We start from the raw sequence: 46,256 nt of genomic DNA, 5'->3' as shown, positions 1-46,256 counted from the left end.
CACAGGTACATCACTGCCCTCAGGCCTTGTGATATCCCTGTGGGAGCGGGTTTACCCGCGAAGAGGCCGGCACAGGTTACGCACCATGCGGTGGCAAGCCGATGCCCGCTGGCGCTATGCTGGGGCATATTCCAGCATGAGCAACCGCCCTCCCCCCATGTCCCAGGTGATCCTCAAGACCCCCGCCCAAATCGACCTGATGCGCCGCGCCGGCCAGTTGCTGGCCCAGGTGTTCGCCGACCTCGACAGTTTCATCCGCCCCGGCGTGACCACCATGCAGATCAACGACCGCGCCGAGGCGTTCATTGTCGATACGCTCAAGGCGCGGCCGGCGAGCAAGGGCCAGTACGGCTTCCCCTACTCGCTTAATACCTCGGTGGACCACGTGGTGTGCCATGGCATGCCCAAGGTCGATGAAGTGCTCAAGGAAGGTTCGATCATCAACGTCGACATCACCTTGGAGCAAGGCGGCTACATTGCCGACTCGTCGAAGATGTACAGCATCGGGCAGATCAGCGATGAGGCCCGACGCTTGGTCGACACCACCTACGAGGCGCTGTGGAAAGGCATCGAGCAGGTACGCCCGGGGGCGACGCTGGGTGATATCGGCCATGCCGTGCAGGCCCATGCCGAGGCGGCGGGCTACAGCGTGGTGCGTGAGTATTGCGGGCATGGCATTGGCCAGCAGATGCACGAGGGGCCAGAGGTGCTGCACTTTGGCGCGCGCGGCATGGGCATGAAGCTGAAGCCGGGGATGGTGTTTACCATCGAGCCGATGGTCAACCAAGGTGGGCGTGGCACACGCGAGTTGAAGGATGGCTGGACGGTGATTACCCGTGACCACAGCTTGTCGGCGCAGTGGGAGCACACGGTGGCGGTGACTGAGGATGGGTTTGAAGTGCTGACGTTGCGGGAAGAGGAGCGTCGTAGCTGAGATTGCAGGGGCTGCTGGGGCTGCTTTGCCGGCGATGAGGCCAGTACAGGCAGCACAGGACAGTTGCTCCCACTGGGTAAGCGGCGCCTGTGAGTTATTTGGCAGACAGCAGAAACAAAAAAAGCGACCCTAAGGTCGCTTTCTTTGTTACTTCCGGGTGTTCAGTAGGCCCTGGAAGTGGAATATGGCGCAGCGGACGGGACTCGAACCCGCGACCCCCGGCGTGACAGGCCGGTATTCTAACCGACTGAACTACCGCTGCGCTATACATCGAGTGGTGGGTGATGACGGGATCGAACCGCCGACCCTCTGCTTGTAAGGCAGATGCTCTCCCGGCTGAGCTAATCACCCATGTCTCTCGGTGTGGCGCGCATTCTACGGGCGACTTGGCGCTCTGGCAAGCACTTATCGAAGTTTTTGCAAATTTAAATCAGCCCACAAAATTCAGGCACAAAAAAAGCGACCCTAAGGTCGCTTTCTCTGTTACTTCCGGGTGTTCAGTGGGCCCTGGAAGTGGAATATGGCGCAGCGGACGGGACTCGAACCCGCGACCCCCGGCGTGACAGGCCGGTATTCTAACCGACTGAACTACCGCTGCGCTATACATCGAGTGGTGGGTGATGACGGGATCGAACCGCCGACCCTCTGCTTGTAAGGCAGATGCTCTCCCGGCTGAGCTAATCACCCTTCGTCTCGGTGTGGCGCGCATTCTACGGACGGCCTTGCACCGTGGCAAGCACTATTTAAACTTTTTTCAAAAAAAAACCCATTCCTTTCAAAGACCTAGCGTTACCGGGTGTTTCTTTGCCGCAGAAGCCGCTGCTGGCCCTCTGACAGGGTTGGCCTGAGAGCACTGCTCGGAGAATAATGCCCGCCTTATGCATTAAGGAGAGATTGCCCCTCATGTGGTTCAAGAACCTGCTGACCTACCGCCTGACCCAGGAAGTACCGTTCGAGCCTGAAGCGCTGGAAGCCGCCCTGGCCAGCAAGCCGGCCCGCCCTTGCGCCAGCCAGGAGCTGACCACCTATGGTTTCGTCGCGCCGTTCGGCAAAGGCGAAGACGCTCCCCTGGTGCATGTCAGCGGCGAGTACCTGCTGATTGCCGCACGCAAGGAAGAACGCATCCTGCCTAGCAGCGTGGTCAATGACGCGGTCAAGGAAAAGGTCGAAGAGATCGAGACCGAGCAGATGCGCAAGGTCTATAAAAAGGAACGCGACCAGATCAAGGACGAGATCATCCAGGCCTTCCTGCCGCGCGCGTTCATCCGCCGCTCGATGATCTTCGCCGCCATCGCCCCGCGCCAGGGTGTGATCCTGGTCAACTCGGCCAGCGCCAAGCGTGCCGAAGACCTGCTGTCGACCCTGCGTGAAGTGATGGGCTCGCTGCCGGTACGCCCGGCCACCGTGAAGATCGCACCAACCGCCACCATGACCGACTGGGTCAAGTCGCAGCAAGCCGCTGAAGGCTTCTATGTGCTGGACGAGTGCGAACTGCGCGACACCGCTGAAGATGGCGGCATTGTGCGCTGCAAGCGCCAGGACCTGACCAGCGAGGAAATCCAGCTGCACCTGAGCACTGGCAAGGTGGTCACCCAACTGGCCCTGGCCTGGCAAGACAAGCTGTCGTTCATTCTGGACGACAAGATGGTGATCAAGCGCCTGAAGTTCGAAGAGCTGCTGCAGGAGCAGGCCGAGCAGGATGGTGGTGATGAGGCTGCACAGCAGTTCGACGCCAGCTTCCAGTTGATGATGATGACCTTTGCCGAATTCCTGCCGGTGCTGTTCGAGGCACTGGGTGGCGAGGAGATTCCGCAAGGGGTTTGAGGTAATTGATGTACCGGTGCTGGCCTGAAAGATATTTTTCGCCTGCACCGGCCCTATCGCCGGCAAGCCAGCTCCCACAGGTACGCCACAGTATTCGGAACCTGTGGCGTACCCGTGGGAGCTGGCTTGCCGGCGATAGGGCCATTGAAATTCACAAAGCTATAGATAGAAAAGGACTTGCCCCATGCGTGCCCTCGCCGCCCTCAGCCGCTTTGTCGGCAATACCTTCGCCCTGTGGGTGCTGGTGTTCGCCGTACTGGCCTTCCTGCAACCGCAATGGTTCATCGCCCTGAAGGTGGCCATCGTGCCGCTGCTGGGCCTGGTGATGTTCGGCATGGGCCTCACCCTCAAGCTCGACGACTTCGCCGCCCTCGCCCGCCAGCCCTGGCGGGTGATGCTGGGTGTGGTCGCGCACTTCGTGATCATGCCGGGCATGGCCTGGCTGCTGTGCCAACTGTTCCACCTGCCGCCGGAAATCGCCGTGGGCGTGATCCTGGTGGGTTGCTGCCCGAGCGGCACGGCGTCGAACGTGATGGTCTGGTTGTCGCGGGGCGACCTGGCGCTGGCGGTGGCAATTGCCGCAGTCACTACCCTGCTGGCCCCGCTGCTGACCCCGGCGCTGATCTGGTTCCTGGCTTCGGCCTGGTTGCCGGTATCCTTCATGGACATGTTCTGGTCGATCCTGCAGCTGGTAATGCTGCCGATCGTGCTTGGCGTAGTGGCCCAGCGCCTGCTCGGTACCCGGGTGCAGGCGGCGGTGCAGGTGCTGCCGCTGGTGTCGGTGGTGAGCATCGTGATGATCGTGTGCGCGGTGGTGGCAGCCAGCCAGGCGAAGATCGCCGAGTCGGGGCTGCTGATCATGGCGGTGGTGATGCTGCACAACAGCTTTGGCTATTTGCTGGGGTACCTGACCGGCAAGCTGTGCAAGCTGCCACTGGCCCAGCGCAAGTCACTGGCGCTGGAGGTGGGCATGCAGAACTCCGGGCTGGGGGCAGCGTTGGCGGCGGCGCATTTTTCGCCGCTGGCGGCGGTGCCGAGTGCGTTGTTCAGCGTTTGGCACAACATTTCCGGGGCGCTGCTGTCGACCTGGTTCCGGCGCATGGGGGAGCCTGGGGTTGAGGCTGAACAGGTGGAGCCGGCCAGGCATTGATGTTGGCTGTGCGGGCCTCTTCGCGGGTAAACCCGCTCCCACAGGGGCTCCACAGATTCGGACATTGTGGTGACCCTGTGGGAGCGGGTTCACCCGCGAAGAGGCCCATACAGGCTTGCTCTGAAACCTGCAGATGTGCACCATATTGCCCACTGTGAGGACGGCCTCACGACGCACCGCGTGACCATTCCGGGGACGGCCCCATCATTTGAACGATGGAGACGCACCATGTCCTGGATCATCCTGTTCTTCGCCGGCCTGTTCGAGGTCGGCTGGGCCGTTGGCCTGAAATACACCGACGGCTTCAGCAAGCCACTGCCCACCGTACTCACCGTTGCCGCCATGGTCATCAGCCTGGGCCTGCTGGGCCTGGCCATGAAGGAATTGCCGCTAGGCACCGCCTATGCCATCTGGACCGGGGTCGGTGCCGTCGGCACGGTAATCGCCGGCATCATCCTGTTCGGCGAGTCGATGGCCCTGGTACGGCTGGTCAGCGTGGCGCTGATCATTACCGGCCTGGTCGGCCTGAAAGTCAGCGCCAGCTAACCCCCCTGCCCTAACGCAGGTTGCCGCGCAGGCGGCTGACCTGCTCACGTAGCACCTCTGGCTGCGCCGCTTCCACCGGGATGGCGGCGCCCGCCACGATGGTCACCCGCGACCACAGGCGCTTGAAAAAGCCCTTGGCCGGATCACGGCTGAAGAAGCTGCCCCACAACCCCTGCAAGGCCAGCGGAATCACCGGCACTGGCGTTTCTTCGAGGATGCGGTTGACCCCACCCTTGAACACATCGATCTCGCCATCGCCAGTCAGCTTGCCCTCCGGGAAAATGCACACCAACTCACCATCGGCCAGGTACTCGGCAATACGCGCGAAGGCGCGTTCGTAGGTGGCCAGATCCTCGTTGCGCCCGGCAATCGGGATGGCTCCCGCAGTGCGGAACACGAAGTTGAGCACCGGCAGGTTGTAGATCTTGTAGTACATGACGAAGCGGATCGGCCGGCGGATCGCCCCACCCAACAGCAGCGCATCGACGAACGACACGTGGTTGCACACCAGCAATGCCGCACCTTCATCGGGGATGCGCTCCAGGTCACGGTGCTGCACGCGATACATCGAATGGCTAAGCAGCCAGATGAGGAAGCGCATGGTGAACTCGGGCACGATCCTGAAGATATAGGCGTTGACCGCGATGTTGAGCAGCGAGACCACCAGGAACAGCTGTGGGATGCTCAGCTCGGCCAGGCCCAGCAGGATGATGGTGAGCACCGCCGACACCACCATGAACAAGGCATTGAGGATGTTGTTGGCGGCGATCACCCGGGCGCGCTGGTCCTCGGCCGTGCGGGCCTGAATCAGCGCATACAGCGGCACGATATAGAAGCCGCCGAACACACCGAGGCCGACGATCGCCAGCAAGATCCACCACGCCTGGCTCATGCCCAGCAGCGCCAGCCAGTCATGCGGCGCCGCCGCAGCCGGCACATCGCCGGAGTGCCACCACCACAACAGGCCGAACAGGGTCAGGCCGAACGAGCCGAACGGCACCAGGCCGATTTCCACCTTGCGCCCGCTAAGCCGTTCGCACAGCAGCGAGCCCAGCGCGATACCCACCGAAAACAGCGTCAGCACCAGGGTCACTACCGTGCCGTCACCGTGCAGCCAATCCTTGGCGTAGGCCGGGATCTGCGTGAGGTAGATGGCGCCAACGAACCAGAACCACGAGTTGCCGACGATCGAGCGCGACACCGCCGGCGGCTGGCCCAGGCCCATGCGCAAGATCGCCCACGACTGCTTGAAGATGTTCCAGTCCAGTGGCATGTTCGGCGAAGCAGCGGCAGCCCGCGGGATCCAGCGGCTGGCCAGGTAGCCAAGCACCGCCGTGCCGACCACGCCGCCAGCCACCACCGTGGCGTAGCTGTCGGCCAACATCATCACCCCGGCACCGATGGTACCGGCGAGGATGGCGAGGAAGGTGCCGGTTTCCACCAGCCCGTTGCCACCGACCAACTCTTCCTCACGCAAGGCCTGCGGCAGGATCGAGTACTTCACCGGGCCGAACAGCGCCGAGTGGGTACCCATGCCGAACAGCGCTACCAGCATCAGCGCCAGGTGGTTGGTGATAAAGCCCAACGCTCCGACCGCCATGATGGCGATTTCAGCCAGTTTGATTGCACGGATCAGCGCGTCCTTGGCGAACTTTTCGCCAAACTGCCCGCCCAGCGCCGAGAACAGGAAAAACGGCAGGATGAACAGCAAAGCGCACAGGTTGACCCAGATCGACCGGTCACCGTCGCCCAGACTGAGCTTGAACAGGATCGCCAGGATCAGCGACTGCTTGAACAGGTTGTCGTTTAAGGCACCCAGCGACTGGGTGATGAAAAACGGCAGGAAGCGCCGTTTGCCGAGCAAGGTGAATTGCGAGGAGTGACTCATCGTCCTTGGTCCTGAGGGCTTTTCAATTGGAGGCGCGCCGGGCGCGTCAGGCCACAAATCTGCATGGGAAATGCGTGGCCTGGCAAGTACCGGCGCAGACATGGCCAAGTGGCATTGGCCCTGTGCAGCTCCCACAGGGATCGCGCAGGCCTTCGGTTATTGCTTATGCTTGAGCCCGGCAACCAGAACAACAAGGACGTGGTAATGCTCGCCGCCATAAAACGCTACCCGCACACCGTTCGCCTGCTGCTCACCACCACTTTCACCCTCACCGTCGCCCGCGCCCTCACCCTGCCCTACCTGGTGGTGTACCTGGCCGACAACTTCCAGCTGCCGATCAGCCAGATCGGCCTGCTGATCGGTGGCGCGCTGATCATCGCCTCGTTGCTGAGCCTGTATGGCGGCCATCTGGTCGACACCTTGCGCAACCATACGCTGGTCAGCGCCAGCACCCTGTTGTTCGCCCTGGCCTTCGTCGGCGCAGTCGCCAGCCGCTCGGCGCTGCTGTTCTTTTTGTGCCTGGTGCTGATCAACCTGGCCCTGGCGGTGGTCGACATTGCCGCCAAGGCGGGCTTCTGCGCGCTGCTGCCAGTGGAAGAGCGGGCCGAGGTGTTCGCCATCAAGTACACCCTGAGCAACGTCGGCTACGCTGCCGGCCCGCTACTGGGCGTGGCCATGCTGGAGCTGAACGACCATATGCCGTTCATCGCCTCTGCCCTGCTTGGCCTGGCCATGTGCCTCGCCTACTGGCGCCTGGGCGACCGCAGCCTGCTGGCCAGCACGCCAGACAAGCCTGCGGCCGGCTTCGGCCAGGTGGCGCTGGGGCTTGCGCGTGACCGGCGGCTGGTGTGCTTCACCTTGGGTGGGGTGCTGAGTGCGGTGGTGTTCGGCCAGTTCACCGCCTACCTGTCGCAGTACCTGGTGGTGACCAGCAGCCCGGCCGAGGCCGCGCGGCTGGTCGGCTACCTGGTGACCACCAACGCGGTGACGGTGATTGCCCTGCAGTACCTGATTGGCCGGCGCATCAGCCGCCAGCGCCTGATGCCCTGGCTACTGGCCGGCATGGGCCTGTTCATTGCCGGGTTGCTGGGCTTTGCGATGGCGGGTTCAGTGCTGGCATGGTGCCTGGCGATGCTGGTGTTCACCCTGGGCGAGATCATCGTCATCCCGGCCGAGTACATGTTCATCGACCTGATCGCCCCGGAGCATCTGCGCGGGGTGTATTACGGTGCGCAGAACCTGTCCAACCTGGGGGCAGCGCTGGGGCCGGTGATGGTGGGGTTTGCCCTGGTGCAGTTGTGGCCGGGGGCGATCTTCTACCTGCTGGTTTTGTCGGTGATACTGGCAGGGGTGTTTTATGGGTTGGGTACCCGAAAATATTGATGTTTTGTTTCAGATCAATCGCGAGCAAGCTCGTTCCTACAACCATCGTCGGCGCTGACGAACCGGCACCTGCGTGCCAGACTGATTGATCGGGACCGCGTTATCTTTTTGCTTCGGAGTCTTCATGTCGTTGTCCAGCGGGCTGATCGCCGTGGTCGCCCTGGCCTATATGGCCGTCATGTTCGCCATCGCCTTCTATGGCGACCGCCGCAGCACGCCGTTGCCGCCGAAGCTGCGTGCCTGGGTGTACAGCCTGTCGCTGGCCGTGTACTGCACCAGCTGGACCTTCTTCGGCGCAGTCGGCCAAGCCGCCGAACAGCTCTGGGCGTTCCTGCCGATCTACCTGGGCCCGGTGTTGCTGTTGATCTTCGCCCCTTGGGTGCTGCAGAAGATGGTGCTGATCAGCAAGCAGCAGAACATCACCTCGATCGCCGACTTCATCGCCGCGCGCTACGGCAAGTCGCAAACCCTGGCCGTGGTGGTGGCGCTTATCTGCCTGATCGGCGTGCTACCGTACATCGCCTTGCAACTCAAGGGCATCGTGTTGGGCGTGAACCTGCTGATTGGCGCCAACGCCGACGCCACCGGCACCCGCGTGCAGGACACAGCGCTGGTGGTGTCGCTGGTGCTGGCGCTGTTCGCCATCGTCTTCGGTACCCGCAGCCTGGATGTAACCGAACACCACCGCGGCATGGTCCTGGCCATTGCCTTCGAGTCGCTGATCAAGCTGCTGGCCTTCCTCGCCGTGGGCATCTTCGTCGTCTTCAACCTGTATGACGGTTTCGACGACCTGTTCAGCCAGGCCCGCCAGTCGATCCACTTGCAGGACTATTGGCAAGAGACCATCAACTGGCCGTCGATGGTGGTGCAAACCGCCGTGGCGATGATGGCGATCATCTGCCTGCCGCGGCAGTTCCACGTCACCGTGGTGGAGAACATCGAACCGCAGGACATGCGCCTGGCACGCTGGGTGTTTCCGATGTACCTGGCGCTGGCTGCGTTGTTCGTGGTGCCGATTGCCCTGGCCGGGCAGATGTTGCTGCCGGGCACGGTGATTTCCGACTCGTTCGTCATCAGCCTGCCGCTGGCCGAGGCGCACCCGAGCCTGGCCCTGCTGGCGTTCATTGGCGGCGCTTCGGCGGCCACCGGCATGGTCATCGTCGAGGCCGTGGCGTTGTCGACCATGGTCTCCAACGACATGCTGCTGCCCTGGCTGCTGCGCCGCCAGAACGCCGAGCGGCCATTCGAGGCATTCCGCCACTGGATGCTTTCGGTGCGCCGGGTAACCATCGTGGTGATCCTGCTGCTGGCCTATGTCAGCTACCGCCTGCTGGGCTCCACGGCCAGCCTGGCGACCATCGGCCAGATCGCCTTTGCCGCCGTCACCCAGCTGACCCCGGCCATGCTCGGCGCGCTGTACTGGAAGCAGGCCAACCGCCGCGGCGTGTTCGCCGGCCTGGCCGCAGGCATCTTCCTGTGGTTCTACACCCTGGTACTGCCAATTGCCGCACATAGCCTGGGCTGGTCGCTGCAGCTGTTCCCAGGGCTGGCATGGCTGCATGGCAACCCGCTTAACCTGCCAATCAGCCCGTTGACCCAAGGCGTGGTGCTGTCGCTGGCCGGCAACTTCACCCTGTTCGCCTGGGTTTCGGTGCTGTCACGCACGCGGGTTTCCGAGCACTGGCAGGCAGGCCGCTTCATCGGCCAGCAAACCGCCCGCCCCAGCAGCAAGCCGCTGCTGGCAGTACAGATCGACGACCTGCTGACCCTGGCCTCACGCTTCGTCGGCGAGGAGCGCGCGCGGCAGAGCTTCATCCGCTTCGCCTACCGCCAGGGCAAGGGCTTCAACCCCAACCAGAACGCCGACGGCGACTGGATCGAGCACACCGAGCGCCTGCTGGCCGGCGTGCTCGGCACCTCGTCGACCCGCGCCGTGGTCAAGGCAGCCATCGAAGGCCGCGACATGCAGCTGGAAGACGTGGTGCGCATCGCCGACGAAGCCAGCGAAGTGCTGCAGTTCAACCGCGCCTTGCTGCAAGGCGCCATCGAGAACATCAACCAGGGCATCAGCGTGGTTGACCAGAACCTGCACCTGGTGGCGTGGAACCGCCGCTACCTGGAACTGTTCAACTACCCCGACGGACTGATCAGCGTGGGCCGGCCGATTGCCGACATCATCCGCTACAACGCCGAACGCGGCCTGTGCGGCCCGGGCGAAGCGCAGGTGCATGTGGCGCGGCGCCTGCACTGGATGCGCCAAGGCCGCGCGCATTCCTCCGAGCGCCTGTTCCCCAATGGCCGGGTGATCGAGCTGATCGGCAACCCGATGCCGGGCGGCGGCTTCGTCATGAGCTTTACCGACATCACCCCATTCCGCGAGGCCGAACAGGCCCTGCGTGATTCCAACGAAGGCCTGGAGCAACGGGTGGCGGAACGTACCCATGAGCTGTCGCAGCTGAACCAGGCACTGTCCGAAGCCAAGAGCCAGGCCGAAGCGGTGAGCAAGTCCAAGACCCGCTTCCTGGCCGCAGTCAGCCATGACCTGATGCAACCGCTGAACGCTGCACGGCTGTTCTCCGCTGCCTTGTCGCAGCAGGCCGAAGGCATGAACGAAGAGGCCCAGCAACTGGTGCAGCACATGGACAGCTCGCTGCGTTCGGCCGAAGAGCTGATCAGCGACCTGCTGGACATCTCGCGCCTGGAAAACGGCAAGATCACCCCGGATGCCAAGCCGTTCGCCCTCAATGAACTGTTCGATACCCTGGGTGCCGAGTTCAAGGTGCTGGCTGCCGAGAAAGGCCTGGAGTTCCGCCTGCGCGGCAGCCGCCTGCGGGTAGACAGCGACATGAAGCTGCTGCGCCGGGTGCTGCAGAACTTCCTCACCAATGCCCTGCGCTACGGCAAAAGCCCGATCCTGCTAGGCGTGCGCCGTCAGGGCGAGCGCCTGTGGCTGGAGGTGTGGGACCGTGGCCCGGGCATCGCCGACGACAAGCTGCAGGTGATCTTCCAGGAGTTCAAGCGCCTGGACAGCCACCAGACCCGCGCCGAAAAAGGCCTGGGCCTGGGCCTGGCGATCGCCGACGGCCTGTGCCGGGTGCTGGGGCATACGCTGGAAGTGCGCTCATGGCCGGGCAAAGGCACCGTGTTCCGCGTCAGTGTGCCGATTGCCCGCCAGGCCGCCCCGGCACCTGCAGCCCCAGTGGAGCAAGGCGGCCAACCACTGGCCGGGCTGCAGGTGCTGTGCGTGGACAACGAAGACAGCATCCTGATCGGCATGAACAGCCTGCTCAGCCGATGGGGCTGCCAGGTATGGACCGCGCGCAACCAGGCCGAATGCGAAGCCCTGCTGGCCAAAGGCATGCGCCCGCACCTGGCATTGGTGGACTACCACCTGGATGACGGTGAGACCGGTACCGGGCTGATGGGCTGGCTACGTGCGCGCCTGGGTGAGCCAGTGCCGGGCGTGGTGATCAGTGCTGACGGCAGCAAGGAAACCATCGCCATGGTGCACGCCTCAGGCCTGGACTACCTGGCCAAGCCGGTCAAGCCTGCGGCCCTGCGCGCCATGCTCAATCGCCATCTGAGCCTGGTTCAGTAACGGCTTCGTCGGGCAAGGCCTCGTCGGACAGCGCCCGCTCCAGCAGGTCAGCCGGCAGGCTCTTGCTGGCGCGGGCGCCCAGCAGCTTCAGCTGTTCGCTGCGGCTGACCAGGTTGCCGCGCCCTTCGCACAGTTTGTTGCGCGCAGAAGCATAAGCCTTGTCCACCTGCTGCAGGCGGCTGCCCAGTTCGTCCAGGTCCTGGATGAACAGCACGAACTTGTCGTACAGCCAGCCAGCGCGCTCGGCGATTTCGCGGGCGTTCTGGCCCTGGCGTTCCTGCTTCCACAAGCTGTCGATCACCCGCAGGGTGGCGAGCAAGGTGGTGGGGCTGACAATCACGATCTGCCGGTCGAAGGCTTCCTGGAACAGGTTCGGCTCGGCCTGCAGGGCTGCCGAGAAGGCCGCCTCGATAGGCACGAACAGCAATACGAAATCCAGGCTGTGCAGGCCTTCGAGGCGGTTGTAGTCCTTGCTCGACAGGCCTTTGACGTGGCTGCGCAGCGACTGCACGTGCTGCTTGAGTGCAGCCTCGTCGTTGCCGGCAACGAACTGCTGGTACGCGGTGAGGCTGACCTTGGCGTCCACCACCACCTGCTTGTCGCCGGGCAGCATGATCAGCACATCGGGCTGGAAACGCTCGCCATCGGCGCTTTTCAGGCTGACTTGGGTCTGGTATTCGCGGCCCTTCTCCAGGCCGGCATGCTCCAGCACCCGTTCGAGGATCAGTTCGCCCCAGTTGCCCTGGGTTTTCTGGCCCTTCAGGGCCTGGGTCAGGTTGGTGGCTTCGTCGGACAGGCGCAAGTTGAGTTGTTGCAGGCGCTCCAGCTCCTTGCCCAGCGAGAAGCGCTCGCGGGCTTCTTGCTGGTAGCTCTCTTCCACACGTTTTTCGAAGGCGTGGATGCGCTCCTTGAGCGGGTCGAGCAACTGGCCCAGGTGCTGCTGGCTGGTCTGGGCGAAGCGTTGCTCGCGCTCGTCGAAGATCTTGGTGGCCATGTCGGCGAACTGGGCACGCAAGGTGTCGCGGGCTTCCTGCAGGTCTTCCAGGCGTTGCTGGTGGCTTTCCTGCTGTTCGCGCAGTTCGGCGCCCAGGCGTGCCGTATGCGCCTCCAGGCGGCGCAGTTCGGCTTCGCGGTTGGCGCGCTCAAGGCTCCAGGCGTGGGCGGCGTCACGGGCGTTGTCACGGTCGATCTGCAGCAGCTCCAGTTCGCGCCCCTGGGCCGCCAGCTGGGCCTGCTTGGCGGTATTGGCTTCGCTGAGGTCGCTGACCTCGTCGCGGCTGGCGTCCAGCTGCGCCTGCAAGCCGGCCTGGGCCAACTGGGCGGCGTTGAGGCGCTCTTCGAGCAAAGCTTGCTCGCCTTGCCGCGCGCCCTGACGGCGTTGCACCTGCATGACCCACCCCAGGCAGGGTAACGCGCCTGCCACCAAGCCCAGCAGAATGCTGGCCAGATCCACTGTCATGCTTACCCCGAAAGATCCTGGATGATTGCTGCGCAGCTTATCAGCCTAAGCGCTGTGTTGCCTGTGCCGGCCTCTTCGCGGGTAAACCCGCTCCTACAGGTACTGCGCAAGCCTGAAGGCAGAGGTGATCCTGTGGGAGCGGGCGTGCCCGCGAAGAGGCCGGAACAGGCAACACAGCTCAGACAGGGAACCACTGCCGCAACAGCCGCCGCGCTTCCTGCGAGCCCTGCCCCGCCGCCAGCTCCAGCCAATACCGCGCCTGCTCCGGTTCGTTGTGCTGGCACAGCCGCGCGTACTCCAGCTGCGCGCGCCGGTCGCCAGCACGGGCTGCCTGGCGCAGCAGTTCATGGCCAATGCGCCGGTCGCGGGCATTGCCGCAATCTCGGCACAGCATCTGCCCCAGGCGACTTTGCGCCACCACCACGCCCTGGCGCGCCGGTTGTTTAAGCAGGCGCCCTGCCAAGTGCTTGACCTGGGGCTTGTCGCCCAGGCGCGGGTTGTCGAGCAGCCACAAGGCCACTTTCAGGGAAAAGCGTTTGGGAGGAGGCGCAGGCGTCGATGCAGCGGGGTTGGCGAGGTGTTTACCGCGAAACTTCATGAGCAACAGGTTTGGCAACTCGAAAGGCGCGCCACTCTACCCTTTTTTTTTCGCCCTGACCTGTCGATTTCTGGAGGATTGAAAAAAAATTTCAATGATCTTTTCTTGACGTTTTCGAGTGGATGACCAACCGGTCTGTCGGCGCATGTAGATTGTCGGACAGTTCACTGTATTGCTGGCACGCCCGTCCTAGAGCAAGCGCTCGGGACAATCCACAGTTCCTGTGGATAACTCGGTGGACAACCCCCTCACATCCCCCGCAAACCCCTATGAATTGGGGCCTTCAGTCAAACTGACGATTTTTTCACCAGCTAGAAATAGTGTTTTTTTTCATTGACTTAACCGCCCAGTCAAGGCATTGGCGAGGCAATCGAGACGTGTTGCCGGCCTGTTACAAGCGCCGCCCCGAATGTGAACAAGTGCACCAGAACCCCTCATTCGAGTGCACGAAATAGGTACATCCGGCCTGATACGGGCCATTTGCCCCCTCTTCCCAGCAAGGCAAATACGCGCCATACTGCTCGGCTCACCTGAACTAGCGCATAATGCTTGCCAAGCGCCTGCATTTTCGGTAAGGTGTGCTCCGTTAGTACCAAGCTGAAAGTCAATTTTGGCCTAAAGCGTCCTTGCAGACCCACTCCTCCCAATGAGTGGCCCTGTTGAAACCAGGACCGGCCTATTCGATGATTCACTCGCCAGCCCTGCGCTGCTCAAGCACGAATCACGTGACCGATTGATCAGGATTCCACCCGACGGCCTAGAACCTTGGCCCCGACGTGCTGCCTGCCTTCCGAAGTACCTACCAGTCAGCCCAAGCGCCCACCTTTGATTGCGCTCCCTCTGGCTGCCCTGTTCCAGTCAGGTTCGTTCGTCCCTTAATAAAGGCGTCACTGGAACGTTTCTATCATGCACGGATCATAACCCCGTGTTTAAAGCAGGAACCTCCAACAATATGCAAACTCATCATCAGATTCAGGCTGCCATTGGCACCCTCTCCCAGGCCTTCTCGCCGTTGAAGTGCCTTATCGTTGCCCCACGCAAGGGCAGCTTCAGCTTCACCCTGGTAGACGAACACGGCGTCGCCTGCCACACCGAGCGCCTGTACCCCGAACAGTACAGCCGCAATGAACCGCTGCAGGCGGTCATCGCCCGGACTCGCCAGTCGCTCACCGCGTGATCGGCGAATACCGCGGCATTCAAGTGCTGAATCATCCCATCGCAAGCCTGCCTGAACGTTCTTGGCGTAATTGCCTTAGGGCATATAGCCCAGTGCGTCAGGCAGCAATCGATTTAAAAACAGCTCTTTACACCACGGTTATCACACTACACTTCAACTCGAGCGGTGCTTACCGCTTCCGGCGGGCCTGATCATTCACCAGCTGCCAAGCTCCAGCGCCCGTCCGGCCCTTTACTGCTCGAGGGCATCATGGGTATCGCGGCGAATGAATTGTGTCTGTATGTGATCCGACCCACCCTGGTCTACCTGAACCGTCACTGCGCCAGCGCCGAAGCCTTGTTGCTGGGCATCGCCGCCAGCCAGTCGGCACTTGGCTCGGCATTGCACGACCGACGTGGGCACGGCCTTTACCGCATTGGCGAGCACCGTCACCAGGCACTCTGGGACGACTATCTGGCCCGTGACCCCGACCTGGCCAGCATGATCCGCGGCCTGGCCAGCCAGCACGCCTTCCTTGGTGGCCCGCACCTGGAGCTTACCGTCAACCTGCGCTACTCCACCGCCATTGCCTGGATGCTCGTCGAAGAGCAGGCCACGCCACTGCCTGCGGCTGACGACTTGTTAGGCCTGGCACGGATCTGGCGCCAGATTTTCAACCCCCAAGGTCGCCTGCGCGACTTCACCCATGCCTGGCACACCTGCATAGATCAGAGATTGCCTCAGGCATCTTAAGAAGCGTCCTACAGCTTGACCGGATAAAAAGGAATTTTGGTCGGATTGTCCTACAAAACCGCTCTATCTCCTGCGATTGAGGCTATAGCGCGGCGCGTGATTTGTTGGTAGCTTTTCGCCCAGGAGATCCCAAGGAGTTTTCTAATAATGAAAAAAGTAATGCTCAAAACCTCCCTCGGCGTAGCTATTGCGCTTGCTTCCAGCCAACTGTTCGCCGCGGGCTTTGCGCTGAACGAACAAAGCATCAGCGGCATGGGCACCGGTTTTGCGGGACGTTCTTCTTCTGCCGAAGATGCCAGCACCGTGTATGGCAACCCTGCAGGCATGTCGCGCCTGAAACGTGAACAGGTCACCGTGGGCGGCGCTGCCGTCATCGCCAAGTCTGATATTTCCGGTCGTGGTAGCAATTTCGGGGGGGAAACCGATGGCGACATGGTCCCGTTCGTGGGCGTGCCCATGGGCTATTACGTCAAACCAATCGATGATCATTGGAGCGTAGGCTTCGGCGTTTACGTGCCATACGGCCTGATCACCGACTACGGTAGCGATGACGCTGCGCGCTATTGGGGCAAGAAGAGCAAGGTCGAGGTTGTCACCTTCCAGCCAACCATCAGCTATGCCTTCAACGACAAGGTATCGATCGGTTTTGGCCCGACCATCAACCGTATCAAGGGTGAGCTGGGCTCGAACCTGAGCAGCAAGGCCCTTCTGGGCGCCAATGGCCCTGACGGCGAAGTCAAGATCAAAGGCGACGACACCGCTATCGGTTACAACATCGGTGTTCTCGTTCAGGCTACAGACCGTACTCGCCTGGGCCTGACCTATCACTCGATGGTCGACTACAAGCTTGAAGGCAATACCCGGGTTTCCTACCCGATTCCACAGCTTGGTCTCAGCGGCAGGTTCGACGCCAGCCTGAAAATCAAGACGCCAGAGTCTGTGGACCTGTCGGTTACCCATGAGCTGGATGACCACTGGACGCTGTATGCGGGTAGCACCTGGACACGCTGGAGCCGCCTGGAGAGCATCATTGTCGAGAACGAAGCACCAGCGGGCTACCCGCTGAAAACCATCACTGAAGAGCAGAACTGGCATGACACCTGGGCCCACGCCATTGGTGCTGCCTACAAGGTGAACAAGGAGTGGACCCTGCGTGCAGGCTTCTCCGTTGACCAGTCGCCAACCAACAACCACGACCGCTCGCCGCGCATTCCTACCGGCGACCGCAAAGCGGTCAGCTTTGGTGCCGGTTGGAGCCCGAACGATGACATGACCATCGATGTTGCCTACTCCTACCTGTGGGAAGAGGACACCAAGGTCAACAATCTGCCTAGCTCGCAGTCGCAAGCCCTGTTGAAAGGCAGCTACCAGGCCAAGTACGAGAACAGCGCTCACGGTATTGGTGCATCCCTCACCTACCGCTTCTGATTCGTACGCGCTACATGAAAAACCGCCCTCGTGGCGGTTTTTTCATGCCTGCACCTGCCAGCTGTCACCCAGGCATTCGCGCAGGTAGTCCATGAATAGGCGTACCTTGGCGGTCATGGCGAAGCGGTCGGCCAGGCACAGGTAGATATCCATCGGTTCGGTCTGCGCGTAAGCCTGGCCGTTGTCACTGTATTCGAACAACGGCACCAATGCGCCGGAGGCCAGGTGCGGCCGCACGATGAACTCGGCCAGGCGGGTAATACCGCCATCGTGCAGGGCCATCTGGGTCAGGGCATCGATGTCGTCGCTGATCAATACACTGCCGAACTCCGCCTCGAAACGCAGCCCGTCGCGCATGAAGCCCCACCGCAGAAAGCGCCCATCCACCGGGTAGCGGAACACCAGGCAGCGATGATCGCGCAAGGCCTCGGGCGTAGCCGGCACGCCAGCGCCTTGCAGGTACCCGGGTGAGGCACAGCAAATGAACGGAATGCGGGCGATATGCCGGGCCAGCAGCTGGTCTTCCAGTTGCGGGGCAATGCGCAGGCTCACGTCGACGTCTTCTCGCGCATGGTTTACCCGGCGGTCAGTCGTTACCAACTCTATCGAAAGTAGGGGGTAGCGGGCACTGAACGCGGGTATCAGCGGTGCCAGCACGTGGCGGCCGAAGGCGGACGTCGAGGCGATGCACAGGCGCCCCTGGGGTTCACTGTCGGGTGTGGTGACGGCCTGCTCGGCCAGGGCCAGGTCGCGCTCGATGTGCCTGACACGCTCATAATACTGGGCACCAGCTGGCGTCAGCGCCATGCTGCGCGTGGTACGACTTAGCAGGCGCACCTGCAAATGGCCTTCCAGGCGTGCCAGGTTCTGGCTGACCGCTGCCGGGCTCAGCCCCAGGTTGCGTGCGCCAGCGGCGATGCTGCCAGCTTCGACCACCTTGATGAAGCTGCGGATGGCGTTGAGCAGGTCCATGCGTGAGCTCTTGGATTCGTAAGAATCTATTTATAAAGAACTCAATCCAGCTGGTCTACAGCAGTAGCCAAGTGCATTGCTAACCTGCGCCTCCACTCACCTTTCAGGAGTTCGCATGAACAACCTGTCCCAGGCGCGTAGCCGGCGCAAACTGCACCCGGGCGCCACGCCCTATGTCTTTGCTTTCTACATGTCGTCGATAATGGCGTTGTTGATGTGCTTCGTGATCACTGCGGCGAATGCCGGGGTTACCCCGGAGTATCTGAGCAATGTGCTGAAGGCTTACCAACTGGCGATGCCGGTGGCGTTTGTTTGTGTGTTGATGGTGAGGCCGGTGGTGGTGCGGTTGGTGGCGATTACGGTACATGCAAAGTGAGGCAACCCGAACCTAGGCACGTTACCTGCTTTTGATCTTGATCTTGCTCTTGATCTTGCTCTTGATCTTGATCTTGATCTTGATCTTGATCTTGATCTTGATCTTGATCTTGATCTTGATCTTGATCTTGATCTTGATCTTGATCTTGATCTTGATCTTGATCTTCGCGACTTCAGGAGGCCGAACGAAGGGCTCCTGAAGTCGCAATCTGCGTCGCCTGAACTATCGCGCGCTTAGAAGCAAAAGCCGAAGCAAGAGCAGGAGCAGGAGCAGGAGCCACTAGCTCACTGCTGCGAGGCGATGGCCTTTTCTATAGCTGCCCGGAACTCCGGATCATCCGGTTTGGTCAGGCTGGAGAAGTTACCGATCACCTTGCCCTTACGATCGACAACGTACTTGTAGAAATTCCACTTCGGCGCACTGCTCTGGCTGGCAAGTTCAGCGAACAACGGTATCGCATCCTTGCCCCGCACCGGCTGCGTCTTGGTCATGGTGAAGGTAACGCCGTAGTTGGCATAACAGACCTTAGCGGTCTTCTCGCTATCAGCATCTTCCTGCTTGAAGTCGTTGGACGGCACACCAAGCATTTCCAGACCTTGTCCGTGATACTCCTTGTACGTCGCCTCCAGCCCCTCGAACTGCGGCGCAAAACCGCAATAGCTGGCCGTATTCACCACAACCAGGGGCTTGCCGGCAAAGCGCAGGCACAGGTCGACCTGCTCCTTGCCACGTAACTCCGGCAGGCTGCCCTGCAACAACGCCGGGCAATCGGCAGCCCAGCTCGATGTGCCGGCAAGCAGGGCCAGTACCGGCACCGTCAACCAATGTGCACGCATGGTTCGTTTCTCCCGCATTACAATCCTTGAGCTTGCAGGGTAGCGCCTAACAAACGCTCATGCCCAGCTGCATCAATGCCATCCCGCCCTGGTGCCAGCCCCACCACACCAGCGCCAGCAGCAACAGGGCGGCAACGGCCAGTAGCCCGCGGGCCAGGTAGCGGTTCATGCGGCCTGGGCCTGCAGGCGGGCGACCGGGCGTTCGCGCACCGGCCAATTGAGGGCGGCGGCCAGCAAGCTGAGCAGGATGGAAATCTGCCAGACCAGGTCGTAGCTGCCGGTGCGGTCATACACCACCCCACCCAACCAGCCACCGAGGAAGGCACCCAGCTGGTGGAACAGGAAGACGATACCGCCGAGCATGGACAGGTTGCGCACCCCGAACACCGTGGCCACGGTGCCATTGGTCAGCGGCACCGTGGACAGCCACAACAGGCCCATGGCGATGCCGAACAGGTAGGCACTGATCTCACTCACCGGCGCCCAGAGGAACAGCAAGATCACCACCGCGCGCAGCAGGTAAAGCCCAGTCAGCAGACGCGGCTTGGACATGCGCCCACCCAACCAGCCAGCGGTGAAAGTACCGACGATATTGAACAGGCCGACCAGCGCCAGCACCGTGGTACCGGTGGTCGCAGCCAGGTGCTGGTCGACCAGGTAGGCCGGCAGGTGTACACCAATGAACACCACCTGGAAGCCGCAAACGAAGAAGCCCAGCGCCAGCAGCCAAAAGCCGGAGTGCGAGCACGCCTCGCGCAGCGCCTGGCCCAAGGTTTGTTCAGCGCCATGGCTAGGCAATGGGCGGTCGCGCAGCAGGCCGACGAAGGGCACGATAAACGCCACCATCAGGCCCAGCACCAGTAACGCAGCAGACCAGCCCAACCATTGGATCAGGCCGAGGGTGCCCGGCAGCATGGCGAACTGGCCGAATGAGCCGGCGGCGCTGGCAATGCCCATGGCCATGCTGCGCTTCTCTGCCGGTACTGCACGCCCAACCACGCCGAGGATGACCGAGAACGAGGTGCCGGACAGGCCGATACCGATCAACAAGCCGGCACTCAGCGACAGCGACCAGGCCGAATCGGCCATGCCCATCAGTATCAAGCCAACGGCGTACAGGATACCGCCAATGATCACCACCCGCGCCGCGCCCAGGCGGTCGGCCAAGGCGCCAGCGAACGGTTGCGCCAGCCCCCAGATGAGGTTCTGCAAGGCAATGGCGAAGGCGAACACTTCACGCCCCCAACCAAAATCGGCGCTCATCGGCGCCAGGAACAGACCGAAGCCGTGCCGCACACCCAGGGACAGCGCCAGGATCAACGCCGCCCCCATCAATACCCACCCGCTGGTTCGCCACACCGAAGTCATTGTCGTTATCTCCAGCACATCGCAAGGTTTACGGGTATATACCCGCTTAAGGTCGTAACAATTCAGGCCAGTTGGTCCAGCAAACGCACCAGCTCATCCCGCTGCCCTACTCCCAGCCGCTCCACCAGCTCGGTCTGCGCCTGCTCCCAGGCGGGATGAGCAGCGTGCAGCAGTTGCGTACCCGCCTCGGTCAGCAGCACCACGCGGTTGCGCTGGTCGTCGCCATCGGCCAGGGCCACCAGCCCTTCAGCCTCCAGCACCCGCAGGTTGCGGCCCAGGGTACTGCGTTCCAACCCCATGGCTTCGGCCAGCGTGGTGATACTGGGGCGGTCGAGCCGCTGCAGGTGACGCAACAGGGAAAACTGGGCGACATTGACCCCAAAGCCGGCAAGCGCTTCGTCGTAATGCCGGCTCACCCCGCGGGCGGCACGACGCAGATGGGTACAGATACATTCACTGGTCAGCATGGATACGTGTATATACCCGCGTCTTGGGTGTTGCAAGAAGTTTCATACATACAGCAGGCCTGCACAGTCCCCCTGTAGGAGCGGCCTTGTGTCGCGACAGGGCTGCAAACCAGCCCCGGCAAGTTGTGCACCAGCGCTGATATCCTGGGGCCGCTTTTGCGGCCCTATCGCGACACAAGGCCGCTCCTACAAGAGACGCGTATGCCGACAGTTCAAAGGCCCAAGGCCAGACCCAGCACCACAACCAGTTCGAGCAGCTCCAGCATTGCACCGGCAGTATCGCCAGTCGTCCCGCCCAAGCGTCGGCACATCAGGTGCCGCAACCAGGCAAACACCGCCAGCGCCAACACCACAATCCACCCGCCCAGAAACAGGCAGAAAAGCGCACAACCCAGCAACACCCAGCCGGCAGCACGCCGGGGCAGATGCTGGGCCAGCGCCTGCCCCAACCCACCTGGCCGCACATAAGGCGTGCCAAGGAACAGGCCCAGCATCGCCGCCCGCCCGATCACCGGCGCCAGCAGCAATTGCGCCCCGATGCCCCGCTCGACCAACACCCACAAGGCACAGAACTTCAGCAACAGCACCAGCACCAGGGTGACCACGGCAATTGGCCCGCTACGAGGGTCCTTCATGATCAGCAGGGTGCGTTCGCGGTCGCCAAAACCACCCAGCCAGGCATCAGCACTGTCGGCCAGGCCATCCAGGTGCAAGGCTCCGCTAAGCAACACCCACAACGTCAGCAGCAAAGCCGCGTGCAGCGGTGCCGGCGTACCCTGCAGCAAGTGGCTGGCCAACCACAGCAACAGGCCGAACAACAGCCCGACCAGCGGGTAGCACAGCAGTGAACGCCCCACCTCGCGCGGTGCCGGCATGCCCGGCAGGCTCACTGGCAGCCTGCTGAGAAACTGCAAGGCAATCAACAACGGCAACATCTCAGCGCGCCTCGACCAGTTGCCCATCGTCACCGAGCACCAGCCGCAGCAACGCGCCATGCCCGACTTCGACCTGCAGCAACTGCTCCCTCGGCATGCCACGGGCACGGGCCAGCAACAGGCGCATTACGCCGCCATGGGTGACCAGCAGCACGCGCTTGCCGGCATGTTGACGGCTCAGCCCCTCGACAGCAGCCAGTACCCGCTCGGCAAACGCCTCGACCGGCTCGCCATTGGGCGGCGTAAAGGCGTAAGGGTCCACCCAGAAGCGCCCCAGTGCATCCGCCTGGTCTTCCATGATTTGCGCTGCGCTGCGGCCTTCCCAATCGCCGAAATGCAGCTCCTGCAGGGCCGCCTCTCGCTGCACTGGCAGGTTCAGCCGCGCACCCAGTTCATCGGCAAAACGCGCACAGCGCTGCAGCGGCGAGCTGACCAGCACTTGCCACGGGCCGGCCTCGGCCACGGCGCTGCGCATCTGCGCCCAGCCCTTGTCGGTCAGGGCATCGTCAAGGCTGCCACGCAGGCCGCCTTGTTCCGTTTCGCCGTGGCGCAGCAGGTCGAGGATCATGCCGGGCGGTCCGCCACTGCCGCTTCGGCAAAGGTCGCCATCTGCCCGTGCAGCGCACAGGCCAGGCGCAACAGTGGCACCGCCAAGGCTGCACCACTGCCCTCGCCTAGGCGCAGGCCCAGGGCCAGCAACGGCTCGGCCTGCAATGCGGCGAGCAAGGCCTTGTGCCCAGGCTCTGCACCTTGGTGGGCGAACAGCAGCCAGGCACGGCATTGTGGGTTGAGGCGCACTGCGACCAGCGCGGCCACACTGCAAATGAAGCCATCCACCAGCACTGCGATACCCGCCTGCGCACAGCCAATGTAGGCACCGGCCAACGCCGCAATCTCGAAACCGCCAACACAACCCAATGCCTGCAATGGCTCATTGGCATGCAGGCCATGCAGCTTCAGCGCCCCCTCGATGACCTCGGCCTTGTGCCGCACCCCGGCGTTGTCCAGGCCGGTGCCCGGGCCGCTGAGTTCAGTGGCCGGGCAGCCCAGCAGCACACTGGCCAGGGCTGCGGCTGCCGTGGTGTTGCCAATGCCCATCTCGCCACCGATGAACAGCTGCGCGCCCTGTGCGGCGGCGCGCTGGGCGCTGTCGCGACCGGCCTGCAGGGCGGCTTGCAGCTGGCCCTCGCTCATCGCCGGTTGGCGGGCGAAGTTGGCCGTGCCGGCGCCCAGGCGCAGGTGACGCACGCCGGGCAATTCCAGGTGCGGGTCGATAGTACCCAGATCGACCACCTCCAGGCTGGCCTGCAGCTGGCGCGCCAGCACGCTGATCGCCGCGCCACCGCCGACGAAGTTGCGCAGCATCTGCCCGGTCACCGCCTGCGGGTAAGCCGAGATGCCCTCTACGACCACGCCGTGGTCGCCGGCAAAAATGGTGATCGCGGCGTTATCGAGCGATGGCCGCTCCCGCCCCTGCAGGCCAGCCAGCTGAATGGCCAAACCTTCCAACTGGCCAAGCGAACCGGCAGGTTTGGTCAGCTGTTGCTGACGGGCGCGGGCCTGGTCCATGGCGGCGGTGTCGAGGGGTTGGCAGGCGTCACGCCACCAGGCTTGGTTCATAGTGCAGGTCCTTTGAGTATTAAGGGCAGGCCAGCCACGGTCAGCACCACGCGCTGACAGCGTTCGGCCACGGCCTGGTGCAGCCAGCCGGCCAGGTCGACATAGCGCCGGGTCAGTTCGCCCATGGGTACCACGCCCAGGCCAGTTTCGTTACTGACCAGGATGACGGTGCCCGGCAGCTGCTCCAGGCAGGCCAGCAGGGCATCACGCTCCTCGGCCAGGCGCTGGTCGTCTTCCAGCATCAGCAGGTTGGTCAGCCACAGGGTCAGGCAATCCACCAGCAGGCAACGCCCTTCGGCCGCTTCGGCGCGCAGCACCGCAGCCAGGGCAAAGGGTTCTTCGATCAACCCCCAATCATCTGGGCGACGCTGGCGGTGCAGCAGCACACGTTCGTTCATCTCACCATCCAGCGGCTGGCTGGTGGCAATGTAGGTCACCGGCAGGCCACTGGCGCTGGCCAGCTGTTCGGCCAGGCGGCTCTTGCCAGAGCGGGCGCCACCAAGGATCAGGTTGCGCATGTCAGGCCACCCCACAAAGTTGGCGCAACTGCGCGGTGTCCAGGTGCTTTTCCACCAGGTCGGCCAGGCGCTCGATATCGCGTTCGCGCAAGGCTTGGTAATCGATGGTCTGCGCATCTTCCAGGCCGGCCCAGCGCAGCAGCGCCGCACAGGACTGGCTGCCCTCGAACAGGCCATGCAGGTATGTGGCGATAATCTGCCCGTCGGCGCTGATGGCGCCATCGCAGCGGCCATCGGCAAGCTGCACGGCGGGTTGCTCCAGGGCCGGGCCGGTGGTGACGCCAGCATGAATCTCGTAACCGGCAACCGGCGCGTCTTCCAGGTACAGGGTCCCGGTTACATTACACAACTGCTTGTCGGCCTCCAGCACCGTGGCATAGTCCAGCAGGCCCAGGCCAGGGCTGGACCCGGCCGGCCCTTCCAGGCCCAGCGGGTCGTGCACTTCGCGGCCGAGCATCTGCAGGCCGCCACAGATACCGATCAACTTGCCGCCATAGCGCAAATGCCGCTCGATGGCCTTGTCCCAACCGCGCTCGCGCAATTGTGCCAGGTCACCGCGCACACTCTTGGAGCCCGGCAGGATGATCAGGTCGGCAGCCGGGATTGGCTGGCCCGGGCCAATGAACTGCAGGTCCACCTGCGGGTGCAGGCGTAGCGGGTCAAAGTCGGTGTGGTTGCTGATGCGCGGCAGTACCGGCACGATCACCTTGAGCACGCGTTCGCTCTTTGCACCCTGGCGCATATCGATGCCGTCTTCGGCCTCCAGGTGCAGGTCGGTGACATAGGGCAGCACGCCCAGCACCGGTTTGCCGGTACGCTGCTCCAGCCAGTCCAGCCCCGGTTGCAGCAACGCGATGTCGCCACGGAAGCGGTTGATGACGAAGCCCTTGACCCGCGCCTGCTCGCTGGCCGACAGCAACTCGAGCGTGCCGACCAGGTGGGCGAACACACCGCCACGGTTGATGTCGGCAACCAGGATCACCGGGCAGTCCACCGCTTCGGCAAAGCCCATGTTGGCGATGTCGCCGGCACGCAGGTTGATCTCCGCCGGCGAGCCCGCGCCTTCGACCATGACCACCGGCCAAGCGGCGCTCAGGCGCTGGTGCGAGGCCAACACTGCCTGCATGGCGATGGCCTTGTAGTCGTGGTAAGCCACCGCGTTCATGCTGGTGACGGCACGGCCATGGATAATCACCTGGGCGCCGGTGTCGCTGTTGGGTTTGAGCAGCACCGGGTTCATGTCGGTGTGGGGCTCCAGCCGGCAGGCCTGGGCCTGCACTGCCTGGGCCCTGCCGATCTCACCACCATCGGCAGTCACTGCGCTATTCAGCGCCATGTTCTGCGGCTTGAACGGCACCACGCCGACGCCCTGGCGCAACAGCCAGCGGCACAGCGCGGTCACCAGCGTACTCTTGCCGGCGTCGGAGGTGGTGCCTTGCACCATGAGGGTGGTCATGCCGTTTCCTTTTGATAAGCCGCCAGGGCCTGGGCCAGGCGCTGCTCATGCGCCGCGCATTCCGGCAGCCCAAGGCGTACCGCCGGCGGGTGCTCGAACAGGCGCACCAGGATGCCGCGGCGGGCGAGAAAGTCATGCAGCTGCGCAGCGCACTCGCTGCGCACGTACTGGAACAGGTCGCAGCCGCCACTGGGCGCCAGGCCAGCGCTGCGCAACAGCACAGCCAAACGCTGGCTGGCGGCGGCACAGCGCTCGATCTGCGCGCGCTGGGCGGCCTGGTTTGCCAGGCTGGCCTGGGCCAGCACCCGAGTCGGGCCGTTGACGGTCCACGGGCCGAGCAACTCGGCCAGGCGCAGTAGCAAGCTGCGCTCGGCAGCAACGAAGCCCAGGCGCACCCCGGCCAGGCCGAAGAACTTGCCAAACGAGCGCAGTACGACCAAGCCAGGGCGCTCGGCACAATCGACCACGCCTTCAGCCGGGGTGTTGTCCATGAACGCTTCATCGACCACCAGCCACCCACCGCGGGTGGCCAGGCGCGCGTGCCAAGCCAGCAGGCGCTCGCGCGGCACCCTGCGGCCGGTTGGGTTGTTGGGGTTGACCAGCACCAGTACGTCGAGGCTGTCGAGCGCCGTCTCGACCTGTGTTTCGTCCAGCTCCACCAGCTGGTGGCCCGCCCGCTGCCAGGCATAAGGGTGTTCGGCATAGCACGGCGTCAGCACCCCTACCCGGCCCGCTGCGCGCAGCAGCGGCAAGGCCTGGATCGCGGCCTGGGAACCTGCCACCGGCAGCAGCTGGCGGGCACCGTAATAGGCACGTGCAGCATCTTCCAGGCCGTCCTCGGTCTCCGGAAGGCGGGCCCAGGCGTCCACGGGAATTGGCGCAATCGGGAACGGCCAGGGCGCGATGCCGCTGGACAGGTCGAGCCACTGCTCACGCGCGATACCGTATTGCCGCACCGCACGTAGCAGGCGGCCACCGTGTTCAAGCATTGATATAAGCCCCCAGGCAGATCACCAGCAGCCACAGCCACACGCCGCGCTGTACCAGGCCCCAGCCGCGCTCGATGGCGTCGGCATCGGCCATCGGCCCCTCACCCAAACGTGGCCGCTCATGCAGTTCGCCGTGGTACACCGCCGGGCCACCGAGCTCTACCCCCAGCGCACCAGCACCAGCGGCCATTACCGGCCCGGCGTTGGGGCTGTCCCACAACGGGCCCTGCTTGCGCCAGCAGGCCAGGGCCAGGCGGGTCTTGCCCAGCAGCGCATAGGTCAGCGCCACCAGCCTTGCGGGAATATAGTTGAGCACATCATCAACGCGCGCCGCACACCAGCCGAAGCGCTCGAAGCGTTCGTTGCGGTAGCCCCACATCGCGTCCAGGGTGTTGCTCAGGCGGTACAGCACCACGCCCGGCGCCCCCGCCACCACGAACCAGAACAGCGCAGCGAACACCGCGTCGCTGCCATTTTCCAGCACCGACTCGGTGGCTGCCCGGGCCACCGCGGGTTCATCCAGTTCGCGGGTTTCGCGGCTGACCAGGTAACCGACACGGCGCCGCGCCTCCTGCAGGTCGCCCTGGCGCAAGGCGTTGGCCACCGGCAGCACATGCTCGCCCAAGCTGCGCAGGCCCACCGCGCAGTACAGCGCCAGCACGTCGACCAGCCAGCCAATGTAGGGCAGCCAGGACAGAATCAACGCCATCAGGGTCAGCGGTACCACGGCCAGGAACCAGGCACTCACGCCGTGGCTGCGCCAGCCGCGTCCACCTGCATTCATGCGGCGCTCCAGGCTACTGGCCATGTTGCCGAAGGCCACCAGCGGGTGGCGCCGCTGCGGTTCGCCCAGCAAGGCATCCAGGGCCACCCCGGCCACGGTCAGCAAGGCCACGCTCATTGGCGTTCTCCCCATTGGTTCTCGTACAGCATTTCACTCAAGGGCCGCTCTTCGGCCCAGTTTTCCTGCACCAGCATGGGTGCCGGGTAGAACTCGGTAACCGGCCCCAGGCACAGCACCGCCACCGGCTTGGCCCCGGCCGGCATGCCCAGCAACTGCGCCAGCGCCAGCGGGTCGAACAGCGACACCCAGCCCATGCCCAGCCCTTCGCCACGCGCCGCCAGCCACAGGTTCTGGATGGCGCAGGCCAGCGAGGCCAGGTCCATTTCCGGCAGGGTGCGGCGGCCGAAGATGTGCGGCTCGCGGTTGTCCATCAAGGCGGCCACCAGCAGCTCGGCACAGTCGTTGATGCCCTCCACCTTCAGCTTCATGAAGGCATCCGAACGCTCACCGAGCGCCTCAGCGGTGCGCACCCGCTCCGCCTCCACCAAGGCCTGGATGCGTGTGCGCAGGTCGCGCTGGGTAATGCGAATGAAACGCCAGGGCTGCATCAGGCCAACGCTGGGCGCCTGGTGCGCGGCGGCCAGCAGGCGGCCAAGCAGTTCCGGCGCTACCTCGCCCCCGGCGAAATGGCGCATGTCACGGCGCTCGCCGATGGCCCGGTAGATCGCGGCGCGCTCGGCGTCGCTATAGGCGTGTTCACTCATGGTCGCAACAGCGCCGCCGCCGCATCCGGGTTGGAGGGGAAGTAGAAGTGCACGTAGGAAGCCGTCAGCCGCCCCAGGCGATACACCGCTTCGTTGCCACGCCCACCGTTGGGGCTAAGGCCACGGGCAATCGGCTCCTGCGCGGTGCTGGTCAGCGAGTGGTGATAGGTGTGCCCGCGCAAGGTGCCTTCGGGCAGCTCTACCGCCTGCAGCGCCAGGGCCGCCAGGCGCTTCTGCATGGTCGCCTCGCCTGGCAGCAGGCCGAGTAGCTCGGCACGTTCGCCGGCCACGTCGGTCAGGGCATCGAGCAGGTACAGCATTCCGCCGCACTCGGCCAGCAACGGCTTGCCCTGGGCGTGATGGGCACGGATCGCTTCGCACATCGGCGCGTTTGCGGCCAGCGCCTGGTGATGCAGTTCGGGATAACCGCCCGGCAGATACAGGCTGTCTACCACTGGCAGCTCGCAATCATGCAGCGGCGAGAAGAATTCCAGCTGGGCACCCAGGTTGCGCAGCATGTCGAGGTTGGCGCCATAGGTGAAGGCAAACGCTTCGTCTCGCGCCACGCCGATGCGCACACCGGCCAGCGAGGCCGCACAGGCTTGCGGCTCAGGCTCGGCAAAGGTTACTGGCGGCGGCAAGGCCGCGTCACAGCTGGCCCCAAGCGCCTCGGCAGCAGCATCCAGGCGGTCATCCAGGTCATTCAGCTCGCTGGCCTGCACCAGGCCCAGGTGGCGGCTGGGCAGCTCGATGCCGCGCTCGCGGGACAAACCGCCGTACCAGCGCAGGCCTTCGGTCAGGCTGCCTTCCAGCAATTGCGCGTGGCGCAGGCTGCCCACCCGGTTGGCCAGCACGCCGGCGAACGGCAGGTCGGCCTGGTAGCGCGCCAGGCCCAGGGCCAGGGCGCCGAAGGTCTGGGCCATGGCCGTGCCGTCGATCACCGCCAGCACCGGCACGCCGAAGTGACGCGCCAGGTCGGCGCTAGACGGGGTGCCGTCGAATAGCCCCATCACCCCTTCGATCAGGATCAGGTCAGCCTCGCCAGCCGCCTCCCACAGCAGGCGGCGGCTCTCCTCGGCGCCGATCATCCACAAGTCCAGCTGGTACACCGGTGCGCCGCTGGCCCGCTCGAGGATCATCGGGTCGAGAAAGTCGGGACCGCACTTGAACACGCGCACCTTGCGCCCGAGGTTGCGGTGCAGGCGGGCCAGGGCGGCGGTGACGGTGGTCTTGCCCTGGCCAGAGGCCGGAGCCGCGATCAGAACCGCGGGGCAATGGCGCGATTGACTCACAGTTCGACGCCCTTCTGTGCGCGGATGCCAGCCTGGAAGGCGTGCTTGAGCATGCCCATCTCGGTCACGGTATCGGCCAGCTCAATCATTTCGGGTTTGGCCGCTCGGCCGGTGACGATCACATGCTGCATTGGCGGGCGAGCCTGGATATCGGACAGCACCTGATCAAGGTCGAGGTAGCCATGCTTGAGGGCAATGTTCAGCTCATCCAGTACCACGAACTGCACGCTCGGGTCCTGCAGCAGCTGGCGCGACACCGCCCAGGCGGCTTCGGCGGCGGCGATGTCGCGCTGGCGGTCCTGGGTTTCCCAGGTAAAGCCCTCGCCCATCACGTGGTAACGCACCTGTTCGGGGAAGCGGCGGAAGAACAGCTCTTCGCCGGTGCTGTTGCGGCCCTTGATAAACTGCACCACACCGCACTGCATGCCATGGCCCAGGGCGCGCGCGAGCATGCCGAAGGCCGAGCTGCTCTTGCCCTTGCCATTGCCGGTCAGCACCAGCAGCAGACCGCATTCGTTGGGGGAATTGGCGATGCGTTCGTCGATGATCGCCTTTTTGCGCTGCATGCGCGCCAGGTGGCGTTCGTCGCGTTCGGTGGGTTCGCTCATCAGGGTTCTCCGCAGGCTGGCGCCACGGCAACGCGCGGCGACAGGTAATAGGCGGGCATACGGAGAACGCGCAGGGGCCGTGGCAAGGCGTCACGGTGCACCGCGCATCACCCTCCGTGATGCCGTTGGCAGATATCAGGCCGGTCTCCGGGCTTGTGAGCGGGCCTTGGCCCAGGCCTGCGCGCCTTCCCGGGCTTACACCCAGTGGCCCTGCGCGGCCGCGACTCACCTACCGTTGCGGGGGCAGCGCCGGAATCGCGCCATGCTGGCGCCCACCGGCTTCCCAGTTTCACCCTGCCCAGACGGGGCTGGCAGGGCACCTGAAACACGCGCGAAGGTTAGAGGGTTGCATCCGGAGCGTCAATCGAAGCGGGCGCCCCACGGACAAACAGGCAAGGCCGTGGGTAATGGCTAATTTGCCAGCCTGTGCCAAACTGATATCACATAGCCATCACTCTCAACTGTACGCGACCACAACCACAACAGGAGAGCGCAGCATGCGAGGCCAGATCATCAACAACGCAAACCTGCAGTTCCTCAGCCTGGTGCTGGATCGCTGGATCGACTGCATCGACCGCTTCAACCAGTTTGCCGGCGATGCCGAAGCCCCGTACTGGCATGGCGCGGCCGCCAACACCGGGTTACTGGCTGCGGCGGCCTGGCAGGCTGAATTGGTGGCGCTGGAACAATTTGTCGGCAAGAAACAGCGCGACGAAGGTGATTATGAAGGGCGCTGCGACCTGTCGATCAGCAGTGCTGACGAAGTGCTGCATCTGAGCATCAGCCAACGCTGGCCAAGGCTCGCCAAGCTGGACATGGCACCCGCTCTCCAACAAACCGCTGCCCTCGCTCGCCAAGTGGCCTACCCCAGCCAACTGAAAGCCGGGGCACTGTTCATAACCCCTTGGAAGGCAGGCCAGCACGCCAGCCCCGAGGAGTTGCAAGACCTGGTCGATGACTTGCAGAAGCACACTGCCTGTGTCATCGCCTGGTACTTCCCGTATGCCTACCGCAAACTGCACAACGAATCAGGCCAGTACTTCCCCGGGGTAGCGTTGCTGATCAAACAGGCGTGAGGTGCCAACCGCCTGCAACCTCAGGCGGGGAAAAACCGTTCGACCAATTGTGAGTTGCCCAGGCGTTCAACATAGGCTTCCCTGACAAACAACTCGCCAGTGCGCAAGTCATACACCGGGCCGGACGTCGGCTTGGATACCTGGCGCAAGCGAACGTTGACAAAGCGATAGTCGGCCCCAGTAATCTGGCCAATGTACTCGATCTGAAAGTAGGCACCCGGCATGAACAAGGTTTCGGCTTCTTCCTTGTAATTGGAAAATGCCGTGACCGGAACACCACTCGAATACGCCCCGGCAGGCAATTCGAACACCACCGAACTTTCATCGAACACCCCATGCTCCCCAGTGCTCGCTATGTCGTCCGGGTCGGCAGCGAACTTGCGCATCATGTAGGGGTTTTCGGTAAAGGATGAGAGGTCGGTATTGACCAAGGTGTCACCCACCTTGAAACGGCCGCTGCGAAAATGCACGCCACTGGTGCCACGCACACCGTGCCCGCCGCGGTACAGCGGTACAGCAGCATCCCGAGGCAGGCGCTCCATGCTGGTGGCCAACTTGTTCAGGTAGCTGACCGGCGAGCCGCTTTGCTCACCCCTGCGCAGGTAATTGTTGATCGAATCATCATGGGTGTAGACCTCGATCAAGCTGTTGTTGTAGTGCGCACCCTCCCGGTACGTGTAATGCGCCTCCCCCTCGTACTCGACGTATTCAAACCACTGCGCGTCAACCAACGGGTCGGCACCATAGGGCACCGAGGCAATATCCGCCGAGTCCAACAGCGCCCGATGCCGCAAGTATGCCTCGGAGGACATGCCAGCACTGCGTTGCTGGTTGCTACGCATGTACTCATCCCAGAAGGGCGATGGCTCACTCGCCAAGCCTTCATCGGGTGCGCCCCCCTTCAGCCGTGGCGGCTCGAGCAATTCCCACTCACCGCTGCCTGACAAGCGCACCGGTCGCATTGGAGCGAAGGCAAACGGGTTATCGGGGTCAACGACCAGCCAGTGCTTGAGCTCACTGCTATAGCGCACGCGATAAGGCAACCCGGCCAAGTCGATCCAGCACTCACCGTAAGGGCCAAGCCGGATGCCCTTGAGTTCGTCAGTGCCGAGCGCCTCGCCCGCCAGCACCACATTGGCCTCTTGGCCCACCAAGACCTTTTCAGGCGCTTGTGCCACTTGCCAGCCGCCCAGCGAAACTTCTACTTCATGAAATGGAGGCTGATACGACAGCGCCTTGAGCGTGCTCGAAGCCCTGGTGTCGACTTCAACCATACCCAAGGCCGCGAAAATGCTGTCGAATATCGCCGCCCCCAGCGCCGCCTCGCGGCCTTCGCGGGTACGGGCATGCAGCCCCAGGTCAACGTCGACATACAGTTTGCCAAATGACAGCCCAAGGATCGCCAGCGGCAGGCTTGGGCACAGCGGCGCAAGATAGAACGTAAAGCGCAACAACACATCGAGATAACCGTTGAACATCCCTTCCCGCAACCGGTGGTTGTCCACCAGCATCTCGGCGTTGTGCCGCATGTTCTGCGCGGCATCCTCCCCCAGATGGCCGAAGAAATCAGCCGAGAAAGGCCGGCATGAACGCTGCAGGAGGCCCAGTGCCTCGTGCTCGCTACGGCTTCCTGCGATGGCCTGGAGTGCCTCCCTTGCATCATCCGTTTCCACCGTCAGCTGTGGGTCTGTGACGATGCCCGCCAAAACACGCTGCAAACCATCCCGAGTACCCAACTGCGCCTTGAACCATCCCGCCATCGCTTGCTGTGAATCAAAGCCGCGCAAGGTCTGCTCATCGAAAGGCAGGTAAAGCACTGTCCGCCCACTGGGCAGCGCCAGCACATACATCCATACCCGCCCTGCACCTGCGGGGTGGCAGGCGCTAACGGTTATTTCGCTGGGAGGGGCCGCCTGGCGCAATTGTTTCAGGCTCGGCACGCTGCCCTGCGGTTTCAAAGCGGTATCCACCAAGCCTCGCAGTAGAGATGCGTCGTCCGTGGTGATGGTGCCGTCGCGCAGCGCACGCACGCATTGCCCCAAAAGGTTGACCTTGGCCAACACTTGGAAGTCGCCCGCTCGGGTAGCCCAGAAGTCTTTCACCTGCTGGCGCACGAGCTTGGCAAAATCGAGTTTCCAGAAGTCACGTTGTACTTCGCGCGCCAGCATCGGCACTTCGTTGCGCTCATCAAACCAAGGGGCACGCGGCCCCTGTCGGTAGAAGCCGCCGTACAGGTCGAGCTCATCGGTAGCCTCCTGGAAGCCCAGGTCAAAACGCTCGACGACCAACTCGGTCAGGCGCAGCGACTTGATTGGCGGGCCACTGTGCGCCCAACCATTGAAACTGCGGCTGCTGGAACTGGCGCCCGTGAACTGATGCCACCAGACACGGTCCGGGTCCCAGTCTTTTTTTGTGTGCTGGCGCACGATTTCGCCGGCATGGGTGCGGGCCAGCCGGTAGGGGTCGGGGTAATCCCGCACAAAATCCCGTGCCAGCTGCGCCAGCTCATGGCCAACCCCCAATACATGAAGGTTGTGCTGCATTGCCTGTTGCAGATCGTACATAGTCGTTTCCTGATGGATGCCGGAAACGAAATGGTCGCCAGCCGCCCTCCCCGGGCGGCGGTAGATATGTCTGGGCGTGAGGTGTTACTGACGAGGGAAGAAGCGGTCTGCCAAAGCTGGTGTGCGAAACCGGGCCCGGTAGCTGGGCAAGTCGAACACCTGGCCGGTACGCAAGTCGTAAAATGGCCCGGCAGCCGGTTTTTCGATTTGCCTCAGGGTGACGTGAATAAAGCGGTAGTGCTGCCCATAGACTTGCTGCAGCTTGTCAATCCGAAAGTAATTGCCCGGAAGGAAAACCGTTTCAGCTTCGTCCCAGTAAAGCGAAAAGGGACTGATTGGCGTACCGCTCTGGTAGGCGTTGGCCGGCAATTCAAAGACCACGGAACTGTCATCGAAAATACCCGGCACATCCATCGGCGCCTGGGCAGAACGTTGCGAAGCGAACTCTGCGACCATGTAAGGGTTTTCGGTAAACGATGTCAGGTCAGTATTTACCAGCACATCTCCGACCTTCAATTGACCCGTTCGATATCGCTCCCCACCCGTACCTCGCGATACATGGCCGCCACGAAACAGGCTGACATCCTGATTTTTGGGAAGAGACTCCAGGTTGTCGGCCAGTTCAAGCAAGTAGTCATCTTCATCGCCATACTTATAGAAACCAACCCTGAATACATCGTTTACCGTTGCTTCGTCACAGGTGTAATACTCGATCAGGGAATTGAAAAACTGGCGGTCGTAGCGGTAGCTATAACTTGGGGTACCACCCTGCAGGATGCAATCCAAGCCGCGGCTGTCCACATCTAGCTCATGTCCTGCAGGCAACTCGGGAATGGCCACGTTTCTAAGCAGCCCCTTCTGCCGATGCAGCGCACTGGCCGACAGCACTTTGCTGTCCACTGCGTTTACCGAGGTATAGGCATCCCAGAACTGCGACGAAACACTGTCCATGCCTTCAACCGGTGGCGGCGCCCCTCCCAGCAAGCGTGGAGGTACCAGCAGCTCCCATTCATCATTCTGATTCAGGCGCACCGGGTAAATGGGGCCGAAGCTGAATGGGTTATCAGCTTTCACGATCAACCAGGCTGACAGCTCGTGGCTGTATCGCACTCGGTAAGACATGCCGTTCAAGGTAATCCAGCAACTACCGTCATCGTTGACACGCACCCCACGCAAACGACCATGTTGTGCCAGCTCTCCTTCCAACAGTGCATTGGTCTCGATCCCTTCGACTGGCAAGGTGGCAGCAGATGCCACCTGCCAATGCTCCAGCGAAGCGCCTGCTTCATTTTGTGGCGCCTCATAGGTGAGAAAAGCAAAGCTCGATTGAAAGCCTAGGTCGGCCATGTTCAACGCGGCGAACAGGGTATCGAACATCGCACTGCGCAGCGCTGCCTTGCGCTCCTGCTCATCCTGGGTATTCAACGCAATATCCACTTCCAGGCCAACCTTGCCGACACTGGCACCCAATAGCGTCAACGCCATTGGCCAACCCAACGGGGCAAAACCACCGAACACCTTGATGAACGCATCCAGATAGCCGGTCCACATGGCCTTGCGCAGGTCGGCATTGCTGGTCATTGCCGCTGCGCTGATGCGCATTTCATGGGCCACCTGATCACTCAGATAGGCGAAGAAATCGTCCTGCAAAGGCCGCTTCATGTAATCCAGCAACGCTTCAGCCGCCTGGTCTGTCTGGCTATCGGCAATACTGCGCAAGTGGGTACGTATGCTTCGCGCCCGCTCAGCATTCCGCTGATCGGCATGAGCGGCACTGGCAAATGCCTCCATCACGCTGGCATTGCCCAGCTGCTGCCGAAGCCAGCCAGCCATTCCCTGCTCCGACTCGAAGCCCTGAAATGCCTTCTCCGACCATGGCAGGTACAAAAGTGTCCGCCCGTCATCCGCTGCCAAGCTATAGATGCAGCCCCTGTCGCTTTCATCCAGCGCATAGCGACTGATGACAAACGGGTTCGCATTGCTGCTGCGCTGAAGAATGGCCAGTGTCGGCAAATCTCCCTCGGCCAGATCACTGGCAACCAGGGCCCGTAAGCGCCCCCAGTCGGCCCGGTTGATAAGCCCAGCGTCCAGAGCCCGGCGCCCCTGTCCAAGGACATTGACCTTGCCCAGCACTTGGTAATGCGCTCTGTGCTTACGCCAGAAACCATTGATCTGGTCACGATAGGCCTGGGCAAAATCCAGTGCCCATAAATCCTCTTGCACCTTGCTGCCCAGCATCCGCACTTCGTTTCGCTCATCGAAACTGTTGGCGTGGGGTCCTTGCCTATAGAAGCCGCCATTCAGGTCAAGGTCGTCTGGTGCATCTTGAAAGTGCGAATCGAAGCGCCGGATGATCAACTCCGCGAGGCGCATCGAATTCAATGGCCGCCCGTGGTGCTGCCAGCCGGTGAAGGTACGCGCACTGCTGCTGGCGCTCTCGAACTGGTGCCACCAGATAAACCGCGGCGACATGGCCCGCCCGGTGTGCTTGCGCAAAATCGCAGCGGCAAGCTGGTTGGCCAAAGTGAAAGGGTCTGGGTATTCGCGAATGATGTCATACACCAGCCACACCAGAGGGCGGCCGGCATCGAGTGTATCGAGGCTGCGGTTGACGCGATCTTTTATGGAGGTCATTGCCCTTTCCAGAAGAAGATGGATCGAGCGACCATCTTCTTTGTTCAACAGGGCAATGCGCGGTAGCGGGATGCTGCCTGAGCGAGGCAGAAATCAGGGGTTCTGTGCGAGGTGCCCTTGCGGGATCACCCGCTTGGCCTGCAGGTAGGCCTTGGCCCAGTAGCTATTGGACAGGTAGTCCAGGCGTACGGTCCCGCCTGTGGAGGGGGCATGCACGAAGCGCCCTTCTCCTACGTAGATACCGGCGTGGCTGACTTGCGAACCACCACTGGTGGCGAAGAACACCAGGTCACCGGACTGCAGCGAGCTGGCATCCACCGTGGGCGCGCGCATGACAATCATCTCCCGCGTCGAGCGCGGCAGGCTGATGCCCGCAGCATCACGGTACACGTACTTGATCAGGCCGCTGCAGTCGAAGCCGGAGTCCGGCGTATTGCCGCCCCAACGGTAAGGTGTGCCCACCAGGCCGATGGCACGCATCAACACGTCATCAGCAATTGGCGAGGGGCTGGGCTGGCTATAGGTGATCTGCGGCTGTACCACAGTGGCCGGCGCAGGGGCACGGCTGGAGCAGGCAGCCAGCAGGGCCGCCAGGGAGATAAATGCAAAGCGCGCCACTTTTACCATGGCCAGAACATCCTGTCTGAGACCGCCGGGCTGCAGCCGAAAAGAGTTGAGAATTTAGATTAGACGCTTTCTGTAAATGCGCACGGCGGCGAGCTTTTTTCAAAGCATCGCCGCCGTGGCAGGGTACATCATTTTGATATCAGTTGCGCGCGATATTGGTCGGCGCCATGGCCAAGGCACGCTTGGCTTCGATGAAGGTCTTGCTCCAGTAGCGGTCACCGAGGCTGTCGATGCGCACGCCACCGCTGCGGCGGCTGCTGGAGTGGATGAACTGGTTGTCACCCAGGTAGATGCCTGCATGGCTGACGCGGCCACGGCCATTGGTGCTGAAGAACAGCAGGTCACCAGGCTTGAGCTTGTTGCGCGCCACTTTCGGGGCATCGACGTTGATCATTTCACGCGTCGAGCGTGGCAGGGTCACGCCCGCCTCTTCGCGGAACAGGTAGCCGATGAAACCACTGCAGTCGAAGCCGGACTTTTCCGAGGTACCACCGAAGCGGTAGCGGGTGCCGATCAACGACATGCCGCGCTCGAGAATGCTGTCAGCCAGGACCGGCAGCTGGTAAGGCTTGCTGTTGCTGGAGAAGGCCTCCAGGTCATCTTCAGTGGCCAGCTCTTCCGGCTCGCCGAATACCGACGAGGACGAGGCTTTGGCCTTGAACGCCGACTGTGCGGCGATCGGGGTGTGATCCTGGGGCTGCAGCTCTGAATGAGAAGCTGGGCCTTGGGCCGCGCAGCCAAAAAGCAGGGTCACGAGTGCGAGTGGCACGAGGGGTGCGAAGCGCTTTAGCATGGGCACGACCGTGTCTGTAATCCTTTAGAAGGGTGAAACTATGCCCTCTATCATGGCCATTTGCAAATTTTATCGAAAAAGATGTGACTTTTTTGTTTTGCCGCTCTGGCCCAGCGTTTTCAGGGGGTTACCAGCCGAGGGTTTCCTTGAGGAAGGGGATGGTGAGCTTGCGTTGGGCCTGCAGCGAAGCCTGGTCGAGGCGCTCCAGCAGGTCGAACAGTGCGCTCATGCTGCGTGCGCCGCGGGTGAGGATGAAATGGCCGACTTCGTCGGTAAGGTGCAGGCCACGGCGCGAAGCACGCAGTTGCAGGGCGCGCAGCTTGTCTTCGTCGGACAGGCCACGCATCTGGAACACCAGGGCGAGGGTCAGCCGCGACTTGAGGTCCGGCAGCTTGATCGGCAGTTCGCGCGGCGATGCCGAGGCAGCCAGCAACAAACGCCGGCCACTGTCACGCAGGCGGTTGAACAGGTGGAACATGGCCTCTTCCCAGTCGGCCTTGCCGGCGATCACGTGCAGGTCGTCGATGCACACCAGTTCGTACTGGGCCAGGTAGTCGAGCAGCTCCACGCCACGGTCGAGCAGTTGTGCCAATGGCAGGTAGACCGCGGGTTCGCCGCGTTGCTGGAAGCGGTGGGTGGCAGCCTGCAGCAGGTGGCTACGGCCAACACCCTGCTTGCCCCACAGGTAGATAAGGCTCTCGGTCCAGCCGGCGTCGGCTTCGCATAGCCGCTCGACGTAGCCCAAGGCCGCGGCATTGGCGCCCGGATAGTAGTTGATGAAGGTGGCGTCATCGCGCAGGCGCACACCCAGGGGCAACTGGATCGGTGGTTTCATGCTCGCGGGCGGTCGGCACGACCGCAGGGGGCCTTTGGTGAACAATGTGCAAAGTCTATACCCGCAACGCGGGGCGCACAATCTCGACAACGGATAGCACAAGCAAAATCAACAGGTTGCGCGCTAAACACCTGAAATACGCTCCTACAGGGGGCCGCAACGCGGCCCAGGGGTTACAGCTCCGGGTCGACATCCCCGGCATACATGTCCGATTCCTTGTACAGGTCATGCACATGCCGCAACAGCACCATGATCACTGCCGCCACCGGCAGCGCCAGCAGCACCCCGGTAAAGCCGAACAGCTCACCACCTGCCAGGATGGCGAAGATCACCGCTACCGGGTGCAGGCCGATGCGGTCGCCCACCAGCAGCGGGGTCAGCACCATGCCTTCAAGTGCCTGCCCGACCATGAACACCGCGACGATGCCCAGCATCGGGTACAGGTCGCCACCGAACTGGAACAGGCCGGCCACCAAGGCCGCACCAATACCAATGATGAAGCCCATGTACGGCACGATGGCCGCCAGCCCGGCGATCATGCCAATCAGCAGGCCAAGCTCCAGCCCCACCAGCATCAGCCCGGCCGAATAGATGATGCCAAGCGCCACCATCACCAGCAGCTGCCCGCGCACGAATGCCCCCAGCACTTCATGGCATTCGCCCGCCAGGCCCATCACTTGCGGCTCACGCTGACGCGGCAGCAGGCCACGCAGCTTGCCCATCATCAGATCCCAGTCACGCAGCAGATAGAAACCCACCACCGGGATCAGCACCATGTTGGCCAGCCAGGCCATCAACGCCAGGCTCGAAGCGGTGGCATGGGACAGCAGCATGCCGACAATGTCGGTGGTCTGGCCCATGTGCGCGCCAATGGCGGTCTTGATCTTGTCGAACTTCCAGAAGCCATCAGCCAGGCCCATGCGCCCCTGCACCCATGGCAGCGCCACATGCTCGAGCCAGTCGAGCATCTGCGGCGCCAGCTCGTACAGGCGCACCAGCTGCTTGGCCAGCATTGGCACCAGCACCAGCAGTAATGCCAGCAGCACCAGGCTGAACAGGCCGAACACCACCACCACACCCCAGGTACGCGACAGCCCCATGCGTTCGAGGCGGTCGACCAGCGGGTCGGCCAGGTAAGCCAGCAGGATACCGACCAGGAACGGGGTAAGAATGTTGTGCAAGCTATAGAGCAGCACGGCGATCAGCAGGGCAGCACCCAGCCATATCCAGCGACGCATGTCGGTCACAGTGTGCTCCCCTTACCAGCGAAAACGCAGGCCGTCGAACGGCTTGGGCGCAGGCTGGGCCAGCGCTGGCTGCCCCGCTCCGGCACTGGCTGCCGGGGCCGGGGTGGCAGCCACCACAGGCGCCTGCTCTACCGGCACTTCCTGCAGTTTGGCCAGGCCAAGCTGGGCACGCAGCTGTTCGCGGTTGGCCGTTACCCCGTAGGTCAGGGTAGTGCCTTCGGCCATCTGCAGGCGTGAGCCATAAGGTTCGAGCACGCGGGCCAGTTCGGCGTAACGCTGCAGGTTCATCCCCTGCACCTGCAACTGCAGTTGGCTGCTGGCGCCCGGGCGGGTGACATAGCGCGGCGCCAGGCGGCTACTGACCGCAAGCATCACCGCGTCGGCCAAGGCGGCCTGGTCGGCGCCCTCGGCACTGCCTTGCTCGCGCTGGTCGCCCAACCACAGCTGCCACTTGCCCTGCCACTTGCCGTCGGCCTCTTGGGCGTGCACCGCCAGCAAGGCATCGGCGCCATAGCGCTCGGCGGCCTGGCGCAGTGGTGCCGGGTCGCTGCTTTCGACCTGCTTGGCATTGGCCACCAGCTGCTCCTGCAAGTCTGCCAGCGGCAGGCGCAACGGCAAGCCACGGTGCTGGGCAGCACGGCGCAGGGGTTGGGCGCTGGCCTGGCCATCGCCTACCAGGTTGCTGCCTTCGGCGCCGTCGCTCAGCCACCAGCCAAGGATCGAGGGGCGGTTGCTACCCCACAAGGCCAGGCCGGCCTTGCGCAAGGCCCGCTCGGTACTGCCAGGGTCGAACTCCACCAGCACCGACTCGGGCGGGCCGGCTTCAGTGCCCACCTGGTTGATGATTTGCTGCGGGTCCTTGCGCAGCTCGGCCAGTGCCGGGCTTTGCGCCGCCTTGGGGTCACCGGTCAGGCGCAGCACCAAGGTGTCGAGGGCCTTGGCGGTCGCCGCAGCACGGGCTTCGGCGCCCTGCCCTGCGACCGGCTCGCGCACCTGGTAAAGGCCGGAGACATTTTCAGCCTGGGCTGTGGCCGAGATCAGGGCCAGGCAACCGACTGCCAGAATATTGAAAAAACGCATGGAGGATTCCTGTCCATTTACCGCAATGCCTATACCTTATACACGGGGGCACAAGGTCACCAGTCGCGAGGGGTGAAAGATTGGTTGCGGGAGATATGCGTGGGGTCTGACAGGTGTTCGTCGTGGGAGGTTCAGCGCCTGGGAGATCAAGCGCCAAACCTCTGAAGGCCGATACCTCAACTATTTACCCAATTTCATGCCCTGCCCGTCGGCCTGAGGATGGCCGCTGCCCGACAACCCTGATAAAATCGCGCGCCTTCACAGACCACTGACGTTTCAGGCAGCCGCCGCTTTCCAGCCGGCCTTGGCCGCCATGGTCGTTTTTAAGAATCCCTCCCTCCTAAAGGCCTGGATCAATGAGCAAGCAACCCTCCCTGAGCTACAAGGACGCCGGTGTAGACATCGACGCCGGCGAAGCACTGGTCGAACGCATCAAGGGCGTGGCAAAACGCACCGCACGCCCTGAAGTCATGGGTGGCCTGGGCGGCTTCGGCGCCCTCTGCGAGATCCCGGCCGGCTACAAACAGCCGGTGCTGGTCTCTGGCACCGACGGCGTCGGCACCAAGCTGCGCCTGGCGCTGAACCTGAACAAGCACGACAGCATCGGCCAGGACCTGGTCGCCATGTGCGTCAACGACCTGGTGGTGTGCGGTGCCGAGCCGCTGTTCTTCCTCGACTACTACGCCACCGGCAAACTGAACGTTGACGTGGCCGCTACCGTGGTCACCGGCATCGGTGCCGGTTGCGAACTGGCCGGCTGCTCGCTGGTTGGTGGTGAAACCGCCGAAATGCCTGGCATGTACGAAGGCGAAGACTACGACCTGGCTGGCTTCTGCGTCGGCGTGGTGGAAAAGGCCGAAATCATCGACGGCTCCAAGGTTGCCACTGGCGACGCGCTGATCGCCCTGCCATCCTCGGGCCCGCACTCCAACGGCTACTCGCTGATCCGCAAGATCCTCGAAGTGTCCGCTACCGACATCGAGAACACCCAGCTGGACGGCAAGCCGCTGACCGACCTGCTGATGGCGCCAACCCGCATCTACGTCAAGCCGCTGCTGCAGCTGATCAAGAACACCGGCGCAGTCAAGGCCATGGCCCACATCACCGGTGGTGGCCTGCTGGACAACATCCCGCGCGTACTGCCGAAAAACGCCCAGGCCGTGGTTGACGTGGCCAGCTGGCAGCGCCCGGCGGTGTTCGACTTCCTGCAGGAAAAAGGCAACGTCGACGAGCACGAAATGCACCGCGTCCTGAACTGCGGCGTGGGCATGGTCATCTGCGTGGCCCAGGACCAGGTCGAAGCCGCCCTGAACGAACTGCGCGCCGCCGGTGAACAGCCATGGGTCATCGGCCACATCGCCGAAGCCGCCGAAGGCGCCGCCCAGGTCGAGCTGCAGAACCTCAAGGCACACTGATGCCAAGCAAGACCTGCAATGTAGTGGTACTGCTGTCGGGCTCCGGCAGCAACCTGCAAGCCCTGATCGACAGCTGCCAAGGCCAGGACAGCCCCGTGCGCATCCGTGCGGTGGTTTCCAACCGCGCCGATGCCTACGGCCTGCAACGCGCCGCGGCGGCCGGCATCGACAGCGTCGTGCTCGACCACACCCAGTTCGACGGCCGTGAAGCCTTCGATGCCGCGCTGATGGCGCGCATCGACGGCTTCACCCCGGACCTGGTGGTGCTGGCCGGCTTCATGCGCATCCTCAGTGGCGACTTCGTGCGCCACTATCAGGGCCGCCTGCTCAACATCCACCCGTCGCTGCTGCCCAAATACAAGGGCCTGCATACCCACCGCCGGGCACTGGAGGCAGGCGACGTCGAGCATGGCTGCAGCGTGCACTTCGTAACTGAGGAACTCGATGGCGGCCCACTGGTCGTACAGGCTGTAGTACCGGTGCCATCTGACGACACCATCGACAGCCTGGCCCAGCGGGTACACCGCCAGGAACACCTGATCTACCCGTTAGCAGTGCGCTGGTTCGCAGAAGGGCGCTTGCGTCTTGGCGAACAGGGTGCATTACTAGATGGCCAGCCCCTGCCGGCCAGCGGTCATTTGATTCGATCCTAGGAGAAATTATGCGTCGCGCCCTGCTCTTGGCTCTCGCCGTGCTCGCCCTGCCCCTCCAGGCAGCTGATCTGAAGCCATTCGCGGCCAGCTATACCGCTGACTGGAAGCAGCTGCCCATGAGTGGTACTGCCGAGCGCAGCCTGGTCAAAAATGCCAACGGTACCTGGGACCTTAATTTCAAGGCCTCCATGATGATCGCCAGCTTGACCGAGCAAAGCACCCTGCGCATGGAAAACGACACCCTGCTGCCGCAGAAGTACCACTTCGAGCGCGGTGGCCTGGGCAAGGCCAAGAAGGTCGACCTGAACTTCGACTGGAACGCCAAGAAAGTTACCGGTAGCGACCGTGGTGATGCGGTCAGCCTGCCACTGAACCGCGGTGTACTGGACAAGTCGTCCTACCAACTGGCCCTGCAGCATGACGTGGCCGCCGGTAAGAAGAGCATGACCTACCAGGTGGTCGACGGTGACGAGATCGACACCTACGACTTCCGCGTGCTGGGCACCGAAAAGGTCACGACCAAAACCGGCCAGATCGATGCGGTAAAGGTCGAGCGCGTGCGCGACCCAAGCCAGAGCAAGCGCATCACCGAGCTGTGGTTCGCCAAGAGCTGGGACTACCTGCTGGTGCAACTGCGCCAGGTCGAGACCGATGGTAAGGAGTATGTGATCGTGCTGCAGGATGGCACGGTCGATGGCAAGCCGGTGAAGGGTAACTGAGCCAGCACTGCCAGCAGCAACCGAAAGCCCCGCCTTGTGCGGGGCTTTTTTGTGCCGCCTCCGTTCATGCCTGACCTGCGCGAACTCCTGTAGGAGCGGCCTTGTGTCGCGATGGGGCGCGCAGCGGCCCCAGGATTTCTGCCCTGTCTCAAGGTTGCCGGGGCCGCTCTGCGGCCCATCGCGACACAAGGCCGCTCCTATAAAAAGCCGCGTCAGCAGGCCCAGGAGCTGTTCATGAAACTTGTTTCATGCCCGTTTTATTTACTTAGCCTGCTAACAAACTCTATAAAAGGGGTGTGCGACACAGTGTCGCAGCCATCTGAAGAAGTGGAGTTTACCGATGACTGTCCAAGTAACCGAACGCGACGAATCGAGAATGTCCCACGAAGGCCTGGCCGCTGGCGTGCGGATCTGGGATGTGCACCAACAAGGCCAATTGGTGGGTATGTTCCACAACGAAGACGAAGCGCACCAGTACCGCGTAGAGCTCGAAGAGCTGGAAAACCAGCGCACCACGCAGTGACCCAGCCTGCAAATAGAAAACCCCGCCAAGGCGGGGTTTTTCGTGTTTACCACATCAGATCATCAGGGATCTTGTAGGCCGCGTAAGGATCGTCCTCGTCCGCTTCCTCGACATGGGTGTTGAGCAACAGGATACGGCTGGGGTCGCGTTCCTGGATCTTCACTGCCGCTTCACGCGGGATAACCTCGTAACCGCCGGCGTGCGCCACGACGGCCAATGCACCATTGCTCAGCTTGGTACGCATCAGGGCGTTGACGGCAATGCGCTTGACCTTCTTGTCGTCAACGAAGTTGTAGTAATCCTCGGTGCTCAGCTTCGGCAAGCGGGTGGCTTCGATCAGTTGCTTGATCTGCGCGGCACGGGCCTTCTGCTCGGCCTTTTCCTGCTGCTGGCGGTTCAGCTCCTGGTCGCGCTTGGCCTTTTCGGCCATGGCTTCCTTGGCCATGCGCTGCTGGCTGTCGTCGACTTCGACCTGGCCTTTGTGCTCCATGCGCTTCTGTTTCTTTTCAGCTTTGTTGGTCTGCGAGACCTGTTTCTGGTTGACCAGACCGGCTTTGAGCAATTGGTCGCGTAGGGAAAGGCTCATGAATGTTCACTCACTTAATGCAACAGCTCAGCCGCAGCTGGGCAGGTTCTTTTCCTGACGTTTGGCTTCACCCCAAAGGGCATCCAGCTCGTCAAGGTTACAATCTTCGATAGGGCGACCACTGTCGCGCAATGCCTGTTCGATAAAACGGAACCGTCGCTCGAACTTGCGGTTGGCGCGGCGCAGCGCGTTTTCCGGGTCTTGCTTGAGGTGGCGAGCCAAGTTTACAGCGGCAAACAGCAGGTCGCCGACTTCATCCTCAAGCGCATCGGCATCGCCGTCGGCCATGGCCTGCAGCACTTCATCCAACTCTTCGCGGACCTTGTCCAGCACCGGCAATGCCGCAGGCCAGTCGAAACCAACCGTGGCTGCACGTTTTTGCAGTTTGGCCGCACGCGACAGCGCCGGCAATGCCGCCGGTACGTCGTCGAGCAGGGACAGCTGTTCAGGCTGGTTTTTTTCTGCGCGCTCTTCGGCCTTGATTTCTTCCCAGCGTGACTTGACCTGGGCCTCGCTCAGGCTGGGGGTGTCCACTGGCGCGTACAGCTCGCCGGTGGGGAATACGTGCGGGTGACGGCGGATAAGCTTACGGGTAATGCTGTCGACGACGCCATCAAACTCGAAACGCCCTTCCTCGCGGGCCAACTGGCTGTAGTAGACCACCTGGAACAGCAGGTCGCCCAGCTCACCTTGCAGGTGCTCGAAATCACCGCGCTCGATGGTGTCGGCAACCTCGTAGGCCTCTTCGATGGTGTGCGGGACGATACTCGCGTAGTTCTGCTGCAGGTCCCATGGGCAGCCATACTGCGGATCGCGCAGGCGGGCCATGAGGTGCAGCAGGTCTTCGAGGGTGTAGGTCATTAAGGCAGGTCCTTCGGTGGTGGCTTCTTCGCGGTTGAACCCGCTCCCCCTTGTACAGTGCAAATCTGAAGCTTTGCACCTTTTCTGTGGGAGCGGGTTTACCCGCGAAGCAGGCGCCGCTGTCTCAAGGGGTACGATTACGCCGCGTCTCGATGATGTTCGGCAACTGCGAGATCCGCCCCAGCAGGCGGCCCAGCGCGTCCAGGCCTGGAATCTCGATGGTCAGCGACATCAGCGCGGTGTTGTCTTCCTTGTTCGAGCGGGTGTTCACCGCCAGCACGTTGATCTTCTCGTTCAGCAGCACCTGCGACACGTCGCGCAGCAGGCCCGGGCGGTCGTAGGCACGGATGACGATGTCGACCGGGTAGGTCTGCACCGGGATCGGCCCCCAGCTCACCTGGATCATGCGCTCCGGTTCCTTGCCCGCCAGCTGCAACACCGAGGCACAGTCCTGGCGGTGAATGCTCACGCCACGGCCCTGGGTAATGTAGCCGACAATCGCATCGCCCGGCAGCGGCTGGCAGCAGCCCGCCATCTGCGTCAGCAGGTTGCCGACACCCTGAATCTGGATGTCGCCACGCTTGCCGGTACGCGGCCCGGTAGGCTTGCGCGGCACCAGTTCGATCTGTTCGATGCGCTCGGGTTCCAGCAACTGCTGAGCGGCGTTGACCAGGTGGGCCAGGCGCAAATCGCCAGCGCCAAGCGAGGCGAACATGTCTTCGGCGGTCTTGACGTTGGTCTTCTCGGCCAGGCGCTCGAAGTCCACCTGCGGCAGGCCCAGGCGGCTAAGCTCGCGTTCGAGCAAGGTCTTGCCGGCAGCGACGTTCTGGTCGCGTGCCTGCAGCTTGAACCAGTGCACGATCTTGGCCCGCGCCCGCGAGGTGGTGACGTAGCCCAGGTTGGAGTTCAACCAGTCACGGCTGGGGTTGCCGTGCTTGCTG

The 46,256-nt window shown here is 62.8% G+C and carries 44 protein-coding genes, 4 tRNA genes and 1 riboswitch (1 of these 49 cut by a window edge); of the genes, 15 read left to right on the top strand and 33 right to left on the bottom strand.

Annotated features, from left to right (window positions below; genetic code table 11):
• The first annotated feature begins 85 nt into the window (after positions 1-85).
• Positions 86-934: a type I methionyl aminopeptidase gene (gene map, locus ABE456_RS06880; RefSeq protein WP_346643249.1), complete on the top strand. Its 849-nt coding sequence runs from the start codon at positions 86-88 to the stop codon at positions 932-934.
• A gap of 185 nt (positions 935-1,119) precedes the next feature.
• Here map and ABE456_RS06875 read toward each other — a convergent pair.
• The 4 genes from ABE456_RS06875 to ABE456_RS06860 all read right to left on the bottom strand — a co-directional run bounded on the left by ABE456_RS06875 (position 1,120) and on the right by ABE456_RS06860 (position 1,621).
• A tRNA-Asp gene (locus ABE456_RS06875) sits at positions 1,120-1,196 on the bottom strand.
• A 13-nt stretch (positions 1,197-1,209) separates the two neighbouring features.
• Positions 1,210-1,285 (bottom strand) — tRNA-Val (locus ABE456_RS06870).
• A 170-nt stretch (positions 1,286-1,455) separates the two neighbouring features.
• Positions 1,456-1,532: transfer RNA gene (locus ABE456_RS06865), tRNA-Asp, on the bottom strand.
• A gap of 13 nt (positions 1,533-1,545) precedes the next feature.
• Positions 1,546-1,621: transfer RNA gene (locus ABE456_RS06860), tRNA-Val, on the bottom strand.
• Between the two features lie 216 nt (positions 1,622-1,837).
• Between ABE456_RS06860 and rdgC the strand changes: the two genes are divergently transcribed.
• The 3 genes from rdgC (at position 1,838) to sugE (ending at position 4,454) form a co-directional block, all read left to right on the top strand.
• Positions 1,838-2,758, top strand: coding sequence for a recombination-associated protein RdgC (gene rdgC / locus ABE456_RS06855; protein ID WP_346643248.1), 921 nt, complete (start codon positions 1,838-1,840; stop codon positions 2,756-2,758).
• A gap of 184 nt (positions 2,759-2,942) precedes the next feature.
• Positions 2,943-3,908 carry a bile acid:sodium symporter family protein gene (locus tag ABE456_RS06850; protein WP_346643247.1) on the top strand — a complete coding sequence of 322 codons (966 nt, stop codon included), beginning with the start codon at positions 2,943-2,945 and terminating at the stop codon, positions 3,906-3,908.
• 228 nt (positions 3,909-4,136) lie between these two features.
• A complete protein-coding gene (gene sugE / locus ABE456_RS06845) occupies positions 4,137-4,454 on the top strand; it encodes a quaternary ammonium compound efflux SMR transporter SugE (protein ID WP_346643246.1) in 318 nt (105 codons plus the stop codon).
• A gap of 10 nt (positions 4,455-4,464) precedes the next feature.
• On the opposite strand, the gene ABE456_RS06840 is transcribed toward sugE, so the two are convergent.
• Complete coding sequence (locus ABE456_RS06840; protein ID WP_346643245.1) at positions 4,465-6,342, bottom strand: MFS transporter; 1,878 nt, start codon at positions 6,340-6,342, stop codon at positions 4,465-4,467.
• Positions 6,343-6,546: 204 nt separating this feature from the next.
• On the opposite strand from ABE456_RS06840, the gene ABE456_RS06835 reads away from it, so the two are divergent.
• Entirely contained in the window at positions 6,547-7,725 is a 1,179-nt protein-coding gene (locus ABE456_RS06835) for an MFS transporter (RefSeq protein ID WP_346643256.1), read from the top strand.
• Positions 7,726-7,849: 124 nt separating this feature from the next.
• Positions 7,850-11,323: a NahK/ErcS family hybrid sensor histidine kinase/response regulator gene (locus tag ABE456_RS06830; protein WP_346643244.1), complete on the top strand. Its 3,474-nt coding sequence runs from the start codon at positions 7,850-7,852 to the stop codon at positions 11,321-11,323.
• Here the strand turns inward: ABE456_RS06830 and rmuC are convergent.
• A complete protein-coding gene (rmuC, locus tag ABE456_RS06825) occupies positions 11,295-12,668 on the bottom strand; it encodes a DNA recombination protein RmuC (protein ID WP_346643255.1) in 1,374 nt (457 codons plus the stop codon). The two genes, ABE456_RS06830 and rmuC, sit on opposite strands and share 29 nt — an antisense overlap.
• Before the next feature lie 292 nt (positions 12,669-12,960).
• Entirely contained in the window at positions 12,961-13,380 is a 420-nt protein-coding gene (locus ABE456_RS06820; RefSeq protein WP_346643243.1) for a sel1 repeat family protein, read from the bottom strand.
• Positions 13,381-14,332: 952 nt separating this feature from the next.
• Between ABE456_RS06820 and ABE456_RS06815 the strand changes: the two genes are divergently transcribed.
• From ABE456_RS06815 to ABE456_RS06805, 3 genes are all read left to right on the top strand, one after another.
• On the top strand, positions 14,333-14,557 hold the full coding sequence (locus ABE456_RS06815; RefSeq protein ID WP_009686213.1) for a hypothetical protein: 225 nt from the start codon (positions 14,333-14,335) through the stop codon (positions 14,555-14,557).
• A 249-nt stretch (positions 14,558-14,806) separates the two neighbouring features.
• Positions 14,807-15,289 (top strand): hypothetical protein, encoded by a 483-nt coding sequence (locus tag ABE456_RS06810; protein ID WP_346643242.1) that lies wholly within the window; start codon positions 14,807-14,809, stop codon positions 15,287-15,289.
• 147 nt (positions 15,290-15,436) lie between these two features.
• Positions 15,437-16,717: an outer membrane protein transport protein gene (locus ABE456_RS06805; RefSeq protein WP_346643241.1), complete on the top strand. Its 1,281-nt coding sequence runs from the start codon at positions 15,437-15,439 to the stop codon at positions 16,715-16,717.
• A gap of 42 nt (positions 16,718-16,759) precedes the next feature.
• Here ABE456_RS06805 and ABE456_RS06800 read toward each other — a convergent pair whose 3' ends face one another.
• Positions 16,760-17,689, bottom strand: a complete 930-nt coding sequence (locus tag ABE456_RS06800) for a LysR family transcriptional regulator (RefSeq protein WP_346643240.1) — start codon at positions 17,687-17,689, stop codon at positions 16,760-16,762.
• A 115-nt stretch (positions 17,690-17,804) separates the two neighbouring features.
• Here ABE456_RS06800 and ABE456_RS06795 point away from each other — a divergent pair, with 115 nt between their 5' ends.
• On the top strand, positions 17,805-18,065 hold the full coding sequence (locus tag ABE456_RS06795) for a DUF2798 domain-containing protein (RefSeq protein ID WP_346643239.1): 261 nt from the start codon (positions 17,805-17,807) through the stop codon (positions 18,063-18,065).
• Between the two features lie 21 nt (positions 18,066-18,086).
• Here ABE456_RS06795 and ABE456_RS06790 read toward each other — a convergent pair whose 3' ends face one another.
• From ABE456_RS06790 to cobO, 15 genes are all read right to left on the bottom strand, one after another.
• Positions 18,087-18,272, bottom strand: coding sequence for a hypothetical protein (locus ABE456_RS06790; RefSeq protein ID WP_346643238.1), 186 nt, complete (start codon positions 18,270-18,272; stop codon positions 18,087-18,089).
• A gap of 77 nt (positions 18,273-18,349) precedes the next feature.
• The gene (locus ABE456_RS06785; protein ID WP_346643237.1) at positions 18,350-18,901 is read right to left on the bottom strand and encodes a glutathione peroxidase; all 552 of its coding nucleotides are present in this window, start codon (positions 18,899-18,901) and stop codon (positions 18,350-18,352) included.
• A 46-nt stretch (positions 18,902-18,947) separates the two neighbouring features.
• A complete protein-coding gene (locus tag ABE456_RS06780; RefSeq protein ID WP_268934213.1) occupies positions 18,948-19,070 on the bottom strand; it encodes a hypothetical protein in 123 nt (40 codons plus the stop codon).
• A complete protein-coding gene (locus ABE456_RS06775; RefSeq protein WP_346643254.1) occupies positions 19,067-20,260 on the bottom strand; it encodes an MFS transporter in 1,194 nt (397 codons plus the stop codon). Before ABE456_RS06775 ends, ABE456_RS06780 begins: the two co-directional genes overlap by 4 nt.
• 71 nt (positions 20,261-20,331) lie before the next feature.
• Complete coding sequence (locus ABE456_RS06770; RefSeq protein ID WP_346643236.1) at positions 20,332-20,736, bottom strand: MarR family winged helix-turn-helix transcriptional regulator; 405 nt, start codon at positions 20,734-20,736, stop codon at positions 20,332-20,334.
• Between the two features lie 212 nt (positions 20,737-20,948).
• Positions 20,949-21,671, bottom strand: a complete 723-nt coding sequence (locus ABE456_RS06765) for an adenosylcobinamide-GDP ribazoletransferase (protein ID WP_346643235.1) — start codon at positions 21,669-21,671, stop codon at positions 20,949-20,951.
• 1 nt (position 21,672) lies between these two features.
• A complete protein-coding gene (gene cobC / locus ABE456_RS06760; RefSeq protein ID WP_346643234.1) occupies positions 21,673-22,239 on the bottom strand; it encodes an alpha-ribazole phosphatase family protein in 567 nt (188 codons plus the stop codon).
• Entirely contained in the window at positions 22,236-23,291 is a 1,056-nt protein-coding gene (gene cobT / locus ABE456_RS06755) for a nicotinate-nucleotide--dimethylbenzimidazole phosphoribosyltransferase (RefSeq protein ID WP_346643233.1), read from the bottom strand. Before cobT ends, cobC begins: the two co-directional genes overlap by 4 nt.
• Complete coding sequence (gene cobU, locus ABE456_RS06750; RefSeq protein ID WP_346643232.1) at positions 23,288-23,809, bottom strand: bifunctional adenosylcobinamide kinase/adenosylcobinamide-phosphate guanylyltransferase; 522 nt, start codon at positions 23,807-23,809, stop codon at positions 23,288-23,290. The genes cobT and cobU overlap by 4 nt, the downstream gene beginning before the upstream one ends.
• A gap of 1 nt (position 23,810) precedes the next feature.
• Positions 23,811-25,265 carry a cobyric acid synthase gene (locus tag ABE456_RS06745; RefSeq protein WP_346643231.1) on the bottom strand — a complete coding sequence of 485 codons (1,455 nt, stop codon included), beginning with the start codon at positions 25,263-25,265 and terminating at the stop codon, positions 23,811-23,813.
• Positions 25,262-26,254, bottom strand: a complete 993-nt coding sequence (gene cobD / locus ABE456_RS06740) for a threonine-phosphate decarboxylase CobD (RefSeq protein WP_346643230.1) — start codon at positions 26,252-26,254, stop codon at positions 25,262-25,264. Before cobD ends, ABE456_RS06745 begins: the two co-directional genes overlap by 4 nt.
• On the bottom strand, positions 26,247-27,155 hold the full coding sequence (cbiB, locus tag ABE456_RS06735; RefSeq protein WP_346643229.1) for an adenosylcobinamide-phosphate synthase CbiB: 909 nt from the start codon (positions 27,153-27,155) through the stop codon (positions 26,247-26,249). The genes cobD and cbiB overlap by 8 nt, the downstream gene beginning before the upstream one ends.
• Positions 27,152-27,802, bottom strand: coding sequence for a 5,6-dimethylbenzimidazole synthase (gene bluB / locus ABE456_RS06730; RefSeq protein WP_346643228.1), 651 nt, complete (start codon positions 27,800-27,802; stop codon positions 27,152-27,154). The genes cbiB and bluB overlap by 4 nt, the downstream gene beginning before the upstream one ends.
• Positions 27,799-29,094 (bottom strand): cobyrinate a,c-diamide synthase, encoded by a 1,296-nt coding sequence (locus ABE456_RS06725; RefSeq protein WP_346643227.1) that lies wholly within the window; start codon positions 29,092-29,094, stop codon positions 27,799-27,801. Before ABE456_RS06725 ends, bluB begins: the two co-directional genes overlap by 4 nt.
• A complete protein-coding gene (gene cobO, locus ABE456_RS06720) occupies positions 29,091-29,702 on the bottom strand; it encodes a cob(I)yrinic acid a,c-diamide adenosyltransferase (protein WP_172225412.1) in 612 nt (203 codons plus the stop codon). Before cobO ends, ABE456_RS06725 begins: the two co-directional genes overlap by 4 nt.
• A 120-nt stretch (positions 29,703-29,822) precedes the next feature.
• Positions 29,823-30,041: riboswitch (cobalamin riboswitch) on the bottom strand.
• A gap of 158 nt (positions 30,042-30,199) precedes the next feature.
• Here cobO and ABE456_RS06715 point away from each other — a divergent pair.
• Positions 30,200-30,778, top strand: a complete 579-nt coding sequence (locus ABE456_RS06715; RefSeq protein ID WP_346643226.1) for a hypothetical protein — start codon at positions 30,200-30,202, stop codon at positions 30,776-30,778.
• A gap of 20 nt (positions 30,779-30,798) precedes the next feature.
• On the opposite strand, the gene ABE456_RS06710 is transcribed toward ABE456_RS06715, so the two are convergent.
• The 7 genes from ABE456_RS06710 to ABE456_RS06680 all read right to left on the bottom strand — a co-directional run bounded on the left by ABE456_RS06710 (position 30,799) and on the right by ABE456_RS06680 (position 40,558).
• On the bottom strand, positions 30,799-33,321 hold the full coding sequence (locus ABE456_RS06710) for a DUF6543 domain-containing protein (protein ID WP_346643253.1): 2,523 nt from the start codon (positions 33,319-33,321) through the stop codon (positions 30,799-30,801).
• A gap of 105 nt (positions 33,322-33,426) precedes the next feature.
• On the bottom strand, positions 33,427-36,024 hold the full coding sequence (locus ABE456_RS06705; RefSeq protein WP_346643225.1) for a DUF6543 domain-containing protein: 2,598 nt from the start codon (positions 36,022-36,024) through the stop codon (positions 33,427-33,429).
• 45 nt (positions 36,025-36,069) lie between these two features.
• Positions 36,070-36,603, bottom strand: a complete 534-nt coding sequence (locus tag ABE456_RS06700; RefSeq protein WP_346643224.1) for a C40 family peptidase — start codon at positions 36,601-36,603, stop codon at positions 36,070-36,072.
• Positions 36,604-36,742: 139 nt separating this feature from the next.
• A complete protein-coding gene (locus tag ABE456_RS06695) occupies positions 36,743-37,396 on the bottom strand; it encodes an NlpC/P60 family protein (protein ID WP_346643223.1) in 654 nt (217 codons plus the stop codon).
• 127 nt (positions 37,397-37,523) lie between these two features.
• Positions 37,524-38,231 carry a DnaA regulatory inactivator Hda gene (hda, locus tag ABE456_RS06690; RefSeq protein WP_003252443.1) on the bottom strand — a complete coding sequence of 236 codons (708 nt, stop codon included), beginning with the start codon at positions 38,229-38,231 and terminating at the stop codon, positions 37,524-37,526.
• 173 nt (positions 38,232-38,404) lie between these two features.
• Positions 38,405-39,478 carry an AI-2E family transporter gene (locus tag ABE456_RS06685; protein ID WP_346643222.1) on the bottom strand — a complete coding sequence of 358 codons (1,074 nt, stop codon included), beginning with the start codon at positions 39,476-39,478 and terminating at the stop codon, positions 38,405-38,407.
• A gap of 12 nt (positions 39,479-39,490) precedes the next feature.
• Positions 39,491-40,558 carry a DUF2066 domain-containing protein gene (locus ABE456_RS06680; RefSeq protein ID WP_346643221.1) on the bottom strand — a complete coding sequence of 356 codons (1,068 nt, stop codon included), beginning with the start codon at positions 40,556-40,558 and terminating at the stop codon, positions 39,491-39,493.
• 356 nt (positions 40,559-40,914) lie between these two features.
• On the opposite strand from ABE456_RS06680, the gene purM reads away from it, so the two are divergent.
• The 4 genes from purM to ABE456_RS06660 all read left to right on the top strand — a co-directional run bounded on the left by purM (position 40,915) and on the right by ABE456_RS06660 (position 43,868).
• Positions 40,915-41,973, top strand: a complete 1,059-nt coding sequence (purM, locus tag ABE456_RS06675; protein ID WP_003252437.1) for a phosphoribosylformylglycinamidine cyclo-ligase — start codon at positions 40,915-40,917, stop codon at positions 41,971-41,973.
• A complete protein-coding gene (purN, locus tag ABE456_RS06670) occupies positions 41,973-42,626 on the top strand; it encodes a phosphoribosylglycinamide formyltransferase (protein ID WP_346643220.1) in 654 nt (217 codons plus the stop codon). The genes purM and purN overlap by 1 nt, the downstream gene beginning before the upstream one ends.
• Positions 42,627-42,634: 8 nt before the next feature.
• Entirely contained in the window at positions 42,635-43,345 is a 711-nt protein-coding gene (locus tag ABE456_RS06665; RefSeq protein WP_346643219.1) for a DUF3108 domain-containing protein, read from the top strand.
• Between the two features lie 340 nt (positions 43,346-43,685).
• Complete coding sequence (locus tag ABE456_RS06660) at positions 43,686-43,868, top strand: hypothetical protein (RefSeq protein ID WP_346643218.1); 183 nt, start codon at positions 43,686-43,688, stop codon at positions 43,866-43,868.
• Positions 43,869-43,914: 46 nt separating this feature from the next.
• Here ABE456_RS06660 and ABE456_RS06655 read toward each other — a convergent pair whose 3' ends face one another.
• From ABE456_RS06655 to relA, 3 genes are all read right to left on the bottom strand, one after another.
• On the bottom strand, positions 43,915-44,454 hold the full coding sequence (locus ABE456_RS06655) for a DUF2058 domain-containing protein (RefSeq protein WP_346643217.1): 540 nt from the start codon (positions 44,452-44,454) through the stop codon (positions 43,915-43,917).
• Positions 44,455-44,481: 27 nt separating this feature from the next.
• Positions 44,482-45,315, bottom strand: a complete 834-nt coding sequence (mazG, locus tag ABE456_RS06650) for a nucleoside triphosphate pyrophosphohydrolase (protein WP_346643216.1) — start codon at positions 45,313-45,315, stop codon at positions 44,482-44,484.
• Between the two features lie 124 nt (positions 45,316-45,439).
• On the bottom strand, positions 45,440-46,256 hold the 3' portion of the coding sequence (gene relA, locus ABE456_RS06645) for a GTP diphosphokinase (RefSeq protein WP_346643215.1). 1,424 nt of this gene lie beyond the right edge of the window; only the last 817 of its 2,241 coding nucleotides appear in the window; its start codon lies beyond the right edge, outside the window; it ends in the stop codon at positions 45,440-45,442.

Source organism: Pseudomonas sp. TWI929, from assembly GCF_039673335.1.
In the GTDB taxonomy this organism is placed as follows: Bacteria; Pseudomonadota; Gammaproteobacteria; order Pseudomonadales; family Pseudomonadaceae; genus Aquipseudomonas.
This window is presented reverse-complemented; position numbering and strand designations above follow the sequence as displayed.

What these genes read in the sequence shown, in the direction of transcription:
- ABE456_RS06835 (WP_346643256.1), top strand. Translation starts at nt 6,547, where the DNA reads ATGCTCGCCGCCATAAAACGCTACCCGCACACCGTTCGCCTGCTGCTC.
- ABE456_RS06850 (WP_346643247.1), top strand. Translation starts at nt 2,943, where the DNA reads ATGCGTGCCCTCGCCGCCCTCAGCCGCTTTGTCGGCAATACCTTCGCC.
- ABE456_RS06805 (WP_346643241.1), top strand. Translation starts at nt 15,437, where the DNA reads ATGAAAAAAGTAATGCTCAAAACCTCCCTCGGCGTAGCTATTGCGCTT.
- cbiB (WP_346643229.1), bottom strand. Translation starts at nt 27,155, where the DNA reads ATGAGCGTGGCCTTGCTGACCGTGGCCGGGGTGGCCCTGGATGCCTTG.
- ABE456_RS06830 (WP_346643244.1), top strand. Translation starts at nt 7,850, where the DNA reads ATGTCGTTGTCCAGCGGGCTGATCGCCGTGGTCGCCCTGGCCTATATG.
- ABE456_RS06815 (WP_009686213.1), top strand. Translation starts at nt 14,333, where the DNA reads ATGCAAACTCATCATCAGATTCAGGCTGCCATTGGCACCCTCTCCCAG.
- ABE456_RS06765 (WP_346643235.1), bottom strand. Translation starts at nt 21,671, where the DNA reads ATGTTGCCGTTGTTGATTGCCTTGCAGTTTCTCAGCAGGCTGCCAGTG.
- ABE456_RS06770 (WP_346643236.1), bottom strand. Translation starts at nt 20,736, where the DNA reads ATGCTGACCAGTGAATGTATCTGTACCCATCTGCGTCGTGCCGCCCGC.
- rdgC (WP_346643248.1), top strand. Translation starts at nt 1,838, where the DNA reads ATGTGGTTCAAGAACCTGCTGACCTACCGCCTGACCCAGGAAGTACCG.
- ABE456_RS06680 (WP_346643221.1), bottom strand. Translation starts at nt 40,558, where the DNA reads ATGCGTTTTTTCAATATTCTGGCAGTCGGTTGCCTGGCCCTGATCTCG.
- ABE456_RS06700 (WP_346643224.1), bottom strand. Translation starts at nt 36,603, where the DNA reads ATGGTAAAAGTGGCGCGCTTTGCATTTATCTCCCTGGCGGCCCTGCTG.
- hda (WP_003252443.1), bottom strand. Translation starts at nt 38,231, where the DNA reads ATGAAACCACCGATCCAGTTGCCCCTGGGTGTGCGCCTGCGCGATGAC.
- map (WP_346643249.1), top strand. Translation starts at nt 86, where the DNA reads ATGCGGTGGCAAGCCGATGCCCGCTGGCGCTATGCTGGGGCATATTCC.
- ABE456_RS06820 (WP_346643243.1), bottom strand. Translation starts at nt 13,380, where the DNA reads ATGAAGTTTCGCGGTAAACACCTCGCCAACCCCGCTGCATCGACGCCT.
- ABE456_RS06665 (WP_346643219.1), top strand. Translation starts at nt 42,635, where the DNA reads ATGCGTCGCGCCCTGCTCTTGGCTCTCGCCGTGCTCGCCCTGCCCCTC.
- ABE456_RS06800 (WP_346643240.1), bottom strand. Translation starts at nt 17,689, where the DNA reads ATGGACCTGCTCAACGCCATCCGCAGCTTCATCAAGGTGGTCGAAGCT.
- bluB (WP_346643228.1), bottom strand. Translation starts at nt 27,802, where the DNA reads ATGAGTGAACACGCCTATAGCGACGCCGAGCGCGCCGCGATCTACCGG.
- ABE456_RS06660 (WP_346643218.1), top strand. Translation starts at nt 43,686, where the DNA reads ATGACTGTCCAAGTAACCGAACGCGACGAATCGAGAATGTCCCACGAA.
- ABE456_RS06695 (WP_346643223.1), bottom strand. Translation starts at nt 37,396, where the DNA reads ATGCTAAAGCGCTTCGCACCCCTCGTGCCACTCGCACTCGTGACCCTG.
- mazG (WP_346643216.1), bottom strand. Translation starts at nt 45,315, where the DNA reads ATGACCTACACCCTCGAAGACCTGCTGCACCTCATGGCCCGCCTGCGC.
- cobD (WP_346643230.1), bottom strand. Translation starts at nt 26,254, where the DNA reads ATGCTTGAACACGGTGGCCGCCTGCTACGTGCGGTGCGGCAATACGGT.
- ABE456_RS06810 (WP_346643242.1), top strand. Translation starts at nt 14,807, where the DNA reads ATGGGTATCGCGGCGAATGAATTGTGTCTGTATGTGATCCGACCCACC.
- ABE456_RS06785 (WP_346643237.1), bottom strand. Translation starts at nt 18,901, where the DNA reads ATGCGTGCACATTGGTTGACGGTGCCGGTACTGGCCCTGCTTGCCGGC.
- ABE456_RS06840 (WP_346643245.1), bottom strand. Translation starts at nt 6,342, where the DNA reads ATGAGTCACTCCTCGCAATTCACCTTGCTCGGCAAACGGCGCTTCCTG.
- ABE456_RS06745 (WP_346643231.1), bottom strand. Translation starts at nt 25,265, where the DNA reads ATGACCACCCTCATGGTGCAAGGCACCACCTCCGACGCCGGCAAGAGT.
- cobT (WP_346643233.1), bottom strand. Translation starts at nt 23,291, where the DNA reads ATGAACCAAGCCTGGTGGCGTGACGCCTGCCAACCCCTCGACACCGCC.
- ABE456_RS06780 (WP_268934213.1), bottom strand. Translation starts at nt 19,070, where the DNA reads ATGAACCGCTACCTGGCCCGCGGGCTACTGGCCGTTGCCGCCCTGTTG.
- cobC (WP_346643234.1), bottom strand. Translation starts at nt 22,239, where the DNA reads ATGATCCTCGACCTGCTGCGCCACGGCGAAACGGAACAAGGCGGCCTG.
- sugE (WP_346643246.1), top strand. Translation starts at nt 4,137, where the DNA reads ATGTCCTGGATCATCCTGTTCTTCGCCGGCCTGTTCGAGGTCGGCTGG.
- ABE456_RS06655 (WP_346643217.1), bottom strand. Translation starts at nt 44,454, where the DNA reads ATGAGCCTTTCCCTACGCGACCAATTGCTCAAAGCCGGTCTGGTCAAC.
- purN (WP_346643220.1), top strand. Translation starts at nt 41,973, where the DNA reads ATGCCAAGCAAGACCTGCAATGTAGTGGTACTGCTGTCGGGCTCCGGC.
- ABE456_RS06715 (WP_346643226.1), top strand. Translation starts at nt 30,200, where the DNA reads ATGCGAGGCCAGATCATCAACAACGCAAACCTGCAGTTCCTCAGCCTG.
- cobO (WP_172225412.1), bottom strand. Translation starts at nt 29,702, where the DNA reads ATGAGCGAACCCACCGAACGCGACGAACGCCACCTGGCGCGCATGCAG.
- cobU (WP_346643232.1), bottom strand. Translation starts at nt 23,809, where the DNA reads ATGCGCAACCTGATCCTTGGTGGCGCCCGCTCTGGCAAGAGCCGCCTG.
- ABE456_RS06710 (WP_346643253.1), bottom strand. Translation starts at nt 33,321, where the DNA reads ATGCAGCACAACCTTCATGTATTGGGGGTTGGCCATGAGCTGGCGCAG.
- purM (WP_003252437.1), top strand. Translation starts at nt 40,915, where the DNA reads ATGAGCAAGCAACCCTCCCTGAGCTACAAGGACGCCGGTGTAGACATC.
- ABE456_RS06795 (WP_346643239.1), top strand. Translation starts at nt 17,805, where the DNA reads ATGAACAACCTGTCCCAGGCGCGTAGCCGGCGCAAACTGCACCCGGGC.